This window comes from Pseudomonas sp. NGC7 (assembly GCF_047159675.1).
Taxonomy (GTDB): domain Bacteria; phylum Pseudomonadota; class Gammaproteobacteria; order Pseudomonadales; family Pseudomonadaceae; genus Aquipseudomonas; species Aquipseudomonas kermanshahensis.
Genome location: NZ_BAAFZY010000001.1, coordinates 454,379 through 512,049 on the forward strand (window position 1 = coordinate 454,379; position 57,671 = coordinate 512,049).

Consider the following 57,671-nt stretch of genomic DNA (forward strand, 5'->3'; position numbering starts at 1 on the left):
TCGGCATTGAGCACTTCGGTGAACACCTGCACCTGGTGCTTGCCGTTGGCCTTGGCCTTGTGCAGCGCCAGGCCTGCGTTTTTCATCAGGCTCGCCGGGTCGATGCCGTGCAGCGGCGCACAGGCAAGGCCCACCGAGGCGGTGACGTTGATCAGCTGGTTGTCGACGAACATCGGCTTGTCGAGGGTGTGCAGCAACTGCTGGGCGACGTCCTGGCCGTCTTCCAGGCGGGTGTCGTCGAGCAGCACAGCGAACTCGTTGCTGGCGAAACGCGCCAGGATGCCACCGGCGCTGAGACTGTTGCGCAGGCGGCGAGCCAGGCTCACCAACAGCTTGTCGCCGGTCTGGTGGCCGAGGCTGTCGTTGATGCGCTTGAAGTTGTCGATGTCCACCAGCAGCAGGCACATCGAGCTCTCGCTGTTACGGGCAAAGCGCTCGTCGAGGCTGCGGATGAACGCCGGGCGGTTGCCCAGGTTGGTCAGGTTGTCGGTGTAGGCCAGGCGCTCGATGCGCTGTTGGGCCAGCTTGGTCTGGGTGACGTCTTCGTAGATGCCGATGTAGTGGGTCAGCTCACGGTTGTCGCCATACACCTTGGATATCGATAGTTGGCCCCAGTAGGGCTCGAGGTTTTTGCGCCGGCTCTTGAATTCGCCTTGCCAGCTGTTGCCCATGGCCAGGCTCGACGGCGAATCGAACAGCAACTCGCTGAGGTTTTCCAGGGCTGGCAGCTCGGCCAGTTGGCGCCCCTGCACTTCATCGGTGCTGTACTGGGTGATCGCCGTGAAGCTTGGGTTGACGTATTCCACCACGCCGTCGCGGTTGACCAGCAAAAAGGCACTCGCGCTTTGTTCCACGGCGCGCTGGAACAGGTGCAGGGCGCTGGCCGCAGTGCGTCGGTTGTGGTTGGTGATGACCTGGGCGAACTGGTCGGCCAGCTCACCGGCAAAGGCGATTTCATCGGACTGCCAGGCCCGCGGCTGGCCGCTCTGCTCCAGGCACAACACCCCGATTACCTGGCCATCGACGCGCACGCTGGCATCGAGCATGGCTTTGTTGTCGGGGCGCAGGCTCTGGGTCAGGGCGCGGGTGCGCGGGTCGTGGTTGGCGTTGTGGGCGTCGATGGCGCGGCTGGCGTGCAGGGCATCGAGGTAGTCGGGAAAGTGGCTGGCATCGATGGCTTCGGGCAGACGATGCTCCTGCTCGTGGCGGTACCAGGCACTGATCGGCTCCAGGCGCTGGCCTTCCAGATGCCAGATGCTGGCGCTGTCGACCTTGTAGATTTCGCAGGCGCTCTGGGTGATCAGTTCGGCGGCTTCGAGCAGCGAGTTCTCTGCGCTGTAACGCTGGCGGGCCAGGCGCAGGATCAGGTCTTGCTGGCCACGCACACGCTCCAGGTGTTCAAGCTGTTCTTGCTGGGCGCGCTGGTTGAGCTGTAGGGCCAGTTGCAGGCGGTTGTTGCGCGACTCCAGGTCACTGGCGTCGGGGTCGGCGGCGTCTTCGGGCGGGTCGTCGAGTACGCTCAGGTAGCCGCGCAGCAGTTGCCGGTTGTGTTGCCTGTAGGCTTCCCCGGCCTCCAGCAGGCGCAGTGACGCGCCAGGGGCATGCAAGGTGTAGCGCACGCGGTAGTAGCCACGGCGGGCAAGCTGCGACTGGATTTCGTCGTGCAGCCTGTAACGGGCTTCAGGCTCCATCAGGCTGGCATAGGGCGAATCGACCAAGGCGCACAGCTCGCCCGCCTGCAGGCCGAACTGGCGTTCGCAGGTGGGGTCGAGGTAGAGCATGGCCCAGGTGGCTTCGTTGAGCCTTTCGAAACGCAGCATGCCGAGCCGCGAGGGCACGGGTAGCTGCGTGACGACCTCGGCCGCCACACGGCTGGCGGCATCGGGTTGGCTTTTCATCGAAGACTCGCTTGAAGAGGGAAACGCGGCCTGGTCGGCGGCGTATCTGGCAAGGTTGCATCATGTCCCGAGGGCTGGCAAGCGGCCATGTGTGATGCTGTGTACGGGTTATCGGCAGAGGTACCACAAACTATAGGCGCACCCCTTGTAGGAGCAGCCTTGTGCTGCGAAGAGGCCCTGCCAGGCGCTGGAAATGTTGGCGGTGGTACCGGCCCTTTCGCAGCACAAGGCTGCTCCTACAAATAAACGGGTGCGGTGTGAGCTGTAGGCAAAAAAAAGCCCCGCCAAATGACGGGGTTGAGGTACGAGCGTGGCAGCTCGAAAAGGGTACTGCCCCTCTTGCGAGGGGCAGCGTGCCGCTTTACAGCAGCAGGGTGCGGATATCCGCCAGCACGTCGCCCAGGCGCTTGGTGAAGCGCGCGGCGGCAGCGCCGTTGATCACACGGTGATCGTAGGACAGCGACAGCGGCAGCATCAGCTTCGGCTGGAAGGCTTTGCCATCCCAGACTGGCTGCATGGTTGCCTTCGAAACGCCCAGGATCGCCACCTCAGGCGCGTTGACGATCGGCGTGAAGCCGGTGCCGCCAATGTGGCCGAGGCTGGAGATGGTGAAGCAGGCGCCTTGCATGTCGTCGGCCGACAGCTTTTTGGTGCGCGCCTTCTCGGCCAGTGCAGCGGCTTCGGCAGCCAGTTGCAGCAGGCTCTTCTGGTCGACGTTCTTGATCACAGGGACCAGCAGGCCATCCGGGGTGTCCACGGCAAAGCCGATGTTCACGTATTTCTTGCGGATGATCGCCTTGCCGCTTGGCGCCAGCGAGCTGTTGAAGTCTGGCATTTCCTTGAGCAGGAATGCGCTGGCCTTGAGCAACAGTGGCAGCACGGTCAGCTTGACGCCAGCCTTCTCGGCCACGGCCTTCTGCGCAACGCGGAAGGCTTCCAGCTCGGTGATGTCGGCGGAGTCGAACTGAGTTACGTGCGGCACGTTCAGCCAGCTGCGGTGCAGGTTGGCGGCACCGACCTGCATCAGGCGGGTCAGGGCCACTTCTTCCACTTCACCGAACTTGCTGAAGTCCACGGCAGGGATTGGCGGGATGCCAGCACCGCCGGTTGCGCCGGCGGCTGCCGGTGCTTCCTTGGCCTTCTGCATCATCGCTTTGACGTAAACCTGCACGTCTTCTTTCAGGATGCGGCCATGCGGGCCGGTGGCCGCGACAGCGCCCAGCTCGACACCGAATTCACGGGCCAGCTGACGAACGGCTGGGCCAGCGTGAACCTTGGCGTTGTTGCCAGCAGCCGGCGCGGTAGCGACCGGAGCAGGGGCAGCAGCCGGGGCGGCAGCGGCAGGTGCGGCAGCAGGCGCAGCCTCAGCCTTGGCCGGTGCAGCAGCCGGCGCTGCGCCAGCAACCTTCAGCTTGAAGATCAGGTCGCCAGTGCCGACTTCATCTTCCAGCTTGCACAGCACTTCTTCGACCACGCCAGCAGCAGGCGATGGGATCTCCATGGAGGCCTTGTCGGACTCCAGGGTGATCAGCGACTGGTCGGCTTCGACGGTGTCGCCGACCTTGACCAGCACTTCGATGATCTTGGCCTTGCCCGACGAGCCGATGTCCGGCACGTGGATGTCTTGCACGCTGGCGGCAGCCGGGGCTGCAGCAGGCGCAGGCGCAGCTTCGGCGGCCGGCTTTTCAGCGGCGGCCGGCGCAGCGGCAGGGGCAGGTGCGGCGGCTGGCGCCTCGGACGCCGCAGCGCCCTCGGCTTCCAGCACCAGCAGCTCGTCGCCTTCTTTCAGGCGATCGCCCAGCTTGACCTTCAGCTCTTTGATCACGCCGGCCTTAGGGGCCGGGATCTCCATGGAGGCCTTGTCGGACTCCAGGGTCAGCAGGCTCTGGTCAGCCTCGATACGGTCACCGACCTTGACGAACAGCTCGATGATTTCACCTTCACCGCTGCCGATGTCAGGTACGCGAATGAGTTCGCTCACTTAAAAATACTCCTCAGCAGTCCAGTGGGTTGCGCTTGTCCGGATCGATGCCGAACTTGACGATAGCGTCAGCCACCACTTTCGGTTCGATCTCGCCACGGTCAGCCAAGGCTTCCAGGGCAGCCAGCACCACGAAGTGGCGGTCAACTTCGAAGAAGTGACGCAGCTTCTTGCGGCTGTCGCTGCGACCGTAACCGTCGGTACCCAGGACTTTGAACTCTTTGCTCGGCACCCACTGGCGAATCTGTTCGGCGAACAGCTTCATGTAGTCGGTGGAGGCGATGACCGGGCCTTTGCGACCGTTCAGGCACTCTTCGACGTAAGTCAGCTGAGGCTTCTGGCCAGGCTTGAGGCGGTTGGCGCGTTCCACGGCCAGGCCGTCGCGACGCAGTTCGTTGAAGCTGGTGACGCTCCACACGTCGGCACCGACGTTGAACTCTTCACGCAGGATCTTCGCCGCTTCGCGGACTTCGCGCAGGATGGTGCCGGAGCCCATCAGCTGAACGTGGTGCGCGGCTTCGCGGGTGTCTTCTTCGAGCAGGTACATACCCTTGATGATGCCTTCCTCGACACCGGCCGGCATGGCTGGCTGCTGGTAGGATTCGTTCATCACGGTGATGTAGTAGAAGATGTCCTGTTGCTCTTCGGTCATCTTCTTCATGCCGTCCTGGATGATCACCGCCAGCTCGTAGCCGTAGGTCGGATCGTAGGTGCGGCAGTTCGGGATAGTGCCCGCCATCATGTGGCTGTGACCGTCTTCGTGCTGCAGGCCTTCACCGTTGAGGGTGGTACGGCCGGCGGTACCGCCGATCAGGAAGCCACGGGTGCGGCTGTCGCCAGCGGCCCAGGCCAGGTCGCCGATACGCTGGAAGCCGAACATCGAGTAGAAGATGTAGAACGGCAGCATCGGCTGGTTGTGGCAGCTGTACGAGGTACCGGCAGCGATGAACGACGACATGGCGCCGGCTTCGTTGATGCCTTCCTCGAGAATCTGGCCCTTCTTGTCTTCGCGGTAGAACATCACCTGGTCTTTATCGACTGGCTCGTAGAGCTGGCCGACGGACGAGTAGATGCCCAACTGGCGGAACATGCCTTCCATACCGAAGGTACGGGCTTCGTCCGGGATGATCGGGACGATGCGCTGGCCGATTTCCTTGTCCTTGACCAGTTGCGCCAGGATGCGCACGAAGGCCATGGTGGTGGAGATTTCGCGGTCGCCCGAGCCGTCCAGGATCGCTTTCAGCGTTTCCAGGGATGGGGTCGGCACGCTGAAGCTCTTGGCGCGACGTTGCGGCACGAAGCCACCCAGGGCAGCGCGGCGCTCGGCCAGGTACTTGGCTTCGGCAGAACCTTCTTCCGGCTTGAAGAACGGCAGGTTCTCAAGGTCGGCATCCTTGACCGGGATGTCGAAGCGGTCACGGAAGTGACGCAGGCTGTCGACGTCGACCTTCTTGGTGTTGTGCGCGGTGTTCTTGGCTTCGCCTGCACCGGTGCCGTAACCCTTGATGGTCTTGGCCAGGATGACAGTCGGCTGCTCTTTGTGGTTCACCGCCTGGTGATAAGCCGCGTAGACCTTGTACGGGTCGTGGCCGCCACGGTTGAGCTTCCAGATCTCTTCGTCGGACAGGTCTTCGACCATGGCCTTGAGCTCTGGGGTGTTGAAGAAGTTCTCACGCACGTACGCGCCGTCTTTGGCTTTGTAGTTCTGGTACTCGCCGTCGATGACTTCGTCCATGCGGCGCTGCAGGGCACCGTTGGTGTCCTTGGCCAGCAGTGGGTCCCAGAAGCGGCCCCAGACGACTTTGTTGACGTTCCAGCCACCGCCACGGAATACGCCTTCGAGTTCCTGGATGATCTTGCCGTTGCCGCGAACCGGGCCGTCGAGGCGCTGCAGGTTGCAGTTGATGACGAAGATCAGGTTGTCCAGCTTCTCGCGGCCAGCCAGGGCGATTGCGCCCAGGGATTCCGGCTCGTCGCACTCGCCGTCGCCCATGAAGCACCAGACCTTCTGCTTGCCGGCCGGGATGAAGCCACGGGCTTCCAGGTACTTCATGAAGCGCGCTTGGTAGATCGCCTGGATCGGGCCCAGACCCATCGAAACGGTCGGGAACTGCCAGAAGTCAGGCATCAACCACGGGTGCGGGTACGAAGACAGGCCGTTGCCGTCCACTTCCTGACGGAAGTTGTTCATCTGGTCTTCGCTGATGCGGCCTTCCATGAAGGCACGGGCGTAAACGCCTGGCGAAGCGTGGCCCTGGAAGAACACCAGGTCGCCGCCGTGTTCTTCGGTCGGGGCCTGGAAGAAGTAGTTGAAGCCGATGTCGTACAGGGTGGCACTGGAGGCGAAGCTGGAGATGTGGCCGCCCAGGTCCGAGTCCTTCAGGTTGGTGCGCATCACCATGGCCAGCGCGTTCCAACGCACCAACGAGCGAATGCGGCGTTCCATGAACAGGTCGCCAGGCATGCGTGCTTCGTGGGTGACAGGGATGGTGTTGCGGTATGGCGTGGTGATCGCATACGGCAGCTGGGAGCCACTGCGGGTGGCCAGCTCGCCCATACGGGTCATCAGGTAATGAGCGCGGTCTTCGCCTTCTTTGTCGAGGACCGACTCCAGGGCATCCAGCCATTCCTGGGTTTCGATTGGATCGAGGTCTTGCATGGCTTGCTCCAGGGCGGAAAGGCAACCAGAATCGATTGCCTGAGTTTGCGACTGGCCTTATGGGCAGACGTCGTGAATTCTTGGATTACCGGAGTGTGATCCGGCGCCGTGTAGTTTTACTACAAATGCATTCGCATTTCATGCTTTTAGACAGTCGGGGTAGTAGTAAAACTACACAAATGCGGCTTTTGGTCGCACCCCGGCTTGTGGGGAAAAACGTTCATGTTGGTTGGCGATGTGTCGCGAACGGGTGATTCTTGATGTTTTTTGCCAGTGATTGCTTTTTTTCAGCTATTTCCAACTTTTGTATGACAGTCCAACCGTGGTCCGCCTTCCATTTGGCCGCCTTTACCCCTCTCTTTCACGCCGATCAAGGATAGTCCATGCGCCTGCCTTTGCCGCTCGATCTGCCCGCCACCCTGCAACCGCTGGTCGCTCGTAATCAGCAGTTCCTCAGCGAAGCTGTGGCTGGCCACCCCGAACTCGACCTCAACGGTTGCAGCCCGGCCCATCGGCAACAGTTTGACCAAGTTGCTGCCGCCAGCGACTTCGTCCTTGGCCTGGCCCAGCGCGAACCGGCCATGCTGCTCGCCCTGATGGCCAGTGGTGAACTGGACCGCCGCTATGCGCCCGGCGAGTTGCGCGGGCAGATCGGGGCGGTGGCCCAGGCAGCGCAAAGCGAAGACGAGCTGGCGCGTAACCTGCGGCGCGAGCGCAATCGCCAGCAGTTGCGCATCATCTGGCGCGACATTACGCGCCAGGCCGAGCTGGGCGAAACCTGCCGTGACCTGTCCGACCTTGCCGACGCCGCCATCGACGAAGCGTATCAATGGCTGTACCCACGCCATTGCCAGCAGTTCGGCACGCCCATCGGCCACCGCAGCGGCCTCGCACAGCACATGGTGGTGCTGGGCATGGGCAAGCTGGGTGCGGTGGAGCTGAACCTGTCGTCGGACATCGACCTGATCTTCGCCTTCCCCGAGGGCGGCGAGACTGAAGGGGTGAAGCGCTCGCTGGACAACCAGGAGTTCTTCACCCGCCTGGGTCAGCGCCTGATCAAGGCCCTGGACCCGGTCACCGTCGACGGTTTCGTGTTCCGCGTCGACATGCGCCTGCGCCCTTACGGTTCGGCCGGTTCGCTGGTGCTGAGCTTCAATGCCCTGGAGCAGTACTACCAGGACCAAGGCCGCGACTGGGAACGCTACGCCATGATCAAGGCGCGGGTGGTGGCCGGTGACCAGGCGGCAGGCGCTCAGTTGCAAGAGATGCTGCGCCCGTTCGTCTACCGCCGTTACCTGGACTTCTCGGCCATCGAAGCCCTGCGCACCATGAAGCAGCTGATCCAGCAGGAGGTACGGCGCAAGGGCATGTCCGAGAACATCAAGCTGGGTGCTGGCGGCATCCGCGAGGTGGAGTTCATCGCCCAGGCCTTCCAGCTGATTCATGGCGGGCGAGACCTGAGCCTGCAGCAACGGCCCTTGCTCAAGGTGCTGGCGACCCTCGAAGGGCAAGGTTACCTGCCACCTGCGGTGGTGGCCGAGTTGCGCGAAGGCTACGAATTCCTGCGTTATACCGAGCACGCTATCCAGGCCATCGCCGACCGCCAGACGCAGATGCTGCCGGACAACGAAATTGACCAGGCGCGGGTCGCCTACATCCTCGGCTTCGCCGACTGGCAGGGCTTCCATGACCAATTGATGTACTGGCGCGGCCGGGTCGATTGGCACTTCCGCCAAGTGATCGCCGACCCGGATGATGAGGACGGCGAGGGCGAACTGGTGGTCGGTGGCGAATGGTCGCCGCTGTGGGAGCAGGCGCAGGATGAAGACGCCGCCTGTCGTCAGCTTGAAGAAGCTGGGTTCAAACAACCCGCCGATGCATTGCGTCGCCTCGCCGGGTTGCGGGGCAGCCCGCAATTGCGCTCGATGCAGCGCATTGGGCGCGAACGTTTGGACGCCTTTATTCCAAGGCTCTTGGCCCAGGCCGTGGAGCACCAAGACCCTGACCTGGTGCTTGAACGCGTGCTGCCGCTGGTCGAAGCGGTTGCGCGGCGGTCGGCCTACTTGGTGCTGCTCACCGAAAACCCGGGTGCCTTGCGCCGCCTGTTGACCCTGTGCGCGGCCAGCCCCTGGATCGCCGAGCAGATTGCCCGCTACCCGTTGCTGCTCGACGAGTTGCTCAACGAAGGCCGGCTGTTCAGCCCGCCACTGGCGCCGGAGCTGGCCAGCGAACTGCGCGAGCGTTTGACGCGCATCCCCGAAGACGACCTGGAACAGCAGATGGAGGCGCTGCGCCACTTCAAGCTGGCCCACAGCCTGCGTGTGGCGGCCTCGGAAATCAGTGGCAACCTGCCGTTGATGAAAGTCAGCGATTACCTGACCTGGCTGGCCGAAGCCATCCTCGACCAGGTGCTGGCCCTGGCCTGGCGCCAGACCGTAGCCCGCCACGGCCAGCCCAAGCGCAGCGACGGCAGCCTGTGCGACCCGGGCTTCATCATCATTGGTTATGGCAAGGTCGGTGGGCTTGAACTGGGCCATGGCTCGGACCTGGACCTGGTGTTCATTCACGATGGCGACCCCCAGGCCGAAACCGATGGCGCCAAGCCGATCGACAGCGCGCAGTTCTTTACCCGCCTGGGCCAGCGCATCATCCACTTGCTGACCACCCAGACCAACTCTGGCCAGCTGTATGACGTGGACATGCGCCTGCGCCCGTCCGGCGCTTCGGGGCTGTTGGTCAGCTCGCTGGGTGCCTTCGAGCGCTATCAACAGAATGAGGCCTGGACCTGGGAGCACCAGGCCTTGGTGCGTGCGCGTGTGCTGGTCGGCTGCAAACAGGTGGGCGCGGCGTTCGAAGGCGTGCGCGCCAACGTCCTGGGCCAACCCCGTGACCTTGAAACGTTGCGCACCGAAGTCAGTGAGATGCGCGCCAAGATGCGCGGAAATCTCGGCACCAAGGCCACGGCTGCCGGCACCGCAGCCAATGCCTTCGAGGCCGGTGTACCCTTCGATATCAAGCAGGATGCCGGCGGTATCGTCGATATCGAATTTATGGTGCAATACGCGGCTTTGGCCTGGTCCCACGACCACCCGGCCATACTCCGATGGACCGATAACATCCGCATTCTGGAAGAGCTGGAGCAGGCAGGTTTGATGCCGGCCAGTGACGCGGTGCTGTTGCGTGAAGTGTACAAGGCGTTCCGTTCTGCCTCGCACCGCCAGGCCCTGCAGAAGCAGGCCGGGGTGATCGATGCGGCGCAGTTTGCCGATGAACGCCGCGAGGTGCGGCGGATCTGGGGCGAGCTGGGTTTGACTTGATACCGCTGGGGCCCCTGTAGGAGCGGCCTTGTGCCGCGAAGGGCTGCAAAGCAGCCCCAAAGGTCCATGCCCCACCACCGGTGTTACACTGTCCGCCACATAGCCTGAATATAAAGAGGGGAGGCCAGGCTGTACCGCAGCCTGTAGCCTCCCCGAGCGTTTCTGGACTAAGCATGAGAATACTGATCATTGGCCCCAGCTGGGTCGGCGACATGGTAATGGCGCAGACCTTGTTCCAGTGCCTGAAACAGCAGCACCCCGACTGCGTGATCGACGTGCTGGCGCCCGAGTGGAGCCGGCCGATCCTCGAACGCATGCCCGAGGTGCGCCAAGCGTTGAGCTTCCCGCTTGGCCACGGTGCGCTGGAACTGGCCACCCGACGTCGCATCGGCAAGTCCCTGGCCGGCCAGTACGACCAGGCAATTCTGCTGCCCAACTCGATGAAATCGGCGTTGGTGCCGTTCTTTGCCGGTATTCCCAAACGCACCGGTTGGCGCGGCGAGATGCGCTTCGGCCTGCTCAACGACGTGCGCAAGCTGGACAAGGCACGTTACCCGCTGATGATCGAGCGCTTCATGGCCCTGGCCTACGCGCCGGGCACCGAGCTGCCACAGCCTTACCCGCGCCCCAGCCTGCAGATCGAACCGCAGAGCCGTGACGCAGCCCTGGCCAAGTTCGGCCTGGCACTCGACCGCCCGGTGCTGGCGCTGTGCCCCGGTGCCGAGTTTGGCGAGGCCAAACGCTGGCCGGCCGAGCACTACGCCGCCGTGGCCGAGGCGATGATCCGCCAAGGCTGGCAGGTGTGGTTGTTCGGTTCGAAAAGCGATCACCCCGTCGGCGAGCAGATCCGCGACCGGCTGATCCCGGGCTTGCGCGAAGAATCCTACAACTTGGCCGGCGAAACCTCGCTGGCCGAGGCCATCGACCTGATGTCCTGCGCCGATTCCGTGGTGTCCAACGACTCCGGGCTGATGCACGTGGCGGCCGCGCTGAATCGCCCGCTGGTTGCCGTGTATGGTTCGACCTCGCCGGGCTTCACGCCGCCGCTGGCCGAACAGGTGGAAGTGGTGCGCACCGGCATCGAATGCAGCCCGTGCTTCGACCGCACCTGCCGCTTCGGCCACTACAACTGCCTGCGCTTGCTCGACCCGCAGCAAGTCATCGCCGCCTTGCACAGCCTGGGCGGTCCGAACCTGATCGATACCGTGGCCGAGGTCGACTAAGTGCGGGTACTGATCATCAAGACATCGTCGCTGGGGGATGTGATCCACACCCTGCCGGCGATCACCGATGCCGCCCACGCGATACCGGGCATTCGTTTCGACTGGGTGGTGGAAGAAGGCTTTGCCGAGATCCCCAGCTGGCACCCGGCGGTCGACCAGGTGATCCCGGTGGCGATCCGTCGCTGGCGCAAGAACATCTGGCAGACCCTCAAGAGCGGCGAGTGGAAGGCGTTCAAGCAGCGCGTTCGCGCGCGCAAGTACGACCTGGTGATCGATGCCCAGGGCCTGGTCAAGTCGGCCTGGCTGACCCGCTACGTCAAGGCACCGGTGGCCGGGTTGGACCGCTACTCGGCGCGCGAAGGCCTGGCCAGCCGTTTTTATGACCGGCGCCTGTCGGTCGCCACGGGCCAACACGCGGTCGAGCGTGTGCGCCAGCTGTTCGCCCTGGCCCTGGCCTACGACTTGCCGGAAGGCATCGGCAACTACGGCCTCGACCTCGATCGCCTGCAATTGCCGCCCGCCGCGCCCTACGTGGTGTTCCTGCACGGCACCACCTGGGCCACCAAGCATTGGCCCGAGGCTTACTGGCGCGAGCTGGCCGAGCGCATGGGCCGGCGCAAGCTGCAAGTGCGCCTGCCGTGGGGCAACCCGGCCGAGAAGGCACGCGCCGAACGTATCGCCCAGGGCTTGAATAACTGCCAGGTACTGCCCAAGTTGAACCTTGTCGGCGTTGCCCGCGTGCTGGCGGCGGCCAAGGCCTGCGTGGCGGTGGACACCGGCCTCGGCCATTTGGCTGCGGCGCTGGATGTGCCGACTATTTCACTGTTCGGCCCGACCAACCCGGGCCTGACCGGCGCCTATGGCCGCGCCCAGGTTCACCAGGCCAGCGATTTCCCCTGTGCGCCGTGCCTGCAGAAAAAGTGCACTTACAAGCCGAGCGCCGATGACCTGCGCCGGTTCGATCTCAAACGCGAGTGGCCGCTGTGCTTCACTCGCCTGAATCCCGAGCATGTGGCGAGCCGCTTGAGCGCGCTGCTGCTGGCTGAGGATGTTCGTTGATGCAACTGGCTTTCGTGCTTTACAAATATTTCCCCTTCGGCGGGCTGCAGCGCGATTTCATGCGCATTGCCCTGGAATGCCAGAAGCGGGGCCACCAGATCCGTGTGTACACGCTGATCTGGGAAGGTGACATTCCGCCTGGCTTCGAAGTGCTGGTGGCGCCGGTCAAGGCGCTGTTCAACCACCGCCGCAACGAGAAGCTCAGCGCCTGGATGGAAGCCGACCTGGCCAAGCGCCCGGTCGACCGCCTGATTGGCTTCAACAAGATGCCGGGGCTGGACGTGTACTACGCCGCCGACGGCTGCTTCGAGGACAAGGCCCAGACCCTGCGTGGCGGCCTCTATAAGCGCTGGGGCCGCTACCGGCACTTTGCCGAGTACGAGCGCGCGGTGTTCGCCAAAGACTCGAAAACCGAGGTGCTGATGATCTCGGAGGTGCAGCAGCCGCTGTTCGTCAAGCACTACGGCACCCCGGCTGAACGCTTCCACCTGCTGCCGCCGGGCATTTCCCAGGACCGTCGGGCGCCGGCCAACGCCGCCCAGATCCGCGCCGAGTTCCGCAAGGAATTCAACCTGGGCGACGATGACCTGCTGCTGGTGCAGATCGGTTCGGGCTTCAAGACCAAGGGCGTCGACCGCAGCCTCAAGGCTTTGGCCGCGCTGCCGTCGGCCTTGCGCAAGCGCACCCGGTTGATGGTCATCGGCCAGGACGACCCCAAGGTCTTCCAACTGCAGAGCGCCACCCTCGGCCTGGGCGACCAGGTGCAGTTCCTCAAGGGGCGTAGCGATATCCCACGCTTCCTGCTGGGCGCTGACCTGCTGATCCACCCGGCCTATAACGAAAACACCGGCACCGTGCTGCTCGAAGCGCTGGTGGCAGGCCTGCCGGTGCTGGTCTCCAAGGTATGTGGCTATGCCCATTACATCGCCGAAGCCGACAGCGGCCTGGTGCTGGATGAGCCGTTCGAGCAGGAACAGCTCAACGGCTACCTGCAACGCATGCTCGAAGACCCGCAGGCCCGTGCCGACTGGTCGCGCAACGGCCTGGCCTTTGCCGATACGGCCGACCTGTACAGCATGCCGCAGCATGCTGCTGATGTGATCCTGGGGCAGGAGACCGCATGAAGCTGATACTGGCCGAACCCTTCAAGCGCTTGTGGGCCGGGCGTGATGCCTTCGAGGCCGTGGAAGCGCTGCAAGGCGAGGTGTACCGCGAGCTGGAAGGGCGCCGCACGCTGCGCACCGTCGTTGAGGGCGAGGGGTTTTTCGTCAAGATTCACCGCGGCATCGGCTGGGGGGAGATCTTCAAGAACCTGTTCAGCGCCAAGCTGCCGGTGCTCGGTGCCGGCCAGGAATGGCGAGCCATCCAGCGCCTGCACGAGGTCGGCGTGCCGACCATGACCGCCGTCGCCTATGGCGAGCGCGGCAGCAACCCGGCCACTCAGCATTCGTTCATCGTGACCGAAGAACTGGCGCCGACCATCAGCCTGGAAGACTTCAGTATCGACTGGGTCAAGCAGCCGCCCGCGCCACGCCTCAAGCGTGCGCTGATCGCCGAAGTGGCGAAGATGACCGGCGGCATGCACCGCGCCGGGGTCAACCACCGCGACTGCTACATCTGCCACTTCCTGCTGCACACCGATCGCCCGGTGACGCCAGAAGACTTCAAACTGTCGGTCATCGACCTGCACCGTGCCCAGACCCGGGCGACAATCAGCCGCCGCTGGCGTGACAAAGACCTGGCCGCGCTGTACTTCTCGGCGCTGGACATCGGCCTGACCCGGCGCGACAAACTGCGCTTTTTGCGTGGCTACTTCCAGCGCCCGCTGCGCCAAGTGCTTGCCGACGAGGCCGCGCTGCTCGCCTGGCTGGAACGCAAGGCGCAGAAACTCTATGACCGCAAACAACGCTATGGGGATGCACTCTGATGGCGGGTTGGACACTGGCGCCAGGCTACGAACACCTGGCGGCGGATTTCGGCAGCCTTGACGCAGTCTTCGCCCTGCAGGGCGAACGCCTGACCCGCGACCCGCTCAGCGAGGTGGTGCGCATCGAGCGCGAGGGCGTCAATTACTACGTCAAGCGTTACACCGGGGCGGGCAAGCACATGCGCCGCTACCTCGGCCGGCCGCGCATCAAGGCCGAATGGCAAAACCTCAAGCAGTTCGCCAAGTGGGGCATTCCCACCGCCGAAGTGGCCGCCTGGGGCCTGGAGCGCAAGGGCCTGGCGTTTGGCCGCGGGGCGATGATCACCCGCGAGCTGCCGCGCACCGAAGACCTGTCGGCCTTGGCCGAGCGCAAAGACCCGCGCCTGGCAGACCCCGCCTGGGTCGACCACGTCAGCCGCCAGCTGGCGCGCCACACCCGGGTGATGCACGAGCACCGTTTTGCCCACAACGACTTGAAGTGGCGCAACCTGCTGGTCGACGACCAGGGCACGCTGTTCTTCATCGACTGCCCGACCGGCGACTTCTGGCGCGGCTTCATGTGGCGGCACCGGATGATCAAAGACCTGGCGTGCCTGGACAAGGTCGCCAAATACCACCTGTCGGCGACCCAGCGCCTGCGTTTCTACCTGCAATACCGTGGTCGCGACAGGCTCAACGCCCGCGACAAGCAGCGGATTCGCCAAGTGCTGAGCTTTTTCGAGGGAAGGGAATGACCGATTACCTGGCCAGCGCGGACCTCGCGCTGCTCAAACGCCACGGCTTGAACGATTTCGACGCGCTGTGGGCGCTGCAACTCGATGCCGTGGACGAGCCCAACACCGGGCGTGGGGGCTGGAGCAGCGTGTTCCGCCTGGAACTCGAAGGCAAGGGCTACTACCTCAAGCGCCAGAGCGACTACCTCACCCGTACCTTGCACCGGCCATTCGGCGAGCCAACCTTCGCCCGCGAATTCCGCAACATCAGCCGCTACCAGAAGCTGCACATTCCGGCCTTGCAAGCGGTGTTCTATGGCGAGCGCAAGCAGGCCGGCGAGCACCGGGCGATCCTCATGACCCGTGCCCTGGACGAGTGGGCCGACCTGGACAGCCTGCTGGCTCAGTGGCCGCAGTTGGGTGATGCCGAACGCAACGGCATCCTTGAGGCCTGCGGCCAGTTGGCGCGCACGCTGCACAGCGCTGGGCAGGTGCACGGCTGCTTCTACCCCAAGCACATCTTCCTGCGCCAACGCCGCGAAGGCTGGGATGCCCAACTGATCGACCTGGAAAAAACCCGGCCCCTGCTGTTCGGCATGCGTGACCGGCTCAAGGACCTGGAGCCCCTGTTGCGCCGTGCCCGGGCCTGGAGCGAGGCGGATGTGCGTCACCTGCTGGCAGCCTACCTGGTGCAGCCGGCGGACAGCACGCTGGTCGGCACCTGGCTGCAACGCCTGACGCAACGCCGTCGTGAAAAAGAGGCCCGCTGATGCGTTTGTCTGAACTGAAAGAGGCCGGGCGCGCCCCGGCGTTGCCCCTGAACGTGAGCCTGGCCGATGCCGCCGGCAGCGCCGAGCTGCAACTGCTGAGCCTGCTGCGTGTGCTACCCGGCCAGCGTTATGTGGGTGCTGGTGTCTGGCGTGGCACGCCGGTGCTGGCCAAGCTGCTGGTGGGCAGCAATGCTGCCCGGCACTTCCAGCGCGAGCTGCAAGGCGTCAAGTGGTTGGCCGAGCAGGGCCTGACCACGCCCAAACTGCTGGCCGATGGTTTGAAGGAAGGCGAGGGTGGCTGGCTGCTGTTCGCGTTTCTGGATGGCGCCGAAAGCCTGGCCGATGCCTGGGCCGCCGTGGAGCACCTGCCCGTACTGGCAGACGAGCAACACGCGGTGTTGGGTGAGGCGCTGACGGCGGTGGCGCAGATGCACGCCAAGGGCTTGTGGCAGGAAGACCTGCACCTGGACAACCTGCTGCGCCATGGCGGCAAGCTGTACCTGATCGACGGCGCGGGCATCAAGGCCGAGACCCCGGGCCAGCAGTTGTCGCGCCCGCGTGTGCTGGAAAACCTCGGCGTGTTCTTCGCCCAATTGCCCAAGCGCCTGGAGCCGTTCATCGAAGAGCTGTTGGTGCATTACCTGTTGGCCAATGCCGAGCACGCGCTGCCACTCGAAGCGCTGCAGAAGCAGGTGGACAAGGTGCGCAGCTGGCGCCAGAAGGACTACCTGGAAAAGGCCGGCCGCGAGTGCTCGCTGTTCAGCGTCAAGCGCAGCCTTTCGGGCCTGCGGGCGATTCGCCGCGCTGAGGTGCAGGCCATGCTGCCGGTGCTGGAGCATGCCGATGAGCTGATCGACAAGGGCCACTTGTACAAGACCGGTGGCGCCGCCAGTGTGGCCCGCATCGAGGTCGATGGCCGGCAACTGGTGCTCAAACGCTACAACATCAAGAACACCGCGCACTGGTTCAAGCGCTTCTGGCGCCCGAGCCGCGCCTGGCACTCGTGGATCGAAGGCCACCGCCTGGAATTTCTCGACATCGCCACGCCACGCCCTCTGGCAGTGCTAGAGGAGCGTGTCATGGGCCTGCGCAGCCGTGCCTACCTGGTCACCGATTATGTCGATGGCCCGGACCTGACCGCGTGCTTTGCGCCCTATGTGGAAAACGGCGAGGCACCTGAAGAGCAGCTCGACGCGCTGGTGAAGGTCATGCAGCAACTGATCCGCGAGCGCATCAGCCATGGCGACTTCAAGGGCCACAACCTGTTCTGGGACAACGGCCAGTGGTCGCTGATCGACCTCGATGCCATGTGCCAGCACGCCACCCAGCTCAGCTTCGCCCCGGCCTATGCCCGTGACCGGGCGCGGCTGCTGCGCAACTGGCCGCGTGACAGTGCCTTGCATCAGCGGCTGGACCGGTTGCTGCCGCGGTTGTCCGAATAAGCTGCTGGCAGCGCCAGCCAGTTGCTGCTGCGGCCGGTCTGGCGCACGCGGATGCGCCATTGCGCATCCTGCCAGCGCAGCACTGCCCACGCGGGCACGGTGCCGCGCAGCGTCTCAGGCAATAGCAGGTGGTAGTGAGCGGCGAGCAGATGGCGGCGCACAGGTAACTGGTGGCTGCCCAGTTGCAGGTACAGCGTGGTGTTGTCCTGAAGCAGCTGGGCATCGTCTTCGGTCGCGTTGCCGTGTAACGGGGTGGTCAGGCGGCAGTCCTCCAACAGTTGCTGGATATTCGGCAACCCGTCGTACCAGAGCACTGGGGAGTCGACCACCCAACTGCCATCCAGGCAGCGCTTGATCGGCAGCTTCAGGTAGGTGTTCGGCTGGTTCGGGTCGGTGGCGCGCCAGCGTGTGCCGTCGAAAGTGACATTGAAGTAGCGTCCCAGGTTATCCCTCACGTAGTACTGTGACAGGCCGGGGCTCGCCGACTGCTGTTCGTACACGGCCTCGTCGTGCAGCGCGTCGATGCGGTAGCGCAGCTTTGCAACGTCAGGGGTCGCCTCGTAATGCCGGGGCAGCGGCACCGGTGGGGGCTTGGGCAGGCCCCGCATAACCCGGCGCATCAGCCCGGAGCCTGCCATGTCGTTGAGCCCCGCCGTGGCGTGGCCGAGCGCTGCGACCGCATGATGGAGCGCACCGTTGTGGTCGGCTCGGTCAAGCGCTTCGAAACCGTCCCAGATGGAAATGCCCATGCGCCCGAACGCCAGTGCGGTCGAGCCCGCCTGCGGCAACACCAGGGTGAGGATATCCAGCACCAGCCTGAGCACATTGACCGAAAACTCCCCCAGCAGCTCTTGGTTGCTGCGGGTCACGGCATTGGCTTGGGCCATCAGGGTGTTGACCTCGGCGCGGTAGAGGGCGTCGTACAGGTTGCCGGTGATGGTCTGCAAACTGATATGCGAGCCCAGGCGGCCCTGTACCAGCAGTGCCTCCAGGCTTTTTCGGTTGCCCAGCGGCAAGCGTTGCAACACATAGTGGCGCAGCTGCGCATCGCTGCGCACGGCGCGGATCAGCGCCCGGGCGTTGTTGTATTCACGCCAGGGGCGGCGGTCCGGCGCGTCGGGGCTGTAGACCACGATGCGGTAAGAGTGCTCTGGCGAGACCAGTAGCACGACACCTTGCAGGGTTTGCCCCTGGATCAGCATCTGCCGGGCGATCACCTGCTGTTCGTTGCGGTGCGGCCGGTTGTGGCTGTCGGGTGAGTGAATGACGCAGTCGGCCCAACCATAACCCTGTTCGAGCGTGCTCGGCTGAAAATGCCCGGCATAACGCGCCTTGACCGCTTCGGCGTGCATGCGCGTGCGGCTCAGGTGCGCGTAGGCCTGCTGGCGCCAGCGGCCATGGGGCGATTCGAACAGTTGGGTGCGCAGGTAGGCTTGGTAGCCGCTACCAGCATTCAGGCGCCGCACGATTTGCTTGACCCGCAGTGGCGTCAGGGCTGGCAGCGGCTGGTCGGCGTCGAGGTGCACGCGGGCGGTCAGCCAGTAATCGACGTCGAACCAGGCGATATTGAGCAGGGCCAGTTCATCCAACCGGTAGCTTTGGTTGACCAGTTCAATCGTCCCGCCCGCGTGCGGGCGGCTGGCCACGGGGATGTAGGCGCTGGTGTCGAGCGGGTTGCTGACGGGGCCGACCTGGCGCGCCAGGGTCACGCTGATCGAGATCTGCTCCGGTGCGGTGTCGATGCCGGGGTCTTGCTGCAGAAACTCGCGCAGCCGCTGACGCACCCAGGCCAGCAGGGTGTGCCGTTGGTTGAACTGCTCCAACGTGAGGATGCCTGGCGCGGCTGCGGCCTTGATGGCCGCCACCTGCTCTTGCATGGCTTGCATGATGTGGGCAACGCCTTGCTGCGAGGTCGAGCGCAACCAGTCGGGCATGTGCTTTTCCAGCAACAGGCCATAGCGGGTGGCTACTGGACCTTGGCTGCCGAGCTCGCGGTGCAGGTTCAGTGCGTTGCCCAGTTGGGCGTCGAGGTGTTCGATACTGCGTTGCAGGCCCTGCGCCCAGGCGGCCTGCCAGGCGGCAGTCAGGCGCTTGCCATGGGCCTCGCGAATGGCCAGGGCCTGCGCCTCGGCGAGGTCCTCGCTGAACCAGTCGTAGCGCAGGCGTTCAGCCCGGTGGGCACGTTGGCGGTCTGCGCTCACCACTAGCAGTCGGGTCAGCGGTTCGCTCTGCACCGGGTCTTCGAGGCGTTCGCATAATTCCACGTGCAAGGCGGCCAGGCTGTCGAACGCTTCGATGCCATGCACGATGCTGCACAAAAGCACCCGCCCGACCGGTTCCTGTGCGTCGAGCAAGCGGCCTTCCGGGCCGTTCTCAGTGAGGATCAGCACGCCTGGCAAGTGGCTGCGCCAGTTGGGCGCCGAGCCCGACAGCAACGGGCGGTACAGCTGCGGGCGGCTGGCGGCGGGCAGGTGCTGGCGTTGCCAGGGCTGTGGGTATTCAAGGCAAGTGGTCAGCAACCGGGCGTGCTCCACAGACAAGGTCTGGTCGTGGCTGCGCAAGCGCATCTCGGTGAACAGTTGATCGCGGCGCAGGGTGGCCAGGCGTGCTTGCCGGCTCAGCCCTTTTTCGTCACGCGCTAGCCAATAGCTGGCCAGGTGCGCATGCAAGCTTTGGCGAAGCGTCGCGCAGAAGCGTTCGATGTGGGCGTTGAAGTCGCTTGGCAGGTTGAGCGGGCGGTCGTCGTGACGGGCTTGCGTATCGGCCGGTGGCTTGAAGGCGCCGCCGTCGAACAGGTGGTAGCCGACCAGGTCCAGCAGGCGGAAGCGCCCGAAGTACAAGGTCCGGGCGGTGATCGCTGGGTTGGGGAACAGGGTGCTCAGGGCTTGGTCGAGGCTGTGTTCCACACCCGGCAAGGGGGGCAGTAGTGCGTCGAGTTGGCTGTCCAGCGACTGGAGGCGCAGCAGCGGTGTCATGGCCTATCTCCTGGTGAAAGGGGACCATGCTGCACCGCGTTGGCCGGGCGGCTGCGTTAACCCATTACCTCAACGCCGCCAGAAGCCGCGCAGGGCCAAGTACGCTGGCAGGCCCAGGCCGACCCAGGACAAGCCGTCCCACGCGCCGTCGCCCAGCAGTGCAGCGAACAGGCCTAGGGCACCGAGCAGGGCGATGAGTGCCGGCCAGGCGAAAATCTTAGTGGTCGATCGCGACGCGTGGCTCATGCCTTGGCCTCCCGTGGTTTACGCTGCTTGCCCCACCACAGGTACAGGCCGCTGCCGAGCACGATGAGGGTCAGCACGTCGAGCACCGCCCAGAGGATCTGCATGGGGCGCCCGCCGTAGTCACCGAAGTGCAGCGGCTGCGACAGGCCCATGGCGTCCATGTACCAGGGCCGTTCGCCGACGGCGGTTACTTGCAGGGTCTGCGCATCGATCAGCACCGGGGTGAGCAGGTGCGAGGTCAGGTGCGTAGCGCCTTTCATGAACACGGCGTAGTGGTGCTCGCTGGAAAAACGCGTGCCGGGGAAGGCGATGAAATCCGGGCGCATGCCGGGCGCCGCGTGCTCAGCGATGGCCAACAGGCGGCTGGCCGGGGCGCGTTCGGTGAGCGGCGGGGCATCACGGTAGGGGGCGACCATGGCGGCCAGGCTGTCGTTGCGCCAGGCGGCGATGACCAGGTCGGAGAGTGCACTGATCACACCGGTGACGCCAACCGTGAGCGCCCAGGCCAGGGTCACCACGCCGATCAGGTTGTGCAGGTCGAGCCAACGCAGGCGGCGGGATTTGTCGTGGCGCACCGTGGCGAAATCCAGGCGGCGCATGAAGGGCGCGTAGAGCACGGTGCCAGAAACGATCGCCACGACGAACAGCACGCCCATGAACGCCAGTAGCAACTTGCCAGGCAGGCCGGCGAACAGGTCCACGTGCAGGCGCAGCATGACCATCATGAACCCGCCGTTCGCAGCCGGCATGGCGATGGCTTCGCCGGTGCGGGCATCGAGCATGAAGGTGTGCGATGAATTGGGCTCGGTGCCAGCGGTCGCGGCTGTGATTGCCACCACGCCGTTGCGTTCGTCCTCGTCGTAGCCGAAGTACTGCATCACCTCGCCAGGGCGGTGTTGTTCGGCCTTGAGCACCAGCTGCTGCAGGTCGAGGTGCGGGGTGCCGGCGGGCATCTCGCGCAGCGCCGGGGCATCGCCGAGCAGGTGTTCCAGCTCGTGGTGGAAGATCAGCGGCAGGCCGGTGAGGGCCAGCACCATCAGGAACAGGGTGCAGACCAGGCTGCTCCAGGTGTGGATGAAGGACCAGCGGCGGATGGTTGAGCTTTTCATTTCATTTTGTTTCTCGACGTCCAGAAAGACCAAAGCCGCCCCTTGAAGGACGGCTTGGTCGGCGCACGTGGGTCATCACCACTTGTAGGTGGCGCTGGCGACGACGCTGCGCTCATCGCCGTAGTAGCAGTAGTAACTGTCACAGGTGGAGAGGTAGTCCTTGTTGAACACGTTGTTCGCGTTGACCGCCACCGACGCGCCTTTGAGGCTGTTGTTCAGGCGGCCGAGGTCGTAGTGCACCGAGGCATCGAACACGGTGTAGGCATTGGCCTTGCCCAGGTAGGTGTTGGCCTGGTCGCCATAGGTATTGCCGGTGTAGCGCGCGCCACCGCCGATGCCGAAACCGTCAAGCACGCCGCTGTGCCAGGTGTAATCGGCCCACAGCGAGGCTTGCTGGTTGGGCATCAGTTGCAGGCGGTTGCCTTTGTAGTCGCCTTTTTGCACTTCGGACTTGGCCAAGGTGTAGGCAGCAGTCAGCTTGAGGTTTTCGCTGACGTCGGATACCGCTTCCAGCTCCAGGCCGCGCACTTTCACTTCGCCAGTCTGGCTGGTGACGCTCACGTTGCCGATGGTGTTGGTGACCGAGACGTTTTTCTGGGTCAGGTCATACACGGCTGCCGACAGCAACGTGTTGGAACCCGGCGGTTGGTATTTGATACCCAGCTCCCATTGCTTGCCTTCGGTCGGTTTGAACGACTCCGTGGCAGACACGGCGGCATTGCTGACCGGCTGGAACGACTCCGCATACGACAGGTACGGCACAAAGCCCGAGTCGAACACATAGCTGATCGCCGCGTTGCCGCTGAATTGCTTGTCACGTTGGGTGTTGGTGGCATCGCCCTGGTTGAGGTACTTGGTGCCGGTGTGCACCCAGTCTTCCCGGCCACCCAGGGTCAGGCGCCAGTTGTTCAGTGCCATCTGGTCCTGGACATACAGGCCCGTCTGACGGGTTTTCTGGTTGTAGTCATAGAACGCCGTGGAGCGATCCGGGCGAGTGATCGGCAGCCCGTAAACCGGGTTGTTGACGTTGCTGTTCGGTACGTTGAAGCCGTAGATCGACAGGTAGTTGGTGTTGACGCGCTGGTGGTCCAGGCCGATCAGCAGGGTGTGGGTAATGTCCCCGCTGGCGAAGTCAGCCTGGAAGTTGTTGTCCACGGCGAATTGGCTGATGTCTTCGTCGACGTTGGTGGACATGCGGCTGACGGTACCATCGTCTTGCACCGGGCCACCGGGCGCGTAGTAGCTGCCGGGGGTGATGGTTTGGAACGCCAGGTCCGACTTGGTGTAGCGCAGGTTTTGGCGGAACTGCCAGACATCGTTGATGCGATGCTCGAAGGCATAGCCCAGCGCGTAGTAGGTGCGGTCGTAGAACTCGTAGTCCGGATCGCCCAGGTTCTTGTGGTGGGAGATCTTGCCGAACGGCATGTCGATCTTGGTGCCCTGGATCGGCCGAAACTGGCTGGTGGCGCCAGTATCGTCGCGGGTGAACTGGGTCAGCAAGGTCAGCGAGGTGTCGTCGTCGATGTTCCAGGTCAGGCTCGGGGCGATGTTGTAGCGCTTGTCGTCGATATGGTCGATCTGGGTGCCGCCATCGCGGATCACGCCACTGACGCTGTACAGAAACTGGCCCTGGTCGTCGATTTTGCCGGTGCTGGCGAAGTTGATCTGGCGGTGGTTGTCGCTGCCGTACTGCAGTTCGATTTCGTGGGCGCTTTCAGCTTGTGGGCGTCGGCTGACCATGTCCAGCAGGCCGCCCGGTGGGGTTTGCCCGTAGATCGAGGAAGCCGGGCCGCGCAGCAGTGCGAGGCGGTCGAGGTTCCAGGTTTCGGCTTTCGGGTTGGCGTAGACGCCACGGGGCAGCGGCAGGCCATCGAGGAACTGGGTCGGCTCGAAGCCACGCACGCGCATCCAGTCATAGCGTGTGTCGCTGCCGAAGCTGGCAGACACGATGCCGGGCATGTAGCGCACGGCATCATCCAGGCTGTGCACGCCGCGGTCGGCCATTTGCTGGCGCGTGGCAACAGAGATGGAGCGGGGGACTTCGACCAGCGCGGTATCGGTCTTGGTGCCGGCGGCGGTGCGCTGGGCGAGGTAGCCCTCTACCGGGCCCCAGGCGCTTTCGCTGACGCTGTCGGCGTTCACGGTGGTTTCCGGCAGTGCCAGGGTGCCGTCCGGGACGGCCACCAGGCTGTAGCTGCCAACGCTGCTCTGCTGCAGCTGCAACCCAGTGCCGCGCAGGGCGGCCTGCAAGGCGCCGATGCCGTCGTACTGGCCGTTGACCGGGGCCGAGGTGCGGCCGCTGACCAGGGCCGGGTCGATGGCCAGGGCGATGCCTGATTGGCTGGCGATCTGGTTGAGGGTGCTGGCCAAGGGCGCGCTAGGCAGGTCGTAGGCGCGCTGGGCGGATTGCTCGGCGGCGAACAGGGCAGGACTGGCCAGCGGCGCGGCCAGGCCAATGGCCAGGGCCATCAGGCTGGGGCGCAGGATACGATCGACAGTACGGGGCATGCAGCGGCTCCTAGACGGATAAGTGCTAACTGCTTCCTTGCCGAGCGAGATTTCAAAAGTGACAGGGCTTGTCGAAAAAAAGTAAAAAGACTTCAAGAACCGGCGATGCCCGTTCAAACGCCATCCGCTGTAGGAGCAGCCTTGTGCTGCGAAGAGGCCAGTGAAAGCAGCGAAGATCCACTGTGTTGTCGCGGGCCTCTTCGCAGCGCAAGGCTGCTCCTACAGTGCATTCGCGCCAGAACAACAGATCACTATTTGGCCTTGACGGTCACCCACCACGGCGTATGCCGCTCGATCTGCACCGGCAGTGCCGGCTCCAGCGACGCCAGGGCTAGGTCGGTGTCGGTCAGCGGGAAGCTGCCGGTGACACGCAGGTCGGCAACTTCGTCAGCCACCCCGAGATGGCCGCTGCGGTAATGCCCGAGCGCGGCCAGCAAGTCAGCCAGGCGCACGTTGTCCACCACCAGCATGCCGCGGGTCCAGGCATCGGCGCCGACGGCGACTGTGCCGACCTGGCCAAGCCCGTTGGCATCCATGAGCACCTGCTGGCCTTCGCGCAACACCTGCTCGTCGCCACTGTTCAGCGGCATGGCCGCGACCGAGGCCTGCAGCACTTCCAGACGTGTGCCCTGTGCCTCACGGCGCACCAGGAAGCGTGTGCCAAGCGGGCGCAGGCGACCGTCGTCGGTGCGTACCAGCAACGGGCGTGGATCTTGGTGGCCAGTCTCGACCGAGATTTCGCCCTGGTGTAGCACGATCACCCGTTGCTCGCCTTCGTAGTCGATATCCACCGCGGTATGGGTGTTCAGGCTCAGCAGGGTGCCGTCTTCCAGGCGCAGGGTGCGCAGCTCGCCGGTGGCGGTGCGTTGGTCGGCCAGCCAATAGTTCGGTGACAGCGAGGGGGCGCCGACCCAGGCCAGCAGTGAGCCCAGCAGCAACATCCCGGCCAGGCCGCTGCCAACCTTGCCGATGCGCCGCCGCAGCCCGGCCCGCGACTGCAGCAGTGCCTGGCGCGCAGGCCCGGCAGCGGCGCTCACGCGCTGGTCGAGGCTGCCCAGTTGGCGCCAGGCGCGGGCATGCTCTTCGCTGGCGGCGTGCCAGCGCATGAACGCGTTGCGCTCATCAGGCGTGCCACTGCCTTCATCCAAGCTCAGCTTCCAGGCGATGGCCGCTTCCAGGACGCGGGACGATACCGGTGAGCCGTTCACGTCGGCTCCCCGTACAGGGCCACATAGCACTGGCGCAGGCCTTGGGCGATGTACTGGCGTACCCGCGAGACCGAAACGCCAAGGCGCTCGGCGATTTCGGCATGGCCCATGCCGTCCAGGCGGTTGTACAGGAAGGCCGCCCGCGCTTTGCTCGACAGCTTGCCCAGCAGGCGGTCGATGGCTTTGAGGTCTTCGAGAATCAGGTGTTGGGTTTCCGGGGAGGGGTGTTCGGCTTCGGGCAGCAGGGCGAGCTCGGCCAGGTAGGCCTGCTCCAGCGCGGTGCGGCGGAAATGGTCGAACATCAGCCCCTTGGCCACGGCGGCCAGAAAGGCGCGCGGCTCACGGGGCGTTTCCAGTCGATCACGGCCGAGCAGGCGCACAAAGGTGTCCTGGCTCAGGTCTTCGGCACGCTGACGGCAGGCCATGCTGCGTTGCAGCCAGGCGAGCAGCCAGCTGCGATGGTCGCGGTAAAGCGCACCGACCAGCTCGGCGTGTGGGCTGTGTGCAGAAGACAAGCAGCGTCCCCCCGGAACGAATGCATTAACTAACGATAATTATTCGCGATTGTTGCAGAGGCAGGGGGCGGGGCGCAATGGACGCTTATCGGATTGCCACTATGGTGGGGGCGCCGCCGGGTGTAATGATTGGGTGATTTGGCGCCTGTGAGATCGAGCGCCGCCCGCGCGGCGCATCGCGAGCAACGCTCGCTCCTACGTTTGTTTCGGGCCAATTATTCCTGGGGCATATGCGCGCGACCGCTTTGTATGTTCGACGCGATAACGCGCCATGCGCCAAGGCGGTCGCGCGCGCCTGTCACAGGCGTTACTGGCCAAAAATAAACGTAGGAGCGAGCGTTGCTCGCGATGCGCCGCGCGGGCGGCGCTCGATCTCACAGGCGCAACAACACTCAAGCCCTACAAACCGTGACTATGCACCTTACGCCGACGCCACCCCCGCAACCGCTGCTCCAGCTGCAACGGGCTGTCCAACTGCTGGCGGCGGGCCTGGCTGAACAGGATCAAGGCCAGCTCAGCAGTCACCTGGGCATCGGCACTGGCATGGTGGCGCTCTTCCACCTGCAGCCCAAAACGCGCAACCCAGTCATCCAGCCCGGCTTCGCGCAGCACCGTGTCGGGGTTGAGCATCGGCGCCAGTTCGGCAACATCGAGAAACGGCAACTGCAGGCGATAGCCCAGGCTTTCTTTCAGCGCGCGCGCGAGCATGCGCTGGTCGAAGGGCGCATGGAACGCCAATACCGGGCTATCGCCAATGAAGTCGAGCAGGTCGAGCAAGGCCTCGACCGGGTCGCAGCCGGCCGCCAGGGCACTGGGCCCCAGCCCGTGGATCAACACGCTGGCGTTGGTCTTCTGGGTCGGGCGGTACAGGGTGCGTTCAAACTGCTGGGCAAAGTCGATGGCGCCGTCTTCAATGGCCACCGCGCCAATCGACAACACCTGGTCACGGTTGGGGTTGAGGCCGCTGGTTTCCAGGTCCAGCACCACCCAGCGCTGTTCACGCAATGTGCACACCCCCAGCGCCGCGGGCTTGGGCAACTGCGCCAGGCGCTGGCGCGAGGCGTCGTCCAGGTCGGGCAGGCTGGGGCGTAGCCAGGCGAACAGGCTCATAGCTGGTACCGCAAGGCCAGGCTGCTTTGCAGGCGCTGCGCCTGGCGCAGCGACTCCCGCAGGATGCGCCGGTCCAGGTGGTTGAGGCTGTCTGGGTCGACGCGGTTGGAGTAGGGCAGGTTATCGCGGGTCTGGCGCTGGTGCTGCTGCATGCGGGTTTGCTGGATGAAGTGGTAAGCCTCTTCATACGCTGCGCCGTCGAGTCGCTCGATGACGCCTTTCGTCACCAGTTGGCGCAGGCGCTCGAGGGTGTTGCAGGCATCGATGCCATTGGCCAGGGCCAGCAACCGCGCGCCATCGACGAAGGGCGTCAGGCCCTGCACCTTGAGGTCGAGGGTGGCCGCTTTGTCATTGCCTTGGCGGGTCAGCACGAATTCACGCAGGCGGCCCACCGGTGGGCGCTGGCGCAGGGCGTTGTCGGCCATCATGCGCTGGAAGAGGCGGTTGTCGGCCACCTGCGCCAGCAGGCTTTGGCGCAGTTGCTCGCAGCCTTGCTCGTCGCCCCAGACCACGCGCAGGTCGAAATAGATGCTCGAAGCCAGCAGGTTTTCCGGGCTGGCCTCGCGGACGAAACCGGCAAAGCGCTGCGCCCATTCGCTGCGTGACAGGCACAGCTCGGGGTTGCCGGCCATGACATTGCCTTTGCACAGGGTGAAACCGCACTGGGCCAGGCATTGGTTGATGTACTGCGCCAGTGGCAGCAGGCGGGCCCGGACCGCGTCGGCTTCGGCGCTGTCGCGGGCTTCGAACAGGATGCCGTTGTCCTGGTCGGTGTGCAGGGTCTGCTCGCGCCGCCCTTCGCTGCCGAAACACAGCCAGCTGAAGGGCACGCCTGGGTCGCCGCGCTCGGCCAGGGCCAGTTCGATGACCCGGCAGACGGTGTGGTCGTTCAACAGCGTGATGATCTGGGTGATCTGCGTCGACGAGGCGCCGTGGGCGAGCATGCGCTCGACCAGTTGGCTGATTTCACCGCGCAGGGAAACCAGGGTTTCCAGGCGCGGTGCATGACGAATGGTACGCGCCAGGTGCACCAGGTCGACCCGTTGCAGGGAGAACAGGTCACGTTCGGAGACCACCCCGCACAGGCGTTGGTTGTCCACCAGGCAAACATGGGCGATGTGCCGCTCGGTCATGGCCATGGCGGCGTCGAAGGCGCTGGCCTGCGGGCTGAGGTAGAACGGTTTGGCGGTCATGTGCCGCTCGATCGGCGCACCCAGGTCGGCATCGGCGGCCGCCACCACCTGGCGCAGGTCGCGCAGGGTGAAGATGCCGATCGGGTAGCGTGCGGGGTCGACCACGACAATGCTGCCGACCTGCTGCTCGTGCATCAACCGCACGGCGTCGCGCAGCGGCATGTCGGGGCTGCAGACCACCGGGTGACGCATGGCCAGTTCGCCCAGGGGAGTATTCAACGAGTACTGGGTGCCGAGGGTTTCCACGGCGCGTTGGCGCACTTGCTGGTTGACCTGGTCGAGCAGGCTGCTGACCCCGCGCAGGGCGAAGTCGCGAAAGGCTTCCGACAAGGAGAACACGCGGATGAACGCGGCCTTGTTCAGTTGCAGGCAGAAGGTGTCCTCACCGGCCAGGTGCTCGGTGCGGGTGGCACGCTCGCCCAGCAGCGCAGCCAGGGGGAAGCACTCGCCGCTGGTGATCTCGAAGGTGGTTTCCACCCCGGGTTTGACCAGGTGCTGGCGCTCGCCGACGACGCGCCCCTGCTTGACGATGTAGAAGTGCTCGACCGGGCCATCGGCGGGTTTGACGATGCTTTCGCCGCTGGCATAGAAGCGCAGCTGGCACTGCTCGACCAGGTACGCCAGGTGGCCGTGCTCCATCTGGTTGAACGGGGGGAAGCGCTGCAGAAACTGCAACGTGCCTTGTATGTTCTGTAGCACAGCCGTCCTGCCCGCCTGGCTGTAGGCGTCCTTTTTACTCATGAAGCTGACCGTATCGCTACGCCGAACTATATATATCTATATATAGGTGCCGGCCTTGTTGTTCTCGGTCTCCATGGTCGGCTGGCTGCGCTGTGGTGCACATTGGACGTAAGTCTATGAGCGGCGTGTGATCAATATCGCAAGATGCGGTCTTACCGTGAGCACGACTTTTTGACGAGATGACCATGGTTGAGCATGACGACCTCCTGAGTGACGCCGAACGCGAGGCACTGGCCGTGGTGAGTGCGCCTGTTGCGCCCCGACCGGTGGTGCTGGTGGTGGATGATAATCCAGTGAATAGCGAGGCCTTGTGCCTGTACCTGAAAAGCAGAGGCATCGACTGCATGACGGCTGACGGTGCCCAGGAGGCCATGTTCAAGCTGTATTACGAGCCAAGGATCGCCTTGATGATCACCGACCTGCGCATGGAACCCAAGGATGGCCTGGAGCTGATCCGGCAGGTGCGCGAGACGGAGCGGGCGGCGTTGTCGATCATCGTGGTGTCGGGCGACACCGATGTGAAAGAGGCGGTGGATGTGATGCACCTGGGGGTGGTGGACTTTCTGTTGAAGCCGGTGGATCTGGGGAAACTGCTGGGGCTGGTAAAGAAAGAGTTAGGGCTCAAGTAGGTCGGTTGCTTGTGCCATAGCATTCGCGGGCAAGCCCGCTCCCACAAGTACCCCAACGCATTCGAGCTGAGTGGGGTACCTGTGGGAGCGGGCTTGCCCGCGAATGGGCCGCACAGCGGCCCCTTGCGATTTACAGCCCGTTACGCGCCTTGAACTCGCGACGACGGCGGTGCAGTACCGGCTCGGTATAACCGTTCGGCTGCTTGCCACCTTCGATCACCAGCTCTACAGCGGCCTGGAACGCGACGTTATCGTCGAAGTTCGGCGCCATCGGGCGGTACAGGGCGTCGCTGGCGTTCTGCTGGTCAACCACCACCGCCATGCGCTTGAGGCTTTCCAGCACCTGCGCCTCGCTGACCACGCCATGGCGCAGCCAGTTGGCCAGCAACTGGGCCGAGATGCGCAGGGTGGCGCGGTCTTCCATCAGGCCGACGTTGTTGATGTCCGGCACTTTCGAGCAACCCACGCCCTGATCGATCCAGCGCACCACGTAACCGAGAATGCCTTGGGCGTTGTTGTCCAGCTCGTTGCGGATCTCTTCGTCCGACCAGTTGGTGTCGGCGGCCAGCGGGATGGCCAGGATGTCGTCGACCGACGCCGGGGTGCGCGTAGCCAGCTCGCGCTGACGTGCCTGCACATCGACCTTGTGGTAGTGCAGGGCATGCAGGGTCGCGGCAGTCGGCGAAGGTACCCAGGCGGTGTTGGCGCCGGCCAGCGGGTGAGCGATCTTCTGCTCGAGCATGGCGGCCATCAGGTCGGGCATGGCCCACATGCCTTTGCCGATCTGCGCACGGCCTTGCAGGCCGGTGGCCAGGCCGACGTCGACGTTGTTGTTCTCGTAAGCGCCGATCCACTTCTCGTTCTTCATGGCGCCTTTGCGCACCACAGCGCCGGCCTCCATGGAGGTGTGGATTTCGTCACCGGTGCGGTCGAGGAAGCCGGTGTTGATGAACGCTACGCGCTCGGCGGCTGCCTTGATGCAGGACTTGAGGTTGACCGTGGTGCGGCGCTCCTCGTCCATGATGCCGACCTTGACGGTGTTGCGCGGCATGCCCAACAGGTCTTCGACCTGGCTGAAGATTTCGGCGGCAAAGGCCACTTCTTCAGGGCCGTGCATCTTCGGCTTGACGATGTACACGCTGCCGGTGCGGGTGTTCTTGCGGCTGGTGTTGCCATTGAGGTTGTGCAGGGCGATCAGGTTGGTGAACAGCCCGTCCTGGATACCTTCCGGGATTTCGTTGCCCTGGGCATCGAGGACCGCCGGGTTGGTCATCAGGTGACCCACGTTGCGCACGAACAACAGCGAACGACCGTGCAGGGTGACGCTGCCACCGTTAGGCGCGGCGTACTCGCGGTCTGGGTTCATGGTGCGGGTGAAGGTCTTGCCACCCTTGTTGACGCTTTCGGCCAGGTCGCCTTTCATCAGGCCCAGCCAGTTGCGGTAGACGATCACCTTGTCATCGGCGTCTACAGCCGCAACCGAGTCTTCACAGTCCATGATGGTGGTCAGTGCCGATTCCATCAGGATGTCTTTGACGCCGGCGGCATCGGTGCTGCCGACCGGGGTGCTGGCATCGACCTGGATTTCGAAGTGCAGGCCGTTGTGCTTGAGCAGCACGGCGGTCGGCGCGGCGGCGTCACCGACGAAGCCGATCAGTTGTGCGTCGTCACGCAGGCCGCTGTTGCTGCCACCCTTGAGGGCGACCACCAACTTGCCGCCCTGGATGCTGTAGGCGGTGGAGTCGACATGCGAGCCCGCAGCCAGTGGCGCGGCTTCGTCGAGGAAGGCGCGGGCGAAGGCGATGACCTTGTCGCCACGCGCTTTGTTGTAACCCTGGCCTTTCTCGGCGCCGCCTTCATCGCTGATGGCATCGGTGCCATACAGGGCGTCGTAGAGCGAGCCCCAGCGGGCGTTGGCGGCGTTCAGGGCGAAACGGGCGTTCATCACCGGCACGACCAGCTGCGGGCCGGCCATGCGGGCGATTTCTTCGTCCACGTTTTGTGTGGTGGCCTGGAAATCGTCGGCTTGTGGCAGCAGATAGCCGATTTCCTGGAGGAAGCTTTTGTAGGCTACGGCGTCATGGGCCTGGCCTTTGCGTGCCTGGTGCCAGGCGTCGATCTTGGCTTGCAGCTCGTCGCGCTTGGCGAGCAGGGCTTTGTTCTTTGGAGCGAGGTCATTGATGATCTTCTCTGCACCTGCCCAGAACTGCTCGGCGACGATGCCGGTCCCTGGGATGGCTTCGTTGTTCACGAAGTCGTACAGGACCTTGGCGACCTGAAGGCCACCGACTTGAACGTATCCAGTCATTGCTTGCCTCACTCTGCTCAGCTATTTCGCTCTTCTGTATTAAGCCTGTAGCGCTTCTCTAAACACGGCACCAGTGCGTGCCCTGGGTGAATGAACCCTAGGGCGGCTGGGTGCGGCCTGCCAGACGGGCTGGCGGGCAGTGTGCGTATTTTCACAGGCGCCTTGGCAGACATCCAAACGACGTTTTGTAGTCCGCGCCACGGGATACTACATGAAGCAGTAGGCGGGGCAAAATCAGACTAAAAGCGTCGTTGTGCGACCCGTTGGTCGCGTATGGTCACGCTGGGAGTGGGTATGTTCGCAAAAAACAGGTGGATTGTTCCAGATAAATCTTGAAACAGTACACGATTCGTTATGTCGATTGCCCTGCGGCAGGTTGCCGCGCCTTGCCTATACTCAACCGATCCCCCGGTTTATCGCCGCCCAGCGCGGTTCGACGCAGAGGAAGGGCTTGTGGATCATCTTGTACTCACTGTGATTGCCCCTGACAAGGCCGGCCAGGTCGAACGCATTGCCCAATGCATCGCCGACCACAGCGGCAACTGGCTGGAAAGCCGCATGTCACGCATGGCCGGGCAGTTTGCCGGCATCTTGCGGGTGGCGGTGCCGGCAGAAAATTACACAGAGCTGGTGGCGTCGTTGCAGGGCTTGGCGCGGTATGACATTCGCGTACTGATTGCCGAGAGCGGCATCGAGCCCTCGTGCACCTGGAAGCCGATCGCCATGGAGCTGGTGGGCAATGACCGGCCGGGGATCGTGCGTGATATCACCCGGCTGCTGGCCGAGCTTGGGGTGAACCTGGAGCGCTTTACCACCGAAGTGCGGCCTGCACCGATGAGCAGCGAGCCGCTGTTTCATGCCAATGCGTTGTTGGCGCTGCCGTTGACGTTGTCGCTGGATGAACTGCGGCAGCGGTTGGAGAGTTTGGCGGATGATTTGATGGTGGAGTTGGAGTTGCGGGCGGAGGATTGATTTGGGATTGCCGGGGTCCGCTTTGCGGCCCATTCGCAGCACAAGGCTGCTCCTACAGGTACCACGCAACCTCTGTAGGAGCAGCCTTGTGCTGCGAATGGGCCGCGAAGCGGACCCCAGGGTTATCCCCCATTTCACAGGTACGGCCCTGTGGATAACCTGGGGGCGTACCTCTCCAGCCCAGGTAACACAAGCCTTGCAAGCTTTTGATCAAAAAACACCCAAATATCAGCAGCTTGTGCACAAAGCACGGGGACGAGGGTGTGGATAACCTCTGGAGATGTCTCTGCAAGCCACGGCTGGCGTACCTTGCAGAGTTTTGATCATTTTTTGATCAGGCGCGTTTGCGCAAATTCAACCAGGCATCGACGCTATAGATCGCCAAACCCGCCCAGATGAACATGAACGCCACCAGCGTGCTCGACGACAAATGCTCGTCAAACAGCAACACTGCCTGCAGCAATACCAGCGTCGGCGCCAGGTACTGCAGGAAGCCCAAGGTGGTATACGGCAGGTGGCGTGCGGCGGCGTTGAAGCACACCAGCGGTACCAGGGTCACTGGCCCTGCCGCCATCAACCACAACGCTTCGCTACTGGTGTAGAACGCGCCCTGCGCGCTCAGGGCAGCGGGGTGCAGCAACATCCAGCCAAGGGCCAGCGGCACCAACATCCAGGTTTCCACCACCAGGCCCGGCAGCGCCGCCACCGGCGCCTGTTTGCGGATCAACCCATAGAAGCCGAAGCTCAGCGCCAGCACCAGAGACACCCAGGGCAGGCTGCCCACTTGCCACACCTGCTGGGCCACCCCCACGGCCGCCATGGCCACCGCCAGCCATTGCAGGCGGCGCAGGCGCTCGCCGAGGATGAGCATGCCCAGCAACACGTTGATCAGCGGGTTGATGTAATAGCCCAGGCTGGCTTCGAGCATGCGGCCGTTGTTCACCGACCACACATACGTCAGCCAGTTGCCCGCGATCAGCGCGCCGCTCAGGGCGAGGATGGCCAGCCTGCGCGGGTTGTCGCGCAGTTCACGCCACCAGCCTGGGTGCTTCCATACCAGGAGCAGCAGCGAACCGAACAACGCTGACCAGAGCACCCGGTGGACGATGATCTCCACGGCGGGGACGCTCTGGATTGCCTTGAAGTAAAGGGGGAACAGGCCCCAGATGATGTAGGCGCTGAGGCCCAGGATGTACCCGCGTTGCGGGTTTGCGGCGTGCATGCAGAATCCTTGCTTAGGTAGCTAAATAAAGCGACGCCTATTGTAGACAGAGGTCAGCACACATCTAGAACAATTTCAGCGGTTGTTCATCGAGGGCCGCCATCTGCTCGCGCAGTGCGAGAATCTGGTCGCCCCAGTAGCGCGGCTGGCCAAACCAGGGGAAGCTGCGCGGGAAGGCCGGGTCGTCCCAGCGGCGGGCCAGCCAGGCGCTGTGGTGCAATTGGCGCAAGGCTCGCAAGGGCTCGATCAGGGGCAACTCGCGAGGGTCGAAGTCGTGGAACTCGTTGTAGCCGTCGATCAGCTCTGCCAGTTGGCCGAGGCGTTCCTCGCGGCTGCCGGCGAGCATCATCCACAGGTCTTGCACCGCTGGGCCCATGCGGCAGTCGTCGAGGTCGACGACGTGATAGACCTCGTCGCGATGCATCAGGTTGCCGGGGTGCAGGTCGCCGTGCAGGCGCATCACTTTGTGCGGGGTGCGCGCGTAGATGTCCTCGACCCGCTTCAGCAGGTCGCGGGCGACGGACTCGAAAGCAGGTAGCAATTCCCGCGGTACGAAGTTGCCCTCAAGCAGGGTTTGCAGTGATGCGTGGCCAAAGTTGTCCACAGCCAATGCTTCGCGGTGCTCAAACGGGCGTGTCGCGGCTACGGCGTGCAGGCGGCCGAGCAACTGGCCGAGGCGATACAGCTGGTCGAGGTTGCCGGGCTCCGGGGCATGGCCGCCGCGGCGGGGGAACAGGGTGAAGCGAAAACCCTGGTGCTCGAACAGCGTGCGGCCGTCATGTTGCAAAGGCGCGACCACCGGCACTTCACAATCGGCAAGCTCAGCGGTGAAGCGGTGCTCTTCGAGGATGGCCTCATCGCTCCAGCGGCCTGGGCGGTAGAACTTGGCGATCAGCGGCTGCGAGTCTTCGATGCCCACCTGATAGACGCGGTTCTCGTAGCTGTTCAGGGCCAGGATCCGGGCGTCGCTGAGAAAGCCAATGCTTTCAACGGCGTCCAGGACCAGGTCGGGGGTGAGGGTAACGAAAGGGTGAGACATGAAGGCTCCGCAGGGGCATGGGGCATAGCGCCCGCATTGTAATGACGCTCTGAGCGCCCAGCGTCCCCCAATCGGTTCGCAGGCGCAAGCGATCGAATAGGCACGCTGACCCGCCGGGTACCTAGCATTTCTGCCAGTACCCACAAAAGGGATGCTGGTTTACCGTCCTGCTCATCGCTCTCGCATATCGGCAGTCGCGCACGAACGGTTCATAGATCCCGGGTTCGCTTGGTCATATCGGCCACTGGAGCACCGGGGCGGTTGTCACCTGCGCATGTGCGCGGAGTGGCTTCGACAAGGAGAAGATTCATGCGCCGTCTTGCTGCGTTCGGTCTTGCTGCACTGCTGATAAGCTTGGTGGGATACATGAGCCTCGCACCTTCGCAGGATCGCTCGAAAACACGACAGGCAACGCCTGAACAGTGCCAAGCGCCTGCCTATGAAAAGCCCGCTGCTGGAGAAACCCCCTACAGCCAGGACAGTTCGGTGACCAATGTTGGCGGGGCCTTCCAATGCAAAAACGACAGAGAGGGTACTGTCGGTGCCTGGCAGTGGTGTAATCAGCCACCTTACTCCCCCGGTGAGGCATTCAACGGTAGCGACCTCTGGCGCGATGCGTGGAACGACCTTGGTGCTTGTAATGCTCAGCCCCAGACCAACACCCTGGAACTGTCATTCACCACAGTGGCGGGCAAGGTACCGTTCACGGCATCGGCGCAAGGGGTCGGGCCGGCAGGGCGGCGCAACCTTGAGGTCAGTGGCGTGCTGCGCTGCAAAAAAGAGACGATTCCGTTCTCGGGGCGTTCTGATGAAGTGCTGACTTTGCCTGACCTTCCTGCCTGCAAGTACGACCTGATCATGAACGAAGCGCAGGGTTACCTGCCGCTGACCACGCCTACCCAGGTCGAATTCAAACCTGACACGCCAGAAAAGATCAGCTTCGAGGTCAAGTTTCGCCAGCCACTGGACCTGAGCAGGCTAGTAACGCTGCCAGGTGTGAAGGTGGAACTGTTCGCCAGCGGCTTGTATCAACCGCGGCAGATGGCGATGGGTAACCGGGTGCTTTACGTCGGTTCCAGTGCCATCCCCGTCTACACCTATGAAGCGCGCACGGCCGGGTTCATCTATGCGATCCCGCTGGACGAGGCCGGTAAGCCAACAGGGGTGTATCTGCTTGCCTCTGGGCTGGAAGAGCCGCATGGCGTGGTGTACCGCGATGGCGACCTGTATTTCTCGACCTCCGGCAAGTTGTATCGGGTGCGCAATGTCGATGAGCACTATCGTGATGCTAAGCCTGAAGTGGTGATGAACTTCCCCGCCGACGACACCGCCTTCCCGCTCGCCCGGCCTGGTCAGCGTATCTGGCACCAGAAGCATCCGTTGCACTTCAACCCGATTGATCCATTGGACAAGGGCCTTTATACCGCCGTCGGTATTCCCTGCAATACCTGCATCATTCCGCCAGATGGGCGTTACGGCACCGTCTTGCGCTATGACATCGAAAACGGCACCTCGCGGGTGCTGGCCAGAGGCGTGCGCAACGCGGTCGGCTTCACCTGGCACCCGGACGGCAAGATCTGGTTCACCGATAACAACCGGCAGGGCTACCTGAACTCCGACGAAGTCAACTTGATCAGCCAGGAAGGGCAGCATTTCGGCGTGCCGTATTTCTACGGCCGCGATGTGCCTGGGTTTACCCAGGAGGAATACCAGGAGCCAGGCTCTATCGTGCCGCCATTGGCCGATGGGGCGATCGTTTCGGACAAGCCATTGCACCTGCTCAAGCCTGAAGATTATCAGGCGCCCGCCTATGAACTGGGCAGCAACACCGCACCGCTGGGCATCGAATTCTGGAACGGGTTCTACAACGACGCCGCCAATCTCCAGCGCCTGCTGGTGGCCGTACATGGCACAGGGATCAAGGCCAGCCCAGGCATGGAGCTGCGCATGCTCACAGTCAAGGACGGACGTGAGGTTATCAACCAGATCCCGCTGGTAACGGGTTGGGGAGGCTCGACAGAACACTTCAATGTGTATTGCCTGGACGATTCGTGCCTGGGTCGCCCAGCCGACATGTTGCCATTGAGCGACAACTCGCTGCTGGTGTCCGACGACTTGGCCGGGGTGATCTACCGGATCACCTTCGACTCCACGCAAGTGATAGGCAAGAGCCTGCTCAAACTGCAACCCACTGCGGCGCCAAGCCCCGAGGTACGGCCACTGATGATCAGTGGCACGCTCAAGGGCAGCGATGGACGCAGCCGGCGTTTCGATGTCGCCTGGGGTGAGTCGCCACTGAGCATCAAGGGCCTGGCTGCCGGCACGTATACGGTCACGCTGGACAACGTCGGTGAGCTGATACCCAGCCAGCGCCAGCAGCAGGTGACGCTGAGTGACTCGCCGAACGCGCAGGTAGTGCAACTCGCCTACATCGAACGGCCACCGTTCCAACCCGTCAAGGCCACCGTGGTTGCACCGGCCAAGCCTGCATTCAGTGGCGAGGCGCCGGAGCAATGGGAAGTCACCCTGATCAGCGACGGGGAGGCGCAGGTCATCAAGGTGCCATGGGGCAGATCCCATGACGTGCTGCTACCAGTCGGTGAGCACAAATTCAACTTCCCGTACTACCAGGGCGAACTGCCTGAGCCGACCCAGCAGGTCGTGAACATCGATGAAGAAAGCCGGGATGCAGTGAAGGTGCAGATGCGCTACCAGCACGTCGCCGAACTCGGCAAACAGGTTGTGGCGACCACCTGTGCGAAGTGCCACACCGTGCAGTACTTCCAGGATGCCAACAAGGCCATCAACTGGAGCCTGGCGGGCAAGGAAGCGTTGGTACAGCAGATCCTCGGCATGAGCGTGAGTGGGCATTGCGATGCGTCTTGCTCGGGGCAGATTGCGGATTACTTCTATGACGAACTGTGGGCCGGCTATCTGGACCCTGGGCAAGCATACGGCAAGCGGCAACTGCGCCTGCTGACCCGTGACGAGTATGTGAACAGCGTGCACGACCTGTTTGCCGTGCACGTGCAGGCCGATGCGTTGCCGGCCGACAAGTTTGATAAAGCGTTCAAATACGTCGGGGAGGCAGATCTGGGGATGATCAACGCCGAAGACCTGAAGACGCTGTATGACGTGGCGTGGAATGTGGCAGGCAAGGTCGACCCGCAATGGCTGGCTCAGCAGAGCGTCGAAAGCCTCGGCCATCGCGTCTTCCGACGGCCACTGAGCCCGGATGAGTTGAGCCGGTATGAGGCCGTAAAGGCTGACCATGATGATGCCTCGCTGGTCGCAGCATTGCTGTTGTCACCTCACTTCCTGTACCGCTCCGAATTGGGCGTAACAGATGGCCGGACATCCGGCACCTATCAGTTGACCGCCAACGAACGAGCGACAGCGCTTTCTTACGCAATGCTGGGTACCACGCCGAGTGAAGAGCTCATGCGCAAAGCCGAACAAGGCCAGCTCGAGACGCCCGAGCAGATGGGGGCGCTGGCTCAGCAGATGCTGATGAGTGAGCAGGGCATCGCACAGTTCAACCGCTTCATCAGCTACTACATCAAGACCAGCCGCGATATCCAGGAAAAGCCCGGGCTGGCGCCTGAGGTCATCCAGAGCATGCGACAGGAGCAGGCACGTCTAGTGGGGGAGGTGCTCAAGAGCGGCGGGGCATTCAATGCACTGTTCAACCCTGGGTATACCTTCCTCAATCAAAGGTTGGCAGAACAGTACGCGATTGCGGGCGTGACCGGCGACGACATGCGCAAGGTCACGGTCGATGAACGAAGGGGTGGGCTGTTGCACCTGGGCGCTACCCAGGCGGCCACCTCTGACTACCAGGCTACCTCTCTGGTCAAGCGCGGCATCATGATCCGTGAGCAGCTGCTGTGCCGGGAGTTCGGTGCGCCGGTCGATGCCGACCCGCAAGAGCCGCAGTATCCGCCAAGGGCGATCACAACCCGCGAGCGTTGGGACCTGGTCAACGGCGAGCAGGCCTCGGAGGGCCGTTGCTGGCAGTGCCACAAGTACATGAACGACACCGGTTCCAGCATGGAAAACTACGATGCGTCCGGGCGTTATCGCGAAACCGAGCCGGCTTACAACCATGCGCAGTTCCCGGTGCAGGTGAACATTGATGCCGCAGGGCCGTTCATCAGCAACACGGGCCTGGAGAACTGGGCAAGCGTCCACAACGTGCGCGATATCGCTCGGCTGCTGCCCACTAACCTGACGGCGCAAACCTGCATGGCCGACAGCTATTTCCGTTTCATGTTCGGCAACAAAGTGTCTGCAGGGTCGGTGGGCACGTTGAAGGCTGCCGCCGAATCGCTCAAGACCAACGGTTCGTTGATCCAGATGATTCGCGAGCTGGCTACCTCACCTGTGTTCCTCAAGCGCCAAGAGGAGAATTGACATGGACATCCTGAAGAGCCGTCGGCGTTTCCTGATGCAATTGGCTGCGGCGGGTACGCTGTTGCCGCTGAGCAGCAGTGGGTTTGCGAAGTACCTGTTGCAAGAGACGAAGGAGCAGCCTCAACTGAAGGTAGTGTTCTTCGTCGTGCCGGATGGGCTTGCAGTCGACTCCTACAGTGGGAGCGCGCACAACAGCGATGGCTTGTGGTTTCCTAAGGCCGCCCGGAGTGCAGATACCGATACCGGTGATTTCACACTCAACCTAGTCAGCCAGGAACTGGCGGATTATCGCAGCCAGTCGCTTTACCTGCAGGGCTTGATCCTGGGGCCTGGTAACATTGGCCATGATGGATGGAAATTTGTCTTGCGCGATACGTCAGGAAGCAAGAGCTCTATCGATAGAGTGCTTGGTGATGCCATGCCAGGTACCCAACCCAGCCATCGCAGTCTGTTCGCCGGGCCTCATGCCGGGATCGACAACACGCCCTGGTACGTTTCGTGGGACGACAACAAGATCAGAACGCCGCAGCAGGACCCGGTGCGCCTGAACGAATCGGTATTTGGCGGCACCGCCCGCGCGGTACGCGACCTCCAGGTGCGTAACGCCCATGTATTCGACCCGATCCGCGCTGATATCGCCGAGCTCCGTGGGCGCCTGGCCGGTGCCCAGCGAGAGAAGCTGGTCACCCATCTTGATTCGCTGGAGCAGGTGGTCAAGGACATCGAAGGTGCGGTGCCTTCAGACTGCGGGCCACTGACGCTGGACCAGCACCCCATCAGTTCGGCGCAATTCCGTAACCAGGTGCAGCAAAGCCATCATAAGGTTGTGGCGGCAGCGCTGGCCTGCGGGGTGACCCGTGTCGCAACCGTGCAGATTGGGCGTTCGGCGGAGTCGCTGAACATTCTTGATGTGAGTGCCAGCACCAACCCCCATGATTGCGCTCACCGTTATGCCGGCGAGAGAGAATGGCGGGAGTCAAGGCAATGGTATGTGCGACAGGTGAAGCTGTTCATGGACGAGCTCGCCAAATACGATGACCCGCATGTGCCTGGCGACAAACTGCTCAAGCACACGTTGGTTGTACTCACCAGCGAGATGGCCGACGGTGCTCCGGAGCACATGGTCGATATGCCGCTGGTACTGATGGGGGGCGCCAGCGGGCTGCTAAATGTTGGTAACGGCAACGGTCGCTATTTCAACATCAAGAGCCAAGGTGATCGTTCGCACTGGGCCAAGGGTAGCTTGGTTGACATGCAACGCATATGGTCGACCATCGCGCTAGCGGCGGGCACCACGGTGCCCTATCCCGGCGATGTGTCGCCGGTGACAGGGATCTTCAGCAACGTGTCTTGATTCAGGCCGGTACCCCAAGCAGCACGCTGGAAGGATGGAACTGGACACGTACCGGCTCGCCGGCCAACAGCTGTTGTTGTGCCAGCCAGTCGGCCTCGGCGAAGGCGCACAAGGTCTGCCCGTTGGCCAGGCTCAGGCGTACCTCGCTGGGGCCTTGGGCATCGGCCAGCACTTGCTCAATGGTGGCCGTCAGGCAGTTGCTGCCGGCTTCGACCTCATCGTCGCAGGCCAGCAGCTGTACCCAGCCGGCCTTGAGCAACGCCACTACGTGGATACCTAGTGTCAGTTCCAGGCGTGCGGTGCTGTCGTGGGTGATCAGCGCATCGATCTCCAGGCCACCACCCAATGCCAGGCTGACGCGATCATGGCGCCCCTCACGACGAAGGCCGCTGACTTCGCCCTGCAGCTGGTTGCGCGCGCTGGTGCGCAACATCAGGCGCCCGAGCAGGTCGAGGTCGGTGGATTCCTCGGCGGCTTCGAGCAGCTGCGCCTGCAGGTTCTGCAAGCGCTGGTACAGCCGTAGCACGCGGCCGCCTTCGGCCGACAGGCGTGCGCCACCGCCGCCACGCCCGCCGGTGCTGCGCTCGACCAGCGGCTGGCTGGCGAGGTTGTTGAGCTCATCGATGGCGTCCCAGGCGGCTTTGTAGCTGATGCCGGCAGCCTTGGCGGCGCGGGTGATCGAGCCTTGCTCGGCGATGTGCTGGAGCAAGGCAATGCGTTGCGGGCGGCGGGCGATGTGCTGGGTGAGGAGAGCGGGCAGGGACATGATGGCGCCTATCTGAGACTGACCCGTCAAGCTTGCCCCGGTTTTGCCGTGCGTGCCAGGCAATACACATCGACCCTGCATGCACCGGCCCTGCATAGCACGGCGGCGATGGCTTGCGCGGTGGCTCCCGTGGTCAGGACGTCATCAACCACGGCCACATGCAAGCCTTTGAGCGCGTGTTCGTCGGCCACGGCAAAGGCTCGCTGCAGATTGCGCTGGCGCGCTTTGGCATCCAGGCTCTGCTGCGCCGGCGTTTCGCGTGTGCGCAGCAATAGTCGCTCGTCGCAGTCGATTGCCAGGCTTTTGGACAACCAGCGCGTCAGCATGCCGGCCTGGTTGAAGCCGCGCGCTCGCAGTCGACGCTTGGCCAACGGAACAGGCAACAGCAGGTCAGGTTGCGTCAGGCCCTCTGCGTAGCGGTGTTGCAGGCCATGGCTCAACATTTCGGCCATCAAACGCCCTAGCGGCCATTGGCGGTTGTGCTTGAAACGGCTGATCAGCGTGTCGACTGGAAACCCGTAATGCCACAGCGCGACGACGTGCTCGAACGCCGGCGCACGGCGGCAACACTGGGCGCAGGTCAGGTTGGCCATCGGTAACGGCAGGGCGCAGCGCAGGCAATGGTCCGTCAGCCAAGGCAGCTCCTGCTCGCAGGCCATACACAACGGGTACGCCTGTTCAGCAGGCGCATCGCACAGCAAACAGCTGTGGTTAATATTTGCACACTTGTAAACCAGTGCTTTCAGTCTTAGTTGACAGTTCATAGGCCTTCCGTGACTATGCGAGCTATCCGTGATGCGCTGGCGGGCTTTCCTGTCCCGGCGCCAGTTACAGCCTAAACAAGGAAACGCCGATGAGCGCCAGCACAACTGCAACAACACGTCACGACTGGACCTTGGCCGAGGTCAAGGCGCTGTTTCAGCAACCGTTCAATGACCTGCTGTTCCAGGCGCAAACCGTGCACCGCGCGCACTTCGACCCGAACCGCGTTCAGGTTTCGACCTTGCTGTCGATCAAGACCGGCGCCTGCCCAGAAGATTGCAAATATTGTCCGCAGTCCGGCCACTACAACACCGGGCTGGAAAAACAAAAGCTGATGGAAGTGCAGAAGGTGCTGGAAGAAGCCGCCCGCGCCAAAGCCATCGGCTCGACCCGCTTCTGCATGGGCGCGGCGTGGAAGCATCCGTCGGCCAAGGACATGCCCTACGTGCTGGAAATGGTCAAAGGGGTGAAGGCCATGGGCCTGGAAACCTGCATGACCCTCGGCAAGCTCGATCAGGACCAGACCCAGGCCCTGGCCCAGGCCGGCCTCGACTACTACAACCACAACCTCGACACCTCGCCGGAGTTCTACGGCAGCATCATCACCACCCGCACCTACAGCGAGCGCCTGCAGACCTTGGCCTATGTGCGCGATGCTGGGATGAAGATCTGCTCCGGTGGCATCCTCGGCATGGGCGAGTCGCTGGACGACCGCGCCGGCCTGCTGATCCAGTTGGCCAACCTGCCGGAGCACCCAGAGTCGGTGCCGATCAACATGCTGGTCAAGGTCGCCGGCACGCCGCTGGCGGAGGAAGAAGATGTCGACCCGTTCGATTTCATCCGCATGCTGGCGGTGGCCCGCCTGCTGATGCCCAAGTCGCATGTGCGCCTGTCGGCCGGCCGCGAGCAGATGAACGAACAGATGCAGGCACTGGCCTTCATGGCTGGCGCCAACTCGATCTTCTATGGCGAAAAACTGCTGACCACCGCCAACCCGCAGGCTGATAAAGACATGCAGCTGTTCGCCCGCCTCGGCATCAAGCCTGAGGCCCGCGAAGAGCATGCCGATGAAGTGCACCAGGCGGCCATCGAGCAGGCGCTGGTCGAACAGCGCAGCAGCGAGATGTTCTACAACGCAGCATCGGCCTGAGATGGCCTTTGACCTGGCGGCGCGCCTGGCCGAACGGCGCGCCGCAGACCTGTATCGGCAACGGCCCCTGCTGGAGAGCCCGCAAGGGCCTGAGGTGGTGGTCGATGGCCAGCCGCTGTTGGCGTTTTGCAGCAACGATTACCTGGGCCTTGCCAACCACCCCGAGGTGATTGCTGCGTGGCAGGCGGGCGCCGAGCGGTGGGGTGTCGGTGGCGGGGCGTCGCACCTGGTGGTTGGCCACAGCACGCCGCACCATCAGGTTGAGGAGGCCCTGGCAGAACTCACCGGGCGCCCGCGCGCGCTGTTGTTCTCCACCGGCTACATGGCCAACCTGGGTGCAATCACCGCGCTGGTGGGGCAGGGCGACACGGTGTTGCAGGACCGCCTTAACCACGCGTCCTTGCTCGACGGCGGGCTGCTAAGCGGCGCTCGTTTCAACCGCTATCTGCACAACGACCCGGCCAGCCTGGAAAGCCGCCTGGACAAGGCCGTCGGCAATACCCTGGTGGTGACCGACGGGGTGTTCAGCATGGATGGCGACCTTGCCGATTTGCCGGCGTTGGCCAAGGTTGCCCGCGCCCGCGGCGCCTGGCTGATGGTCGATGATGCCCATGGCCTGGGCACGTTGGGTGCGCAAGGTGGCGGTATCGTCGAGCACTTCGGCCTGGGCCTCGATGACGTGCCTGTGCTGATCGGCACGCTGGGCAAGGCCTGCGGTACGGCGGGTGCCTTTGTCGCCGGCAGCGAAGCGTTGATCGAAGCGCTGGTGCAGTTTGCCCGGCCCTATATCTACACCACTAGCCAACCCCCGGCGCTGGCCTGCGCGACACTCAAGAGCCTGGAGCTGCTGCGCCGCGAAACCTGGCGCCGTGAGCACCTGGCCGCGTTGATCCGCCAGTTCCGCCTGGGTGCCGAACAGATCGGCCTGCAGCTGATGGACAGCCCGACGCCGATCCAGCCAATCCTGATTGGCGACAGCGCACAAGCGCTGCGCCTGTCGCAGATGTTGCGTGAACGTGGCCTGCTGGTCACTGCCATCCGCCCGCCCACCGTGCCTGCCGGCAGCGCACGCTTGCGGGTTACCTTGAGCGCCGCGCACAGCGAGGCGCAGGTGCAGCTATTGTTGAATGCATTGGCCGAGTGTTATCCACAGCTGGAGGCCGCCGATGCGTAACCGACTGATCCTTCTCCCCGGATGGGGCCTGGGTACTGCCGCGCTGGAGCCGTTGGCGGCCAGCCTGCGCGCCCAGGATGCCCGCTTGCAGGTCGAACTGATGCCCCTGCCGGAGCTGGCCGACGCCGACGTACAGGCGTGGGTCGACCACCTTGATCGCAAGTTGCCCCGTGATACCTGGCTGGGCGGTTGGTCGCTGGGCGGCATGCTCGCCAGCGAACTTGCGCGCAAGCGCGGCGACCACTGTTGCGGACTGCTGACCTTGGCCAGCAACCCCAGTTTCGTGGCGCGGCCAGACTGGCCCCACGGCATGGCCGAAGATACCTTTGGCACCTTCCTCGACGGTTGCCGCAGCCACACCCAGGTAACCCTCAAACGCTTCCGCACCCTGTGCAGCGACGGCGCCCAACAACCTCGTACCTTGCTGCGCCAGCTGGGCGTCGGGGTGCCGGATACCGACCCGCTGTACCTCGCCACCGGGCTGGAAGTACTGGCCCAGCTGGATACCCGCGAGGCACTGCAGGCTTATGGCGGTCCGCAACTGCACCTGTTCGCCGGCAGTGATGCACTGGTCCCGGCCGAGGCGGCCAAAGCGCTGAGCGAGTTGTTGCCCGACGTGGAGGTTGGGCTGGTTGAAGACAGTTCCCACGCGTTCCTGCTGGAATACCCACAGGAGCTGGCGGCGGGTATCAAGAGTTTTCTGCATGAGAGTGGCGATGACTGACCTTTCCCGTCCGACCCTGCCCGGCGCGCTGCCGGACAAGCGCCAGGTGGCGGCCTCGTTTTCCCGCGCGGCGGCCAGCTACGACAGCGTCGCGGCGTTGCAGCGCGACGTCGGCCTGAACCTGTTGGGCCAGTTGCCAGAGGGCTTGGCACCGTCGCGCTGGCTGGACCTGGGCAGCGGCACCGGCCACTTCAGCCGGGTGCTGGCCGAGCGCTTCGCGCAGGCCAGTGGCGTGGCGGTGGATATCGCCGAAGGCATGCTGCGCCATGCCCGCAACGAACAGCGCGGCGCGCAGTACCACGTGGCCGGCGATGCCGAGCGCTTGCCGCTGCGCGATGCCAGCGTCGATCTGGTGTTCTCCAGCCTGGCGGTGCAGTGGTGCGGGCAGTTCGCCAGTGTGCTGGACGAGGCGCGCCGGGTGTTACGCCCAGGCGGGGTGCTGGCCTTCAGCAGCCTGTGCGTCGGCACCCTCGATGAACTGCGTGCCAGTTGGCAGGCCGTGGATGGCCTGGTGCATGTCAACCGCTTCCGCCGCTTTGACGATTACCAGCGCCTGTGCGCGGGCAGTGGCTTCGAGCAGGTAGCGCTGCAGCAGCGCGCGCACGTGCTGCACTACCCCGATGTACGCAGCCTGACCCACGAGCTGAAGGCGCTTGGTGCACACAATATCAACCCGGGCCGCCCTTCGGGCCTCACCGGCCGTGCCCGCATGCAGGGCTTGTTGCAGGCATACGAGGCATTTCGCCAGCCTCAGGGGCTGCCCGCCACTTACCAAGTGGTCTATGGTGTGCTGCGCAAGCCACAGGCGTAAGGGGAGTCAGATGAGCCAGGCCTATTTCATTGCCGGTACCGATACCGATGTCGGCAAGACCACGATTGCTGCCGGCCTGCTGCATGCAGCGCGGTTGCAGGGCATGAGCACATTGGGCGCCAAGCCGGTGGCGTCGGGTTGTACGGTAACCGCAAAGGGGCTGCGCAACAGCGACGCACAGGCGCTGATCGATGAAAGCACGATCAAATTGCCGTACGAACAGGTCAACCCATTCGCCTTCGAGCCTGCGATCGCACCCCATGTCGCCGCACGCGAGGCCGGCGTCACGCTGGGTGTACCCGAGCTGTTGGCGGCGATGCGCAACGTGCTGCAGCAAAACGCCGACTTCACGTTGATCGAAGGCGCCGGTGGCTGGCGTGTGCCGCTGTCGGGCCAGGCCAACCTGTCTGACCTGGCCATTGCCCTGCAACTGCCAGTGATCCTGGTGGTTGGGGTGCGCCTGGGCTGTATCAGCCATGCCTTGCTCAGCGCCGAAGCGATTGCCCGCGATGGGCTGCAACTGGCGGGCTGGGTGGCGAATATCATCGAACCGCGCACATCGCGCCTGGAAGAAAACCTGGCCAGCCTCGCCGAGCGCTTGCCGGCGCCTTGCCTGGGGCGGGTACCGAAGTTGAAGCTGGCGATTGCCGATATGGTGGCTGAGCATTTGCAGCTGGATTTGCTGGATTAGCGGCCGCTGCCTATCGACTGGCACTGGGCCATTAACGATTTAAACGGGCCTTTTCTGCCATCTACTGCTTTAATGAGGCCTGTTCGTCATCCAGCGTCAATGGAGTCCTGACATGGAAATCACCGGCAGCTCCGCCTATTACGCGGGCCTCAGCGCAATCCAAAGCGGCCAGAACCGCGTCGATCAAGCCGCCAGCCAGATCGCCAACCATACCGCCGAACGCACCGCCACCAGCCAGTCGAGCGACTTCCAGGCTGAGCGTCTGCGCGCTGTTGATCGCAGCCAGCAGATGGACTTGGCCACCAGTACCGTGCAACTGGCACTGGGCAAACATGAAGTCGAGCTTGGCGCGAAAGTCGTCAAGGCATCGGACGAAATGCTCGGCCGGATCATCGACACCTACGCCTGATCCCTCGCTTCTTCTCTAAAGCCCCTCTCATACACTGTGGGAGCGGGCTTGCCCGCGAATGCTTCCGCCCAGGCGACTCTGTTGTCTGACCGGCCTATTCGCGGGCAAGCCCGCTCCCACAGGGGTTTGTGACGAACTAACGGGAAGGGTGGCGTAAACGCCATTTTTCGTGGCGTAAATGGCACTATCGTCCCTCCTTGACATCCGCTCGCGCTAAACGTAAGTTTCAAACAACTGTTTGATCGACGGCCGCCAAGCCTTGCCGGCAGTTCCGATCACCCCCGAACTCATCACAGAGGTTCATCGCAATGCCTGACTACAAAGCCCCCTTGCGTGATATCCGTTTCGTTCGCGACGAACTGCTCGGCTACGAAGCGCATTATCAGAGCCTGCCGGGTTGCCAGGACGCCACGCCCGACATGGTCGACGCGATCCTCGAAGAAGGCGCGAAGTTCTGTGAGCAGGTACTGGCCCCGCTGAACCGCGTTGGCGATCAGGAAGGCTGCACCTGGAGCGAGTCGGGCGTGAAGACGCCGACCGGTTTCAAAGCGGCCTACGAGCAATTCGTCGAAGGTGGCTGGCCGAGCCTGGCCCACGACGTGGCCCACGGCGGCCAAGGCCTGCCAGAGTCGCTGGGCCTGGCCCTGAGCGAGATGGTCGGTGAGTCGAACTGGTCGTGGGGCATGTACCCAGGCCTGTCCCATGGCGCGATGAACACCATTTCCGAGCACGGCACCGAAGAGCAACAGCACACCTACCTGACCAAGCTGGTCAGCGGCGAGTGGACTGGCACCATGTGCCTGACCGAGCCGCACTGCGGTACCGACCTGGGCATGCTGCGCACCAAGGCCGAGCCACAGGCCGACGGGTCGTACAAAGTGTCCGGCACCAAGATCTTCATCTCCGCCGGTGAGCACGACATGGCCGATAACATCGTCCATATCGTCCTGGCCCGCCTGCCCGATGCACCGGCCGGCACCAAAGGCATCTCGCTGTTCATCGTGCCCAAGTTCCTGCCCAACGCCGAAGGCGCTGTCGGTGAGCGCAACGCGGTGACCTGTGGCTCGATCGAGCACAAAATGGGCATCCACGGTAACGCCACCTGCGTGATGAACTTCGACGGCGCTACCGGCTACCTGATCGGCCCGGCCAACAAAGGCCTGAACTGCATGTTCACCTTCATGAACACTGCTCGCCTAGGCACCGCGCTGCAGGGCCTGGCCCACGCCGAAGTGGCGTTCCAAGGTGGCCTGAAATACGCCCGTGAGCGCCTGCAGATGCGTTCGCTGACCGGCCCTAAAGCCCCTGAAAAGGCGGCTGACCCGATCATCGTCCACCCGGACGTGCGCCGCATGCTGCTGACCATGAAGGCCTTCGCCGAAGGCAACCGCGCCATGGTCTACTTCACCGCCAAGCAGGTGGATATCGTCAAGTACAGCCAGGACGAGGAAGAGCGCAAAAAAGCCGACGCCCTGCTGGCCTTCATGACCCCGATCGCCAAGGCCTTCATGACCGAAGTCGGTTTCGAGGCCGCCAACCACGGCGTGCAGATCTACGGCGGCCATGGCTTCATCGCCGAGTGGGGCATGGAGCAGAACGTGCGCGACAGCCGTATCTCCATGCTGTACGAAGGCACCACCGGTATCCAGGCGCTGGACCTGCTCGGCCGTAAAGTGCTGATGACCCAAGGCGAAGCGCTGAAGGGCTTTACCAAGATCGTGCACAAGTTCTGCCAGGCGCAGGAAGGCAACGAGGCGGTCAAGGAGTTCGTTGAGCCGTTGGCGGCCATCAACAAGGAATGGGGCGAGCTGACCATGAAAGTGGGTATGGCGGCCATGAAGGATCGCGAAGAAGTGGGTGCTGCTTCGGTCGATTACCTGATGTACTCCGGTTACGCCTGCCTGGCTTACTTCTGGGCTGATATTGCTCGCCTGGCTGCCGAGAAGCTGGCTGCCGGCACTGAAGAAGTGGCGTTCTACACCGCCAAGCTGCAGACCGCGCGCTTCTACTTCCAGCGCATCCTGCCGCGCACCCGTACCCATGTGGCGACCATGCTGTCGGGTGCTGGGAACCTGATGGCGATGGACGAAGAGCACTTCGGCCTCTCTTACTGATCCACCGCGTGCACAAAAACCCGCCTGCCCTCACCGGCAGGCGGGTTTTTTTTTGCAGCCAGATGCCTGTGTAGGAGCAGCACAAGGCTGCTCCTACACAGGGGCGGCATCAGATCTGTATTCAACTGTTCACGCGCGCTGCCGATGAAATAAGGGCACAATGCCACTATTGATCTGCCGGGTTGGAGATTACCCTTGTTTCGTCTTCATGCTGTACGTGTAACCCACTTCCTGCCTTCGCTGTTTCTCTTTCTGGCAGGCCTTGCGGCGGCTTACGTAAGAGACCTCAGTGTCTTTTTCACATCGCTGTTCAATGTCTTGCCCACCTTGGTCCTGCTATTGGGCGGTGCTTACTGTGCTGTTTACCGACGCCAGCGTGAGCTGTTTCTGATGGTGACGGTGTACATCGCCTACTTCCTGCTCGACACCCAGACCGACTTCTACCGCGACAACGGCCACGTGCGTGCGGACGCCGCGGTCATCTTCCACTTGGTGTGCCTGCTGCTGCCGGCCCTGTTCGGGCTGTATGGCGCCTGGCAGGAGCGCACCCACCTGCTGCAGGACCTGGTCGCCCGCTTCGCCGTGTTGTTCGCCGTTGCGAGCGTTGCGGTGGCACTGGAGCAAAGCTACCCCGACGCGCTGCTGGCCTGGCTGGCAGAGATCCGCTGGCCGGCCTTGCATGGCCAGTGGATGAGCCTGATCCAGATGGTCTACCCGCTGTTCCTCGGCGTGTTCATCCTGTTGGTGGTGCAGTACCTGCGTGCGCCCAGGCCGTTGCATGCGGCGCAGGTCATTGGCCTGATCGGCCTGTTCTGGATGCTGCCGCAGACGTTCATCCTGCCGTTTACCCTGAACATCATGTGCAGCCAGGTGATGTTGATGATTGCCGCGGCCGTGGCGCACGAGGCCTATCAGATGGCCTTCCGCGACGAGCTGACGGGCCTGCCGGGGCGCCGTGCCTTGAACGAGCGCATGCAGCGGCTGGGGCGCAACTATGTGATCGCCATGACCGACGTCGACCACTTCAAGAAATTCAACGATACCCACGGCCACGATGTCGGCGACCAGGTGTTGCGCCTGGTTGCCAGCCGGTTGGCCAAGGTCACTGGTGGCGGCCGCGCCTACCGTTATGGTGGCGAGGAATTCGCCCTGGTCTTTGCGGGCAAGACGGCTGAAGAGTGCGTGCCGCATGTGGAAGCTGTGCGCGGGGTGATTGCTAACTATGCGATGCAGCTGCGCGACCAGAACAGCCGACCGCAGGACGATTCGACAGGGCGCCAGCGCCGTGCTGGCAGCGGCGCGGGTACGGTGTCGGTGACCATCAGCATCGGTGTGGCCGAGCGCCAGGCCGATCATCGCAACCCGGAGGCGGTGCTCAAGTCGGCCGACCAGGCGCTGTACAGCGCCAAAGAGGCCGGGCGCAATTGTGTCATGGTGCATGGGCAACAATCGCAGCGTGGGGCGGTCCGCATGGCGTGACTAAACAAGACCATACGGTCAGCTGATGACCCTATGTCTCGTAAAAGTTGTTCGGTTACACTGCCTGCAACCCAGTGTCGCGGTTCCCCGAGACCGCCCCGACCCTACTAGTGAGAGGTTGTCATGGCCGACTATAAAGCGCCCCTGCGCGACATGCGCTTCGTTTTGAATGAAGTCTTCAACGTGACCGAGCAATGGGCGCAGTTGCCCGCGCTGGCCGAAGTGGTGGATACCGATACCGCCATGGCCGTGCTGGAAGAGGCCGGCAAGGTGACGGCCAGGACCATCGCCCCACTCAGCCGCGCCGCCGACGAAGAGGGCTGCCACTGGGACAACGGCGCGGTCAGCACGCCGGCCGGCTTCATCGAGGCCTATAACACCTACGCCGAAGGTGGCTGGGTAGGTGTTGGTGGCGATCCCTTGTTCGGCGGCATGGGCATGCCCAAGGTTATCTCGGCCCAGGTCGAGGAAATGGTCAACGCGTCGAGCCTGGCCTTCGGCCTGTACCCGATGCTGACTGCCGGTGCCTGCCTGTCGATCAATGCCCACGCCAGTGAAGCGCTCAAGCAACAGTACCTGCCCAACATGTACGCCGGCGTCTGGGCTGGCTCAATGTGCCTGACCGAGCCCCATGCCGGCACTGACCTGGGCATCATCCGCACCAAGGCCGAACCCCAGGCTGACGGCAGCTACAAGGTCAGTGGCACCAAGATCTTCATCACCGGTGGTGAGCACGACCTGACCGAGAACATCATTCACCTGGTGCTGGCCAAGCTGCCGGACGCGCCCGCCGGGCCGAAAGGCATTTCGTTGTTCCTGGTGCCCAAGTTCCTGGTTAACGAAAACGGCAGCCTGGGCGCGCGCAACCCGGCCACTTGCGGCTCGATCGAACACAAGATGGGCATTCAAGCCTCCGCCACGTGTGTGATGAACTTCGACGAAGCGGTCGGTTACCTGGTCGGTGAGCCCAACAAGGGCTTGGCGGCCATGTTTACCATGATGAACTACGAGCGCCTGGGCGTCGGCATTCAGGGCCTGGCATCGGCTGAACGTTCCTACCAAAATGCCGTGGAATACGCCCGTGACCGGCTGCAGAGCCGTGCCCCGACCGGCCCGCACGCCAAGGATAAGGTTGCCGACCCGATCATCGTCCACCCTGATGTGCGGCGCATGCTGCTGACCATGAAAGCCTTGATCGAAGGCGGGCGCGCCTTCTCGAGCTACGTGGCGCTGCAACTCGACAGTGCCAAATACAGCGAAGACGCCACCACACGTAAGCGCAGTGAAGAGCTGGTAGCCCTGTTGACGCCGGTGGCCAAGGCCTTCCTCACCGACCTGGGCCTGGAGTGCGCGGTGCACGGCCAGCAGGTGTTCGGTGGGCATGGCTACATTCGTGAGTGGGGCCAGGAGCAACTGGTGCGTGATGTGCGGATTACGCAGATCTACGAAGGCACCAACGGCATCCAGGCCCTCGACCTGATGGGGCGCAAGGTGGTTGCCAGTGGCGGCGCGTACTACAAGCTCTTCTCGGACGAGATCCGCCGCTTCATCGCGGGGGCCGACAGCGCGCTGGACGAGTTCGCCAAGCCGCTCGGCGCGTACCTCGATCAGCTGGACGGGCTGACCGAGTGGGTACTGGAGCAGGCCAAGGGCAACCCCAATGAAATTGGTGCGGCCTCGGTCGAGTACCTGCATGCCTTTGGTTATGTGGCGTATGGCTACATGTGGGCGCTGATGGCGCGTGCGGCGCAGGCGGGTGAGGGGGATGAGGCGTTCTACTCGGGCAAGCTGGGTACGGCGCGGTTCTACTTTGCACGGTTGCTGCCACGGGTGGATTCGCTGGTGGCGTCGGTGAAGGCGGGGAGTGAGTCGCTGTACCTGCTGGACGCTGAGCAGTTCTGATAGATCTTGGGGCCGCTTTGCGGCCCTTCGCGACGCAAGGTGTTCTGGTCAAGTTTTTCCGGACACCGATTACGGTGATCAAGCCGCTTGCTGCTCCATGGCTATTGGCGACAGGTAGTTGTTGTAGCTACGACGCCTTGCGCCTGTGCAAGGATTTCTGATCCAGCGGGCATGAACACCGCCCCTTTTGGGGCGGGACTGGCCCCCTGTGGGAGCGGGCTTGCCCGCGAAAGCGTCAGCATGAACAACAGAGTTGTCTGATCTGACGCATTCGCGGGCAAGCCCGCTCCCACAGGGTCCGCGCTGCCCTAGAGAGTGGCGCAAGAATCCAGCTGTTGTGGGAGCCTCCCATGTTGAACACCCTTCTACCCATTCTGCTGTTCGCTGCCCTTGGCCTGGCGGTGCTCGGCGCCCTGCGCCGGGTGCGTATTGGCCATCGAGCGCGCCAAGCAGCTGTTCGGTGCTGACTACGCCAACGTCCAGCCGCACTCCGGCTCTTCCGCCAACGGCGCGGTGTACCTGGCCCTGCTGCAGGCCGGTGACACCATCCTGGGCATGAGCCTGGCCCACGGCGGCCACCTGACCCACGGCGCTAAAGTGTCGTCCTCGGGCAAGCTGTACAACGCGGTTCAATACGGCATCGACACCAAGACCGGTGTAATCGATGGACTCGCCCCCGCCGAGGCATCACAGTGCCACGGTGGCGTTCAAAGAAGCCAACGGCAGCGAGGGCGAGACCATGAAGAAGCATAGTTCGAAGCACGATCCCCTGTCTTCCACTGATGTGGAGCTTTGCACAACCCTCTGCGTAGACCTGGCCAAACAGGTCTTCCAGTTAGCAGGCGAGGATGCTACCGGTCGGGTGATCTACGAAAATCGCATCAAATCCCGTCAAAATTTCCATGATTTTCTAATCAAGCTGCCAGTGACGGTGACTGTCTTAATGGAGTGCGGTCCTGGTGCTCAAGCCTGGGCCAGACTACTGCAGGCCAAGGGTAATCCGGTTCGGATCCTGCCTGCGCAACGCGTTGCCGAACACCGCAGCGGCGCGAAGAATGACCGTAACGACGCCCATGCCATTTTGCGTGCCGGTCGCGATACCAGTATTGCCTCAATCCCGATCAAGAGCACTACAGCACTGGCTATTCAAGCGCTGCACCGTGTCCGGCGCGGCAACATCAAGCGGCATACAGCGCTGGGTAATCAGATACGTGGCCTGCTGCTAGAGCATGGCGTCTCCATGCCTCAAGGCGATGCGGCGATCAATTCGCATGTGCCACGGGCTCTTGAAGATGCCTCTTTACCTCTGCCCGACTTGTTGCGCGAGTTGCTCGATGAGCTGCTGGCTGACTGGCTCTCTCTGGGTGAACGCATTGCGACGCTGAGTAGGCGGCTTGAAGCGACAGCCCAGGAAGATAAGGTCGCACAGCGGTTGATCACCATTCGTGGCGTGGGCCCAATCATTGCCACGGCGATCGTGGCGAAACAGACCGAGCCTAGCCGCTTCGCCAGTGGCCGAATGTATGCCGCCTTCTTCGGTATCGTGCCCGACCAGCACAGCAGCGGAAACAAAATCAGGCTGGGCAGGATGAGCAAGCGAGGTGATGGCTACATACGCAGCCTGATGATCCAGGGGGCGCATGCTGTCTTGAGTCAGCTAAGGCCTGATTCCGATCAGCCAGACGATCACCGCCTTTTGCGCTGGCTATCCCGCCTTGGACGCAAGGAGGCGGCGATCAGACTGGCTAATCGAAATCTGCGCATTATCTGGGCCTTGTTGCAGAGCGATCAGGTATATCAGCGCAAACCGAACAGCAACTCGGAGGCTGCTATGAGCCTCTGATCAACCGAGCAATGCCACCGGGGCGCCGAGCGCTCCAACCCCTGCTAGTGAACATTGACCCCTGGTAAGACCGTCGCAGACAGATGCCTCTGCTCCTACAGGCCTGATGAATGGCCTCAATGTAAACGGCACGCTGCGAGCTCACCACGATGTTGGCCAGAAGCAAAAAGCTTCCTCGAATAGGCCTGATACATAGATGCAACCGGGTTCCTAAGTTCAAAAGCAGCTAGACAGTGTGGGCGAGTCCATACATAGGAGCAGCCTACGCTCTTGCATGGAACCTCCTGAATGGGCGAATCATATCGCCCTTAAGAGGTGTCCGGGATCATTAGGCCAGTTCAAGGCCGCTCCTACAGGCCGGCGGTGCTATGAAGGTTACGCTGTACTTGTAGGAGCGGCCTTGCGTCGCGAAGGGGCGCAGAGCGCCCCCAATAGTCGATAAGATTCGCAGTGAATCCCCTTTGTAAGCTTTTTCCTACACGACGTGGTGACTTTTCACCACTGTTCTCAGATTGGATCCACAGGTAATCTTTACCACATGGACGTTGCGCAGGAAGCGCAAAGGACAGATCAAGGAAGACGACGAAGGACCACCTGCCAGGATGGCGGGGCGATACGGATGTCACAGGGAAACAGTCTGGAAAACCCCGCTTCGGCGGGGTTTTCTTTGTGCGCGTGTTTTGTCAGCCCAGCACATCCAGAGGCGAGCCCCCTAGCTGGCGCGCGTCTGTCTCTTCTTCCAGTAACGTTCGCAGCAGCTCCACCGAGGCTTGCTGGCGCTGCGCATCGCGGAACACCAGCCCGACCTTGAGCGGCACTCGCGGCTCGCTCAATGGCTTCCACAGCAGCCCCTGGTCATCCTCGGCCGCGTCCTTGGCCCGCCCCGGCAAGATGGTAGCCAGCGCCGTATGGGCCAGGCTGTCGAGAATCCCCGCCATGTTGTTCATCTCTGCCTGCACCTGCGGCCGACGGCCCTGGCTGGCCAGTTGCGCCTGCCAGATCTGCCGAATCTGAAACTCTTCGCCCAGCATCAGCATGGGCAGTTCAGCGGCCTGGCGGATCGACACCTTCTTGAAGTCCTTCAAGGGATGGGTGTCGGGGATGACCAATTGCAGTTCATCTTCGTACAGCAACAGGCCATGCAGCCCGGGTTGGCGCGGGGGCAGGTAACTGATGCCGATGTCCAGGCTGCCATTGAGCAGGCGCCGTTCGATTTCCAGCCCCGACAGCTCGTAGATTTGCACCACAAGGTGCGGCTGGGCCTTGCGCAAGCGTTCGAGCAACTGCGGCACCAGGCTGGGCCGCACGGTCTGCAGCACGCCGATGGCCAGGGTACGCAAAGACTGGCCCTTGAAGTTGCGCATGGCCTCATGGGCCCGTTGCAGGCCATCGAGCAGCGGCAGGGCATGGTTGTACAGCGTGTGGGCGGCCAAGGTCGGCAGCAGGCGCTTATTGCTGCGCTCGAACAGGCTCAGGTCGAGGCTGTGCTCCAGTTGGCGGATCTGCTGGGAGAGCGCGGGTTGGGACAAAGACAGGCGCTCGGCGGCGCGGCCGACATGGCCTTCTTCGTACACCGCGACGAAATAACGCAGTTGGCGGAAATCCATAAGCAACACTTATCGAAAATGCTGGAAAAACGAAATGGTCGAAACCCGTCTTGGCGCCTAGTCTATCGCCGTATTCCAGTGGGTTACAGCGGTCATCGGGCCGGATTGTTACCCCGGATGAAAAACACTTTTGATAGGCAAGGCTGAATATCAAGTGCCGGCATCAAGACCGCACATTGGCCGCCCTTTACCGTGATTGGTTGGAGCCCTGATGAACCTGTTCAACCTGCGTCGCTCGGCTGCCGCCGCCGTCGCCGAGCCCGAGCGTGCGCCGGTGACCGTGGCGGATGCGCCGCAGTTGTCCCGTGAGCGCCTGATGCCGAGTACCGAACGTGCCCCGCAGGTTTTCGTGCGCGGCCAGGGCTCGTGGTTGTGGGACAGCGAAGGGCATGCCTTCTTGGACTTCACCCAGGGCGGCGCGGTGAACAGCCTCGGCCACAGCCCCAGCGTACTCGTCAAGGCGCTGGGCAATCAGGCCCAGGCGCTGATCAACCCGGGTTCGGGGTTTCACAGCCGCGGCCGGCTGGCGCTGGTCAACCGCCTGTGCCAGAGCACCGGCAGCGACCAGGCCTACCTGCTGAACAGCGGCGCCGAAGCGTGCGAAGGGGCGATCAAGCTGGCGCGCAAATGGGGCCAGCTGCACCGCAATGGCGCCTATCACATCATCACCGCCAGCCAGGCTTGCCACGGCCGCAGCCTGGGCGCGCTGTCAGCCTCCGACCCGCTGCCGTGCAATCGCTGCGAGCCTGGGCTGCCGGGCTTCAGCAAGGTGCCTTTCAATGACCTGGCGGCACTGCATGCGGAAGTGAACTCGCGCACCGTGGCGATCATGCTTGAGCCGATCCAGGGCGAGGCGGGCGTTATTCCCGCCACACAGGCGTACCTCAAAGGCGTCGAAACGCTGTGCCGCGAGCTGGGCATCCTGCTGATTCTGGATGAAGTCCAGACCGGTATCGGCCGGTGTGGTGCGCTGCTCGCCGAGCAGACTTACGGGGTACGTGCCGACATCATCACCCTGGGCAAGGGCTTGGGCGGTGGGGTACCGCTGGCCGCCTTGCTGGCACGCGGCACCGCTTGCTGCGCCGAGCCGGGTGAGCTGGAAGGCAGCCACCATGGCAATGCGCTGATGAGCGCCGCAGGCCTGGCAGTGCTGGACACCGTGCTGGAGCCTGGCTTTTTCGAGCATGTGCAGGACAGCGGCCGCCACCTGCGCGAAGGCCTCAGCCGCCTGGCTGGTCGTTATGGCCAGGGCGAGGTGCGTGGCCAGGGGCTGCTGTGGGCCCTGCAACTGCACGAAGGCGTCGCCCAGGACCTGGTAACGGCCGCCCTGCATGAAGGCCTGCTGCTCAATGCACCGCAGGCGGATGTGGTGCGTTTCTCGCCGGCGTTGACCGTGAGCAAGGGCAACATCGACGAAATGCTCCTGCGCCTGGCCCGCGCCTTTGCCCGCCTGCATGCACAGCAGCAAGCCCGCCGCGAAATGCCGGCGTAACCGAATTCAACGAACCGTCTGGCGTTCCTGCGCATCGCCCCTGGCCTGTTTCATTTGGCCCGGGGCGTTTTTTTTGGGGGGTACCCTGGCCCTGTGGAACCTCTACGACGCGCGGCTAGTCTCTGTTGTAACCCTTCAGGAGAGACGTGCATGGACTTCATTCGCATCATCATCGCCATCTTGCTGCCGCCGCTTGGTGTATTTCTGCAGGTGGGC

The 57,671-nt window shown here is 63.3% G+C and carries 41 protein-coding genes and 1 pseudogene (2 of these 42 running past the window's edge); 25 read left to right on the top strand and 17 right to left on the bottom strand.

Going from position 1 to position 57,671, the window contains the following annotated elements:
* The 3 genes from ACMCNM_RS02060 to aceE form a co-directional block, all read right to left on the bottom strand.
* On the bottom strand, window positions 1–1,898 hold the 5' portion of the coding sequence (locus ACMCNM_RS02060) for a putative bifunctional diguanylate cyclase/phosphodiesterase (protein ID WP_099428132.1). The gene continues 793 nt to the left of window position 1, outside the view; the window shows 1,898 of its 2,691 coding nt (coding positions 1–1,898); it begins with the start codon at window positions 1,896–1,898; the stop codon falls past the left edge of the window.
* Window positions 1,899–2,259: 361 nt separating this feature from the next.
* Window positions 2,260–3,879: a dihydrolipoyllysine-residue acetyltransferase gene (aceF, locus tag ACMCNM_RS02065; RefSeq protein WP_412763860.1), complete on the bottom strand. Its 1,620-nt coding sequence runs from the start codon at window positions 3,877–3,879 to the stop codon at window positions 2,260–2,262.
* Window positions 3,880–3,892: 13 nt separating this feature from the next.
* Window positions 3,893–6,538 (bottom strand): pyruvate dehydrogenase (acetyl-transferring), homodimeric type, encoded by a 2,646-nt coding sequence (aceE, locus tag ACMCNM_RS02070; RefSeq protein WP_027594324.1) that lies wholly within the window; start codon window positions 6,536–6,538, stop codon window positions 3,893–3,895.
* A gap of 383 nt (window positions 6,539–6,921) precedes the next feature.
* Between aceE and glnE the strand changes: the two genes are divergently transcribed.
* From glnE to ACMCNM_RS02110, 8 genes are all read left to right on the top strand, one after another.
* Window positions 6,922–9,855: a bifunctional [glutamate--ammonia ligase]-adenylyl-L-tyrosine phosphorylase/[glutamate--ammonia-ligase] adenylyltransferase gene (gene glnE / locus ACMCNM_RS02075; protein WP_186681280.1), complete on the top strand. Its 2,934-nt coding sequence runs from the start codon at window positions 6,922–6,924 to the stop codon at window positions 9,853–9,855.
* A gap of 173 nt (window positions 9,856–10,028) precedes the next feature.
* Window positions 10,029–11,078: a lipopolysaccharide heptosyltransferase II gene (gene waaF, locus ACMCNM_RS02080; RefSeq protein WP_027594326.1), complete on the top strand. Its 1,050-nt coding sequence runs from the start codon at window positions 10,029–10,031 to the stop codon at window positions 11,076–11,078.
* Complete coding sequence (waaC, locus tag ACMCNM_RS02085) at window positions 11,079–12,137, top strand: lipopolysaccharide heptosyltransferase I (protein ID WP_027594327.1); 1,059 nt, start codon at window positions 11,079–11,081, stop codon at window positions 12,135–12,137. It begins immediately after the preceding gene.
* Window positions 12,137–13,261, top strand: a complete 1,125-nt coding sequence (locus ACMCNM_RS02090; RefSeq protein ID WP_252826477.1) for a glycosyltransferase family 4 protein — start codon at window positions 12,137–12,139, stop codon at window positions 13,259–13,261. Before waaC ends, ACMCNM_RS02090 begins: the two co-directional genes overlap by 1 nt.
* Window positions 13,258–14,064, top strand: a complete 807-nt coding sequence (rfaP, locus tag ACMCNM_RS02095) for a lipopolysaccharide core heptose(I) kinase RfaP (protein ID WP_085274046.1) — start codon at window positions 13,258–13,260, stop codon at window positions 14,062–14,064. The genes ACMCNM_RS02090 and rfaP overlap by 4 nt, the downstream gene beginning before the upstream one ends.
* Entirely contained in the window at window positions 14,064–14,798 is a 735-nt protein-coding gene (locus ACMCNM_RS02100; protein WP_412763861.1) for a lipopolysaccharide kinase InaA family protein, read from the top strand. The genes rfaP and ACMCNM_RS02100 overlap by 1 nt, the downstream gene beginning before the upstream one ends.
* Entirely contained in the window at window positions 14,795–15,547 is a 753-nt protein-coding gene (locus tag ACMCNM_RS02105) for a lipopolysaccharide kinase InaA family protein (protein WP_085274048.1), read from the top strand. The genes ACMCNM_RS02100 and ACMCNM_RS02105 overlap by 4 nt, the downstream gene beginning before the upstream one ends.
* On the top strand, window positions 15,547–16,989 hold the full coding sequence (locus tag ACMCNM_RS02110; protein ID WP_412763862.1) for a lipopolysaccharide kinase InaA family protein: 1,443 nt from the start codon (window positions 15,547–15,549) through the stop codon (window positions 16,987–16,989). Before ACMCNM_RS02105 ends, ACMCNM_RS02110 begins: the two co-directional genes overlap by 1 nt.
* Here ACMCNM_RS02110 and ACMCNM_RS02115 read toward each other — a convergent pair.
* The 8 genes from ACMCNM_RS02115 to ACMCNM_RS02150 form a co-directional block, all read right to left on the bottom strand.
* On the bottom strand, window positions 16,950–19,964 hold the full coding sequence (locus ACMCNM_RS02115) for a dermonecrotic toxin domain-containing protein (RefSeq protein ID WP_412763863.1): 3,015 nt from the start codon (window positions 19,962–19,964) through the stop codon (window positions 16,950–16,952). The genes ACMCNM_RS02110 and ACMCNM_RS02115 overlap by 40 nt on opposite strands.
* Before the next feature lie 69 nt (window positions 19,965–20,033).
* Window positions 20,034–20,210 (bottom strand): hypothetical protein, encoded by a 177-nt coding sequence (locus ACMCNM_RS02120; protein WP_172960334.1) that lies wholly within the window; start codon window positions 20,208–20,210, stop codon window positions 20,034–20,036.
* Window positions 20,207–21,319 carry a PepSY-associated TM helix domain-containing protein gene (locus ACMCNM_RS02125; protein ID WP_412763864.1) on the bottom strand — a complete coding sequence of 371 codons (1,113 nt, stop codon included), beginning with the start codon at window positions 21,317–21,319 and terminating at the stop codon, window positions 20,207–20,209. Before ACMCNM_RS02125 ends, ACMCNM_RS02120 begins: the two co-directional genes overlap by 4 nt.
* A 75-nt stretch (window positions 21,320–21,394) precedes the next feature.
* A complete protein-coding gene (locus ACMCNM_RS02130; protein ID WP_412763865.1) occupies window positions 21,395–23,827 on the bottom strand; it encodes a TonB-dependent siderophore receptor in 2,433 nt (810 codons plus the stop codon).
* Between the two features lie 251 nt (window positions 23,828–24,078).
* Window positions 24,079–25,035 (bottom strand): FecR domain-containing protein, encoded by a 957-nt coding sequence (locus ACMCNM_RS02135; RefSeq protein ID WP_412763866.1) that lies wholly within the window; start codon window positions 25,033–25,035, stop codon window positions 24,079–24,081.
* Window positions 25,032–25,550 carry an RNA polymerase sigma factor gene (locus tag ACMCNM_RS02140; protein WP_099428143.1) on the bottom strand — a complete coding sequence of 173 codons (519 nt, stop codon included), beginning with the start codon at window positions 25,548–25,550 and terminating at the stop codon, window positions 25,032–25,034. The genes ACMCNM_RS02135 and ACMCNM_RS02140 overlap by 4 nt, the downstream gene beginning before the upstream one ends.
* Window positions 25,551–25,949: 399 nt before the next feature.
* On the bottom strand, window positions 25,950–26,660 hold the full coding sequence (locus ACMCNM_RS02145) for a PolC-type DNA polymerase III (RefSeq protein WP_274887179.1): 711 nt from the start codon (window positions 26,658–26,660) through the stop codon (window positions 25,950–25,952).
* Complete coding sequence (locus tag ACMCNM_RS02150; protein ID WP_412763867.1) at window positions 26,657–28,594, bottom strand: DUF294 nucleotidyltransferase-like domain-containing protein; 1,938 nt, start codon at window positions 28,592–28,594, stop codon at window positions 26,657–26,659. The genes ACMCNM_RS02145 and ACMCNM_RS02150 overlap by 4 nt, the downstream gene beginning before the upstream one ends.
* Before the next feature lie 179 nt (window positions 28,595–28,773).
* Between ACMCNM_RS02150 and ACMCNM_RS02155 the strand changes: the two genes are divergently transcribed.
* On the top strand, window positions 28,774–29,223 hold the full coding sequence (locus ACMCNM_RS02155; protein WP_238212439.1) for a response regulator: 450 nt from the start codon (window positions 28,774–28,776) through the stop codon (window positions 29,221–29,223).
* Between the two features lie 130 nt (window positions 29,224–29,353).
* On the opposite strand, the gene ACMCNM_RS02160 is transcribed toward ACMCNM_RS02155, so the two are convergent.
* Window positions 29,354–31,531, bottom strand: a complete 2,178-nt coding sequence (locus ACMCNM_RS02160; protein WP_027594341.1) for a malate synthase G — start codon at window positions 31,529–31,531, stop codon at window positions 29,354–29,356.
* Window positions 31,532–31,984: 453 nt separating this feature from the next.
* Between ACMCNM_RS02160 and ACMCNM_RS02165 the strand changes: the two genes are divergently transcribed.
* Window positions 31,985–32,503, top strand: a complete 519-nt coding sequence (locus ACMCNM_RS02165) for a glycine cleavage system protein R (RefSeq protein ID WP_027594342.1) — start codon at window positions 31,985–31,987, stop codon at window positions 32,501–32,503.
* Between the two features lie 334 nt (window positions 32,504–32,837).
* Here the strand turns inward: ACMCNM_RS02165 and rarD are convergent, their stop codons facing one another.
* Together rarD and ACMCNM_RS02175 are read right to left on the bottom strand one after the other, a co-directional pair.
* Complete coding sequence (gene rarD / locus ACMCNM_RS02170) at window positions 32,838–33,725, bottom strand: EamA family transporter RarD (RefSeq protein ID WP_085274054.1); 888 nt, start codon at window positions 33,723–33,725, stop codon at window positions 32,838–32,840.
* Window positions 33,726–33,789: 64 nt separating this feature from the next.
* The gene (locus ACMCNM_RS02175) at window positions 33,790–34,764 is read right to left on the bottom strand and encodes a serine/threonine protein kinase (RefSeq protein ID WP_186681307.1); all 975 of its coding nucleotides are present in this window, start codon (window positions 34,762–34,764) and stop codon (window positions 33,790–33,792) included.
* 366 nt (window positions 34,765–35,130) lie between these two features.
* On the opposite strand from ACMCNM_RS02175, the gene ACMCNM_RS02180 reads away from it, so the two are divergent.
* Window positions 35,131–39,177, top strand: coding sequence for a DUF1588 domain-containing protein (locus tag ACMCNM_RS02180; RefSeq protein WP_412763868.1), 4,047 nt, complete (start codon window positions 35,131–35,133; stop codon window positions 39,175–39,177).
* Window position 39,178: 1 nt separating this feature from the next.
* On the top strand, window positions 39,179–40,531 hold the full coding sequence (locus ACMCNM_RS02185) for a DUF1552 domain-containing protein (protein WP_186681311.1): 1,353 nt from the start codon (window positions 39,179–39,181) through the stop codon (window positions 40,529–40,531).
* Between the two features lies 1 nt (window position 40,532).
* Here the strand turns inward: ACMCNM_RS02185 and ACMCNM_RS02190 are convergent, their stop codons facing one another.
* Window positions 40,533–41,297, bottom strand: coding sequence for a TOBE domain-containing protein (locus ACMCNM_RS02190; protein ID WP_412763869.1), 765 nt, complete (start codon window positions 41,295–41,297; stop codon window positions 40,533–40,535).
* A 26-nt stretch (window positions 41,298–41,323) separates the two neighbouring features.
* On the bottom strand, window positions 41,324–42,061 hold the full coding sequence (locus ACMCNM_RS02195; protein ID WP_186681315.1) for a ComF family protein: 738 nt from the start codon (window positions 42,059–42,061) through the stop codon (window positions 41,324–41,326).
* Between the two features lie 89 nt (window positions 42,062–42,150).
* Between ACMCNM_RS02195 and bioB the strand changes: the two genes are divergently transcribed.
* The 11 genes and pseudogenes from bioB (at window position 42,151) to ACMCNM_RS02250 (ending at window position 54,356) form a co-directional block, all read left to right on the top strand.
* On the top strand, window positions 42,151–43,209 hold the full coding sequence (bioB, locus tag ACMCNM_RS02200; protein ID WP_027594348.1) for a biotin synthase BioB: 1,059 nt from the start codon (window positions 42,151–42,153) through the stop codon (window positions 43,207–43,209).
* A 1-nt stretch (window position 43,210) separates the two neighbouring features.
* Window positions 43,211–44,383 (top strand): 8-amino-7-oxononanoate synthase, encoded by a 1,173-nt coding sequence (bioF, locus tag ACMCNM_RS02205; RefSeq protein WP_027594349.1) that lies wholly within the window; start codon window positions 43,211–43,213, stop codon window positions 44,381–44,383.
* Window positions 44,376–45,107, top strand: coding sequence for an alpha/beta fold hydrolase (locus ACMCNM_RS02210; RefSeq protein WP_186681317.1), 732 nt, complete (start codon window positions 44,376–44,378; stop codon window positions 45,105–45,107). Before bioF ends, ACMCNM_RS02210 begins: the two co-directional genes overlap by 8 nt.
* Window positions 45,100–45,918: a malonyl-ACP O-methyltransferase BioC gene (gene bioC, locus ACMCNM_RS02215; RefSeq protein WP_085274059.1), complete on the top strand. Its 819-nt coding sequence runs from the start codon at window positions 45,100–45,102 to the stop codon at window positions 45,916–45,918. The genes ACMCNM_RS02210 and bioC overlap by 8 nt, the downstream gene beginning before the upstream one ends.
* Before the next feature lie 10 nt (window positions 45,919–45,928).
* Window positions 45,929–46,609 carry a dethiobiotin synthase gene (gene bioD / locus ACMCNM_RS02220; RefSeq protein WP_412763870.1) on the top strand — a complete coding sequence of 227 codons (681 nt, stop codon included), beginning with the start codon at window positions 45,929–45,931 and terminating at the stop codon, window positions 46,607–46,609.
* A 112-nt stretch (window positions 46,610–46,721) separates the two neighbouring features.
* Window positions 46,722–47,018, top strand: a complete 297-nt coding sequence (locus ACMCNM_RS02225; protein WP_186681324.1) for a pyrroloquinoline quinone biosynthesis protein PqqE — start codon at window positions 46,722–46,724, stop codon at window positions 47,016–47,018.
* Between the two features lie 308 nt (window positions 47,019–47,326).
* Window positions 47,327–49,132, top strand: a complete 1,806-nt coding sequence (locus ACMCNM_RS02230; protein WP_099452704.1) for a phenylacyl-CoA dehydrogenase — start codon at window positions 47,327–47,329, stop codon at window positions 49,130–49,132.
* Between the two features lie 195 nt (window positions 49,133–49,327).
* Entirely contained in the window at window positions 49,328–50,611 is a 1,284-nt protein-coding gene (locus ACMCNM_RS02235; protein ID WP_412763871.1) for a diguanylate cyclase, read from the top strand.
* 123 nt (window positions 50,612–50,734) lie between these two features.
* Window positions 50,735–52,513 carry an acyl-CoA dehydrogenase C-terminal domain-containing protein gene (locus ACMCNM_RS02240; protein WP_412763872.1) on the top strand — a complete coding sequence of 593 codons (1,779 nt, stop codon included), beginning with the start codon at window positions 50,735–50,737 and terminating at the stop codon, window positions 52,511–52,513.
* Between the two features lie 429 nt (window positions 52,514–52,942).
* A pseudogene (gene glyA, locus ACMCNM_RS02245) lies at window positions 52,943–53,179 on the top strand (serine hydroxymethyltransferase); the annotation flags it as partial.
* Window positions 53,180–53,297: 118 nt separating this feature from the next.
* Window positions 53,298–54,356: an IS110 family transposase gene (locus tag ACMCNM_RS02250; RefSeq protein ID WP_412765898.1), complete on the top strand. Its 1,059-nt coding sequence runs from the start codon at window positions 53,298–53,300 to the stop codon at window positions 54,354–54,356.
* A 683-nt stretch (window positions 54,357–55,039) separates the two neighbouring features.
* On the opposite strand, the gene ACMCNM_RS02255 is transcribed toward ACMCNM_RS02250, so the two are convergent.
* Window positions 55,040–55,963 carry a LysR family transcriptional regulator gene (locus tag ACMCNM_RS02255; RefSeq protein ID WP_027594357.1) on the bottom strand — a complete coding sequence of 308 codons (924 nt, stop codon included), beginning with the start codon at window positions 55,961–55,963 and terminating at the stop codon, window positions 55,040–55,042.
* A gap of 211 nt (window positions 55,964–56,174) precedes the next feature.
* On the opposite strand from ACMCNM_RS02255, the gene ACMCNM_RS02260 reads away from it, so the two are divergent.
* On the top strand, window positions 56,175–57,455 hold the full coding sequence (locus ACMCNM_RS02260) for an aspartate aminotransferase family protein (RefSeq protein WP_186681328.1): 1,281 nt from the start codon (window positions 56,175–56,177) through the stop codon (window positions 57,453–57,455).
* 150 nt (window positions 57,456–57,605) lie between these two features.
* On the top strand, window positions 57,606–57,671 hold the 5' portion of the coding sequence (locus ACMCNM_RS02265; RefSeq protein WP_007904205.1) for a YqaE/Pmp3 family membrane protein. It continues 93 nt past the right edge of the window; only the first 66 of its 159 coding nucleotides appear in the window; its start codon is at window positions 57,606–57,608; its stop codon lies off the right edge, out of view.

Excerpts from the sequence above, each read along its gene's own strand:
- ACMCNM_RS02260 (WP_186681328.1), top strand. The coding sequence starts at position 56,175 with ATGAACCTGTTCAACCTGCGTCGCTCGGCTGCCGCCGCCGTCGCCGAG.
- ACMCNM_RS02110 (WP_412763862.1), top strand. The coding sequence starts at position 15,547 with ATGCGTTTGTCTGAACTGAAAGAGGCCGGGCGCGCCCCGGCGTTGCCC.
- bioD (WP_412763870.1), top strand. The coding sequence starts at position 45,929 with ATGAGCCAGGCCTATTTCATTGCCGGTACCGATACCGATGTCGGCAAG.
- ACMCNM_RS02210 (WP_186681317.1), top strand. The coding sequence starts at position 44,376 with ATGCGTAACCGACTGATCCTTCTCCCCGGATGGGGCCTGGGTACTGCC.
- rfaP (WP_085274046.1), top strand. The coding sequence starts at position 13,258 with ATGAAGCTGATACTGGCCGAACCCTTCAAGCGCTTGTGGGCCGGGCGT.
- ACMCNM_RS02195 (WP_186681315.1), bottom strand. The coding sequence starts at position 42,061 with ATGAACTGTCAACTAAGACTGAAAGCACTGGTTTACAAGTGTGCAAAT.
- aceE (WP_027594324.1), bottom strand. The coding sequence starts at position 6,538 with ATGCAAGACCTCGATCCAATCGAAACCCAGGAATGGCTGGATGCCCTG.
- ACMCNM_RS02240 (WP_412763872.1), top strand. The coding sequence starts at position 50,735 with ATGGCCGACTATAAAGCGCCCCTGCGCGACATGCGCTTCGTTTTGAAT.
- bioC (WP_085274059.1), top strand. The coding sequence starts at position 45,100 with ATGACTGACCTTTCCCGTCCGACCCTGCCCGGCGCGCTGCCGGACAAG.
- ACMCNM_RS02190 (WP_412763869.1), bottom strand. The coding sequence starts at position 41,297 with ATGTCCCTGCCCGCTCTCCTCACCCAGCACATCGCCCGCCGCCCGCAA.
- ACMCNM_RS02255 (WP_027594357.1), bottom strand. The coding sequence starts at position 55,963 with ATGGATTTCCGCCAACTGCGTTATTTCGTCGCGGTGTACGAAGAAGGC.
- ACMCNM_RS02150 (WP_412763867.1), bottom strand. The coding sequence starts at position 28,594 with ATGAGTAAAAAGGACGCCTACAGCCAGGCGGGCAGGACGGCTGTGCTA.
- ACMCNM_RS02120 (WP_172960334.1), bottom strand. The coding sequence starts at position 20,210 with ATGAGCCACGCGTCGCGATCGACCACTAAGATTTTCGCCTGGCCGGCA.
- ACMCNM_RS02175 (WP_186681307.1), bottom strand. The coding sequence starts at position 34,764 with ATGTCTCACCCTTTCGTTACCCTCACCCCCGACCTGGTCCTGGACGCC.
- ACMCNM_RS02145 (WP_274887179.1), bottom strand. The coding sequence starts at position 26,660 with ATGAGCCTGTTCGCCTGGCTACGCCCCAGCCTGCCCGACCTGGACGAC.
- ACMCNM_RS02090 (WP_252826477.1), top strand. The coding sequence starts at position 12,137 with ATGCAACTGGCTTTCGTGCTTTACAAATATTTCCCCTTCGGCGGGCTG.
- ACMCNM_RS02130 (WP_412763865.1), bottom strand. The coding sequence starts at position 23,827 with ATGCCCCGTACTGTCGATCGTATCCTGCGCCCCAGCCTGATGGCCCTG.
- waaF (WP_027594326.1), top strand. The coding sequence starts at position 10,029 with ATGAGAATACTGATCATTGGCCCCAGCTGGGTCGGCGACATGGTAATG.
- glnE (WP_186681280.1), top strand. The coding sequence starts at position 6,922 with ATGCGCCTGCCTTTGCCGCTCGATCTGCCCGCCACCCTGCAACCGCTG.
- ACMCNM_RS02230 (WP_099452704.1), top strand. The coding sequence starts at position 47,327 with ATGCCTGACTACAAAGCCCCCTTGCGTGATATCCGTTTCGTTCGCGAC.
- rarD (WP_085274054.1), bottom strand. The coding sequence starts at position 33,725 with ATGCACGCCGCAAACCCGCAACGCGGGTACATCCTGGGCCTCAGCGCC.
- ACMCNM_RS02125 (WP_412763864.1), bottom strand. The coding sequence starts at position 21,319 with ATGAAAAGCTCAACCATCCGCCGCTGGTCCTTCATCCACACCTGGAGC.
- ACMCNM_RS02100 (WP_412763861.1), top strand. The coding sequence starts at position 14,064 with ATGGCGGGTTGGACACTGGCGCCAGGCTACGAACACCTGGCGGCGGAT.
- ACMCNM_RS02225 (WP_186681324.1), top strand. The coding sequence starts at position 46,722 with ATGGAAATCACCGGCAGCTCCGCCTATTACGCGGGCCTCAGCGCAATC.
- ACMCNM_RS02180 (WP_412763868.1), top strand. The coding sequence starts at position 35,131 with ATGAGCCTCGCACCTTCGCAGGATCGCTCGAAAACACGACAGGCAACG.
- ACMCNM_RS02105 (WP_085274048.1), top strand. The coding sequence starts at position 14,795 with ATGACCGATTACCTGGCCAGCGCGGACCTCGCGCTGCTCAAACGCCAC.
- ACMCNM_RS02185 (WP_186681311.1), top strand. The coding sequence starts at position 39,179 with ATGGACATCCTGAAGAGCCGTCGGCGTTTCCTGATGCAATTGGCTGCG.
- ACMCNM_RS02160 (WP_027594341.1), bottom strand. The coding sequence starts at position 31,531 with ATGACTGGATACGTTCAAGTCGGTGGCCTTCAGGTCGCCAAGGTCCTG.
- bioB (WP_027594348.1), top strand. The coding sequence starts at position 42,151 with ATGAGCGCCAGCACAACTGCAACAACACGTCACGACTGGACCTTGGCC.
- ACMCNM_RS02115 (WP_412763863.1), bottom strand. The coding sequence starts at position 19,964 with ATGACACCGCTGCTGCGCCTCCAGTCGCTGGACAGCCAACTCGACGCA.
- ACMCNM_RS02155 (WP_238212439.1), top strand. The coding sequence starts at position 28,774 with ATGACCATGGTTGAGCATGACGACCTCCTGAGTGACGCCGAACGCGAG.
- bioF (WP_027594349.1), top strand. The coding sequence starts at position 43,211 with ATGGCCTTTGACCTGGCGGCGCGCCTGGCCGAACGGCGCGCCGCAGAC.